The 50,853-nt window shown below is 56.1% G+C and carries 61 protein-coding genes and 1 pseudogene; 40 read left to right on the top strand and 22 right to left on the bottom strand.

Annotated features, from left to right (window positions below):
* Positions 1-477: 477 nt before the first annotated feature.
* From mntA to C7H09_RS07795, 5 genes are all read left to right on the top strand, one after another.
* Positions 478-891, top strand: a complete 414-nt coding sequence (gene mntA, locus C7H09_RS07815; RefSeq protein WP_106762024.1) for a type VII toxin-antitoxin system MntA family adenylyltransferase antitoxin — start codon at positions 478-480, stop codon at positions 889-891.
* Positions 873-1,289 carry a type VII toxin-antitoxin system HepT family RNase toxin gene (gene hepT, locus C7H09_RS07810; RefSeq protein WP_106762023.1) on the top strand — a complete coding sequence of 139 codons (417 nt, stop codon included), beginning with the start codon at positions 873-875 and terminating at the stop codon, positions 1,287-1,289. The genes mntA and hepT overlap by 19 nt, the downstream gene beginning before the upstream one ends.
* A 457-nt stretch (positions 1,290-1,746) precedes the next feature.
* On the top strand, positions 1,747-2,079 hold the full coding sequence (locus C7H09_RS07805) for a hypothetical protein (RefSeq protein ID WP_106762022.1): 333 nt from the start codon (positions 1,747-1,749) through the stop codon (positions 2,077-2,079).
* A 159-nt stretch (positions 2,080-2,238) separates the two neighbouring features.
* Positions 2,239-2,586: a carboxymuconolactone decarboxylase family protein gene (locus C7H09_RS07800; protein ID WP_106762021.1), complete on the top strand. Its 348-nt coding sequence runs from the start codon at positions 2,239-2,241 to the stop codon at positions 2,584-2,586.
* Between the two features lie 404 nt (positions 2,587-2,990).
* Positions 2,991-3,215: a cation:dicarboxylate symporter family transporter gene (locus C7H09_RS07795; RefSeq protein WP_240616532.1), complete on the top strand. Its 225-nt coding sequence runs from the start codon at positions 2,991-2,993 to the stop codon at positions 3,213-3,215.
* Here the strand turns inward: C7H09_RS07795 and C7H09_RS07790 are convergent.
* Positions 3,212-3,655: a DUF3010 family protein gene (locus C7H09_RS07790; RefSeq protein ID WP_106762020.1), complete on the bottom strand. Its 444-nt coding sequence runs from the start codon at positions 3,653-3,655 to the stop codon at positions 3,212-3,214. The two genes, C7H09_RS07795 and C7H09_RS07790, sit on opposite strands and share 4 nt — an antisense overlap.
* 295 nt (positions 3,656-3,950) lie before the next feature.
* Between C7H09_RS07790 and C7H09_RS07785 the strand changes: the two genes are divergently transcribed.
* The 3 genes from C7H09_RS07785 to C7H09_RS07775 are packed head-to-tail and all read left to right on the top strand — an operon-like array spanning position 3,951 to position 6,519.
* Complete coding sequence (locus tag C7H09_RS07785; RefSeq protein ID WP_106762019.1) at positions 3,951-4,946, top strand: DUF1852 domain-containing protein; 996 nt, start codon at positions 3,951-3,953, stop codon at positions 4,944-4,946.
* Between the two features lie 27 nt (positions 4,947-4,973).
* Entirely contained in the window at positions 4,974-6,005 is a 1,032-nt protein-coding gene (locus C7H09_RS07780) for a methionine synthase (RefSeq protein ID WP_106762018.1), read from the top strand.
* A gap of 4 nt (positions 6,006-6,009) precedes the next feature.
* On the top strand, positions 6,010-6,519 hold the full coding sequence (locus tag C7H09_RS07775) for a flavin reductase family protein (protein WP_106762017.1): 510 nt from the start codon (positions 6,010-6,012) through the stop codon (positions 6,517-6,519).
* A 130-nt stretch (positions 6,520-6,649) separates the two neighbouring features.
* Here the strand turns inward: C7H09_RS07775 and C7H09_RS19855 are convergent, their stop codons facing one another.
* On the bottom strand, positions 6,650-6,823 hold the full coding sequence (locus C7H09_RS19855; protein ID WP_165794803.1) for a hypothetical protein: 174 nt from the start codon (positions 6,821-6,823) through the stop codon (positions 6,650-6,652).
* A 387-nt stretch (positions 6,824-7,210) separates the two neighbouring features.
* Here C7H09_RS19855 and C7H09_RS07770 point away from each other — a divergent pair, with 387 nt between their 5' ends.
* Both C7H09_RS07770 and C7H09_RS07765 read left to right on the top strand, forming a co-directional pair.
* The gene (locus tag C7H09_RS07770) at positions 7,211-7,777 is read left to right on the top strand and encodes a DJ-1/PfpI family protein (RefSeq protein ID WP_106762016.1); all 567 of its coding nucleotides are present in this window, start codon (positions 7,211-7,213) and stop codon (positions 7,775-7,777) included.
* A 52-nt stretch (positions 7,778-7,829) separates the two neighbouring features.
* The gene (locus C7H09_RS07765) at positions 7,830-8,210 is read left to right on the top strand and encodes a ribbon-helix-helix domain-containing protein (protein ID WP_106762015.1); all 381 of its coding nucleotides are present in this window, start codon (positions 7,830-7,832) and stop codon (positions 8,208-8,210) included.
* Positions 8,211-8,226: 16 nt separating this feature from the next.
* Here the strand turns inward: C7H09_RS07765 and C7H09_RS07760 are convergent, their stop codons facing one another.
* The gene (locus C7H09_RS07760; RefSeq protein ID WP_106762014.1) at positions 8,227-8,829 is read right to left on the bottom strand and encodes a DUF938 domain-containing protein; all 603 of its coding nucleotides are present in this window, start codon (positions 8,827-8,829) and stop codon (positions 8,227-8,229) included.
* Positions 8,830-8,927: 98 nt separating this feature from the next.
* Here C7H09_RS07760 and C7H09_RS07755 point away from each other — a divergent pair, with 98 nt between their 5' ends.
* The 7 genes from C7H09_RS07755 (at position 8,928) to C7H09_RS07725 (ending at position 14,814) form a co-directional block, all read left to right on the top strand.
* Positions 8,928-9,410 (top strand): FKBP-type peptidyl-prolyl cis-trans isomerase, encoded by a 483-nt coding sequence (locus C7H09_RS07755; protein WP_106762032.1) that lies wholly within the window; start codon positions 8,928-8,930, stop codon positions 9,408-9,410.
* Between the two features lie 30 nt (positions 9,411-9,440).
* Complete coding sequence (gene radD, locus C7H09_RS07750) at positions 9,441-11,207, top strand: DNA repair helicase RadD (RefSeq protein ID WP_106762013.1); 1,767 nt, start codon at positions 9,441-9,443, stop codon at positions 11,205-11,207.
* A complete protein-coding gene (locus C7H09_RS07745; protein WP_240616531.1) occupies positions 11,204-11,578 on the top strand; it encodes a thioredoxin family protein in 375 nt (124 codons plus the stop codon). The genes radD and C7H09_RS07745 overlap by 4 nt, the downstream gene beginning before the upstream one ends.
* Before the next feature lie 127 nt (positions 11,579-11,705).
* Positions 11,706-12,719: a DctP family TRAP transporter solute-binding subunit gene (locus C7H09_RS07740; RefSeq protein WP_106762011.1), complete on the top strand. Its 1,014-nt coding sequence runs from the start codon at positions 11,706-11,708 to the stop codon at positions 12,717-12,719.
* Positions 12,720-12,779: 60 nt separating this feature from the next.
* Positions 12,780-13,274: a TRAP transporter small permease gene (locus C7H09_RS07735; RefSeq protein ID WP_106762010.1), complete on the top strand. Its 495-nt coding sequence runs from the start codon at positions 12,780-12,782 to the stop codon at positions 13,272-13,274.
* Positions 13,264-14,568: a TRAP transporter large permease gene (locus tag C7H09_RS07730; protein ID WP_106762009.1), complete on the top strand. Its 1,305-nt coding sequence runs from the start codon at positions 13,264-13,266 to the stop codon at positions 14,566-14,568. Before C7H09_RS07735 ends, C7H09_RS07730 begins: the two co-directional genes overlap by 11 nt.
* A 66-nt stretch (positions 14,569-14,634) precedes the next feature.
* Positions 14,635-14,814 (top strand): hypothetical protein, encoded by a 180-nt coding sequence (locus tag C7H09_RS07725; RefSeq protein ID WP_106762008.1) that lies wholly within the window; start codon positions 14,635-14,637, stop codon positions 14,812-14,814.
* Positions 14,815-14,823: 9 nt separating this feature from the next.
* Here C7H09_RS07725 and C7H09_RS07720 read toward each other — a convergent pair whose 3' ends face one another.
* Positions 14,824-15,021 carry a hypothetical protein gene (locus C7H09_RS07720; RefSeq protein ID WP_106762007.1) on the bottom strand — a complete coding sequence of 66 codons (198 nt, stop codon included), beginning with the start codon at positions 15,019-15,021 and terminating at the stop codon, positions 14,824-14,826.
* A gap of 114 nt (positions 15,022-15,135) precedes the next feature.
* Between C7H09_RS07720 and C7H09_RS07715 the strand changes: the two genes are divergently transcribed.
* The 3 genes from C7H09_RS07715 to C7H09_RS07705 all read left to right on the top strand — a co-directional run bounded on the left by C7H09_RS07715 (position 15,136) and on the right by C7H09_RS07705 (position 17,433).
* Positions 15,136-15,870: a ZIP family metal transporter gene (locus tag C7H09_RS07715; protein ID WP_106762006.1), complete on the top strand. Its 735-nt coding sequence runs from the start codon at positions 15,136-15,138 to the stop codon at positions 15,868-15,870.
* A 182-nt stretch (positions 15,871-16,052) separates the two neighbouring features.
* Complete coding sequence (locus tag C7H09_RS07710; protein ID WP_106762005.1) at positions 16,053-16,445, top strand: DUF2750 domain-containing protein; 393 nt, start codon at positions 16,053-16,055, stop codon at positions 16,443-16,445.
* Positions 16,446-16,482: 37 nt separating this feature from the next.
* The gene (locus tag C7H09_RS07705; protein ID WP_106762004.1) at positions 16,483-17,433 is read left to right on the top strand and encodes an adenosine deaminase; all 951 of its coding nucleotides are present in this window, start codon (positions 16,483-16,485) and stop codon (positions 17,431-17,433) included.
* A gap of 40 nt (positions 17,434-17,473) precedes the next feature.
* Here the strand turns inward: C7H09_RS07705 and C7H09_RS07700 are convergent, their stop codons facing one another.
* Positions 17,474-18,073 carry a pyridoxamine 5'-phosphate oxidase family protein gene (locus C7H09_RS07700; RefSeq protein ID WP_106762003.1) on the bottom strand — a complete coding sequence of 200 codons (600 nt, stop codon included), beginning with the start codon at positions 18,071-18,073 and terminating at the stop codon, positions 17,474-17,476.
* 104 nt (positions 18,074-18,177) lie between these two features.
* Here C7H09_RS07700 and pdxR point away from each other — a divergent pair, with 104 nt between their 5' ends.
* Positions 18,178-19,608 carry a MocR-like pyridoxine biosynthesis transcription factor PdxR gene (gene pdxR / locus C7H09_RS07695; RefSeq protein WP_240616530.1) on the top strand — a complete coding sequence of 477 codons (1,431 nt, stop codon included), beginning with the start codon at positions 18,178-18,180 and terminating at the stop codon, positions 19,606-19,608.
* A 68-nt stretch (positions 19,609-19,676) separates the two neighbouring features.
* On the opposite strand, the gene C7H09_RS07690 is transcribed toward pdxR, so the two are convergent.
* Together C7H09_RS07690 and C7H09_RS07685 are read right to left on the bottom strand one after the other, a co-directional pair.
* Positions 19,677-20,237 carry an LOG family protein gene (locus C7H09_RS07690; protein ID WP_106762001.1) on the bottom strand — a complete coding sequence of 187 codons (561 nt, stop codon included), beginning with the start codon at positions 20,235-20,237 and terminating at the stop codon, positions 19,677-19,679.
* 117 nt (positions 20,238-20,354) lie between these two features.
* Positions 20,355-21,341 carry a DMT family transporter gene (locus tag C7H09_RS07685; protein WP_106762000.1) on the bottom strand — a complete coding sequence of 329 codons (987 nt, stop codon included), beginning with the start codon at positions 21,339-21,341 and terminating at the stop codon, positions 20,355-20,357.
* Between the two features lie 172 nt (positions 21,342-21,513).
* Between C7H09_RS07685 and C7H09_RS07680 the strand changes: the two genes are divergently transcribed.
* The 3 genes from C7H09_RS07680 to C7H09_RS07670 all read left to right on the top strand — a co-directional run bounded on the left by C7H09_RS07680 (position 21,514) and on the right by C7H09_RS07670 (position 25,347).
* Positions 21,514-22,410: a LysR substrate-binding domain-containing protein gene (locus tag C7H09_RS07680; protein WP_206074288.1), complete on the top strand. Its 897-nt coding sequence runs from the start codon at positions 21,514-21,516 to the stop codon at positions 22,408-22,410.
* A gap of 130 nt (positions 22,411-22,540) precedes the next feature.
* Positions 22,541-23,857: an MFS transporter gene (locus tag C7H09_RS07675; RefSeq protein WP_106761998.1), complete on the top strand. Its 1,317-nt coding sequence runs from the start codon at positions 22,541-22,543 to the stop codon at positions 23,855-23,857.
* A gap of 173 nt (positions 23,858-24,030) precedes the next feature.
* Complete coding sequence (locus C7H09_RS07670; protein WP_106761997.1) at positions 24,031-25,347, top strand: methyl-accepting chemotaxis protein; 1,317 nt, start codon at positions 24,031-24,033, stop codon at positions 25,345-25,347.
* A gap of 159 nt (positions 25,348-25,506) precedes the next feature.
* Here the strand turns inward: C7H09_RS07670 and C7H09_RS07665 are convergent, their stop codons facing one another.
* From C7H09_RS07665 to C7H09_RS07655, 3 genes are all read right to left on the bottom strand, one after another.
* Positions 25,507-25,719, bottom strand: a complete 213-nt coding sequence (locus tag C7H09_RS07665; protein WP_106761996.1) for a hypothetical protein — start codon at positions 25,717-25,719, stop codon at positions 25,507-25,509.
* On the bottom strand, positions 25,706-26,500 hold the full coding sequence (locus C7H09_RS07660) for an MHYT domain-containing protein (protein ID WP_106761995.1): 795 nt from the start codon (positions 26,498-26,500) through the stop codon (positions 25,706-25,708). The genes C7H09_RS07665 and C7H09_RS07660 overlap by 14 nt, the downstream gene beginning before the upstream one ends.
* Before the next feature lie 205 nt (positions 26,501-26,705).
* Positions 26,706-27,176, bottom strand: a complete 471-nt coding sequence (locus C7H09_RS07655; protein WP_106761994.1) for a hypothetical protein — start codon at positions 27,174-27,176, stop codon at positions 26,706-26,708.
* Between the two features lie 349 nt (positions 27,177-27,525).
* Here C7H09_RS07655 and C7H09_RS07650 point away from each other — a divergent pair.
* Positions 27,526-27,837: pseudogene (locus C7H09_RS07650) on the top strand (BCCT family transporter); the annotation flags it as partial.
* Here C7H09_RS07650 and arfB read toward each other — a convergent pair.
* Both arfB and C7H09_RS07640 read right to left on the bottom strand, forming a co-directional pair.
* Positions 27,836-28,249, bottom strand: coding sequence for an alternative ribosome rescue aminoacyl-tRNA hydrolase ArfB (arfB, locus tag C7H09_RS07645; RefSeq protein WP_106761992.1), 414 nt, complete (start codon positions 28,247-28,249; stop codon positions 27,836-27,838). The pseudogene C7H09_RS07650 and the gene arfB overlap by 2 nt on opposite strands.
* A 119-nt stretch (positions 28,250-28,368) precedes the next feature.
* Positions 28,369-29,112: a substrate-binding periplasmic protein gene (locus C7H09_RS07640; RefSeq protein WP_106762031.1), complete on the bottom strand. Its 744-nt coding sequence runs from the start codon at positions 29,110-29,112 to the stop codon at positions 28,369-28,371.
* A gap of 192 nt (positions 29,113-29,304) precedes the next feature.
* Between C7H09_RS07640 and C7H09_RS07635 the strand changes: the two genes are divergently transcribed.
* The 3 genes from C7H09_RS07635 to efpL all read left to right on the top strand — a co-directional run bounded on the left by C7H09_RS07635 (position 29,305) and on the right by efpL (position 31,644).
* Positions 29,305-30,159 (top strand): hypothetical protein, encoded by an 855-nt coding sequence (locus tag C7H09_RS07635; protein ID WP_240616533.1) that lies wholly within the window; start codon positions 29,305-29,307, stop codon positions 30,157-30,159.
* A 105-nt stretch (positions 30,160-30,264) separates the two neighbouring features.
* Positions 30,265-30,963, top strand: coding sequence for a crotonase/enoyl-CoA hydratase family protein (locus C7H09_RS07630; protein WP_106761991.1), 699 nt, complete (start codon positions 30,265-30,267; stop codon positions 30,961-30,963).
* A 114-nt stretch (positions 30,964-31,077) separates the two neighbouring features.
* The gene (gene efpL, locus C7H09_RS07625; RefSeq protein WP_106761990.1) at positions 31,078-31,644 is read left to right on the top strand and encodes an elongation factor P-like protein EfpL; all 567 of its coding nucleotides are present in this window, start codon (positions 31,078-31,080) and stop codon (positions 31,642-31,644) included.
* Positions 31,645-31,680: 36 nt separating this feature from the next.
* Here efpL and C7H09_RS07620 read toward each other — a convergent pair whose 3' ends face one another.
* The 4 genes from C7H09_RS07620 to C7H09_RS07605 all read right to left on the bottom strand — a co-directional run bounded on the left by C7H09_RS07620 (position 31,681) and on the right by C7H09_RS07605 (position 35,951).
* On the bottom strand, positions 31,681-32,376 hold the full coding sequence (locus tag C7H09_RS07620) for a pseudouridine synthase (RefSeq protein WP_106761989.1): 696 nt from the start codon (positions 32,374-32,376) through the stop codon (positions 31,681-31,683).
* A 62-nt stretch (positions 32,377-32,438) separates the two neighbouring features.
* Entirely contained in the window at positions 32,439-34,352 is a 1,914-nt protein-coding gene (locus tag C7H09_RS07615) for a hypothetical protein (RefSeq protein WP_106761988.1), read from the bottom strand.
* A gap of 112 nt (positions 34,353-34,464) precedes the next feature.
* Complete coding sequence (locus tag C7H09_RS07610; protein WP_106761987.1) at positions 34,465-35,244, bottom strand: spermidine synthase; 780 nt, start codon at positions 35,242-35,244, stop codon at positions 34,465-34,467.
* Complete coding sequence (locus tag C7H09_RS07605; RefSeq protein WP_106762029.1) at positions 35,244-35,951, bottom strand: transglycosylase SLT domain-containing protein; 708 nt, start codon at positions 35,949-35,951, stop codon at positions 35,244-35,246. Before C7H09_RS07605 ends, C7H09_RS07610 begins: the two co-directional genes overlap by 1 nt.
* Positions 35,952-36,165: 214 nt before the next feature.
* On the opposite strand from C7H09_RS07605, the gene C7H09_RS07600 reads away from it, so the two are divergent.
* Together C7H09_RS07600 and C7H09_RS07595 are read left to right on the top strand one after the other, a co-directional pair.
* Complete coding sequence (locus tag C7H09_RS07600) at positions 36,166-36,402, top strand: TIGR02647 family protein (RefSeq protein ID WP_106761986.1); 237 nt, start codon at positions 36,166-36,168, stop codon at positions 36,400-36,402.
* 92 nt (positions 36,403-36,494) lie between these two features.
* Entirely contained in the window at positions 36,495-37,391 is an 897-nt protein-coding gene (locus C7H09_RS07595; protein WP_106762028.1) for a DMT family transporter, read from the top strand.
* 5 nt (positions 37,392-37,396) lie between these two features.
* On the opposite strand, the gene C7H09_RS07590 is transcribed toward C7H09_RS07595, so the two are convergent.
* Together C7H09_RS07590 and C7H09_RS07585 are read right to left on the bottom strand one after the other, a co-directional pair.
* Positions 37,397-37,573 (bottom strand): DUF1328 domain-containing protein, encoded by a 177-nt coding sequence (locus C7H09_RS07590; RefSeq protein ID WP_106761985.1) that lies wholly within the window; start codon positions 37,571-37,573, stop codon positions 37,397-37,399.
* Between the two features lie 134 nt (positions 37,574-37,707).
* Entirely contained in the window at positions 37,708-38,037 is a 330-nt protein-coding gene (locus C7H09_RS07585; RefSeq protein ID WP_106761984.1) for a protein-L-isoaspartate O-methyltransferase family protein, read from the bottom strand.
* A gap of 175 nt (positions 38,038-38,212) precedes the next feature.
* Between C7H09_RS07585 and C7H09_RS07580 the strand changes: the two genes are divergently transcribed.
* Positions 38,213-38,878, top strand: coding sequence for an AbiTii domain-containing protein (locus tag C7H09_RS07580; RefSeq protein ID WP_106761983.1), 666 nt, complete (start codon positions 38,213-38,215; stop codon positions 38,876-38,878).
* A 36-nt stretch (positions 38,879-38,914) separates the two neighbouring features.
* Here C7H09_RS07580 and C7H09_RS07575 read toward each other — a convergent pair whose 3' ends face one another.
* A complete protein-coding gene (locus C7H09_RS07575) occupies positions 38,915-39,718 on the bottom strand; it encodes a DUF1338 domain-containing protein (RefSeq protein ID WP_106761982.1) in 804 nt (267 codons plus the stop codon).
* Positions 39,702-40,814, bottom strand: a complete 1,113-nt coding sequence (locus C7H09_RS07570) for an arginine N-succinyltransferase (RefSeq protein WP_106761981.1) — start codon at positions 40,812-40,814, stop codon at positions 39,702-39,704. Before C7H09_RS07570 ends, C7H09_RS07575 begins: the two co-directional genes overlap by 17 nt.
* A 115-nt stretch (positions 40,815-40,929) precedes the next feature.
* On the opposite strand from C7H09_RS07570, the gene C7H09_RS07565 reads away from it, so the two are divergent.
* Positions 40,930-41,358 carry an Lrp/AsnC family transcriptional regulator gene (locus C7H09_RS07565; protein WP_106762027.1) on the top strand — a complete coding sequence of 143 codons (429 nt, stop codon included), beginning with the start codon at positions 40,930-40,932 and terminating at the stop codon, positions 41,356-41,358.
* Between the two features lie 262 nt (positions 41,359-41,620).
* Here C7H09_RS07565 and C7H09_RS07560 read toward each other — a convergent pair whose 3' ends face one another.
* Complete coding sequence (locus C7H09_RS07560; RefSeq protein WP_106761980.1) at positions 41,621-41,815, bottom strand: hypothetical protein; 195 nt, start codon at positions 41,813-41,815, stop codon at positions 41,621-41,623.
* 132 nt (positions 41,816-41,947) lie between these two features.
* On the opposite strand from C7H09_RS07560, the gene C7H09_RS07555 reads away from it, so the two are divergent.
* Positions 41,948-42,847 carry a LysR family transcriptional regulator gene (locus tag C7H09_RS07555; protein ID WP_106761979.1) on the top strand — a complete coding sequence of 300 codons (900 nt, stop codon included), beginning with the start codon at positions 41,948-41,950 and terminating at the stop codon, positions 42,845-42,847.
* A gap of 1 nt (position 42,848) precedes the next feature.
* Here C7H09_RS07555 and C7H09_RS07550 read toward each other — a convergent pair whose 3' ends face one another.
* Entirely contained in the window at positions 42,849-43,577 is a 729-nt protein-coding gene (locus C7H09_RS07550) for a transglycosylase SLT domain-containing protein (protein ID WP_476738587.1), read from the bottom strand.
* A gap of 90 nt (positions 43,578-43,667) precedes the next feature.
* On the opposite strand from C7H09_RS07550, the gene C7H09_RS07545 reads away from it, so the two are divergent.
* The 7 genes from C7H09_RS07545 (at position 43,668) to C7H09_RS07520 (ending at position 50,620) form a co-directional block, all read left to right on the top strand.
* Positions 43,668-44,486: a DUF2059 domain-containing protein gene (locus C7H09_RS07545; RefSeq protein ID WP_106761978.1), complete on the top strand. Its 819-nt coding sequence runs from the start codon at positions 43,668-43,670 to the stop codon at positions 44,484-44,486.
* 232 nt (positions 44,487-44,718) lie between these two features.
* Positions 44,719-45,321: a restriction endonuclease subunit S domain-containing protein gene (locus C7H09_RS07540; RefSeq protein WP_106762025.1), complete on the top strand. Its 603-nt coding sequence runs from the start codon at positions 44,719-44,721 to the stop codon at positions 45,319-45,321.
* Between the two features lie 133 nt (positions 45,322-45,454).
* A complete protein-coding gene (locus C7H09_RS07535; RefSeq protein ID WP_106761977.1) occupies positions 45,455-46,981 on the top strand; it encodes a type I restriction-modification system subunit M in 1,527 nt (508 codons plus the stop codon).
* Entirely contained in the window at positions 46,965-47,747 is a 783-nt protein-coding gene (locus C7H09_RS07530; protein WP_106761976.1) for a Fic family protein, read from the top strand. Before C7H09_RS07535 ends, C7H09_RS07530 begins: the two co-directional genes overlap by 17 nt.
* On the top strand, positions 47,737-48,918 hold the full coding sequence (locus C7H09_RS07525; protein ID WP_106761975.1) for a restriction endonuclease subunit S: 1,182 nt from the start codon (positions 47,737-47,739) through the stop codon (positions 48,916-48,918). Before C7H09_RS07530 ends, C7H09_RS07525 begins: the two co-directional genes overlap by 11 nt.
* 10 nt (positions 48,919-48,928) lie before the next feature.
* On the top strand, positions 48,929-49,162 hold the full coding sequence (locus C7H09_RS19740) for a hypothetical protein (protein WP_133166211.1): 234 nt from the start codon (positions 48,929-48,931) through the stop codon (positions 49,160-49,162).
* Positions 49,163-49,201: 39 nt separating this feature from the next.
* A complete protein-coding gene (locus C7H09_RS07520) occupies positions 49,202-50,620 on the top strand; it encodes an IS1380-like element ISPsp9 family transposase (RefSeq protein WP_076611315.1) in 1,419 nt (472 codons plus the stop codon).
* Positions 50,621-50,853 lie beyond the last annotated feature (233 nt).

Genomic DNA, 50,853 nt, shown 5'->3' with positions numbered 1-50,853 from the left:
TAGGCGACCTGAGGCGGCGTGCCGGGCCGTGCTGAGTGGTCGGGCTACGGTTGTGAACTTGTCTATAACCGTCTTGATTGCCTGAATAGAAAATCGTGACTCTATCCGGTTGGATACTGCGCATATACTCTCGGGCACAACCGTGATTCGGCGCGGCGGAGGCACTTGCTCAAAACACTTCTGCCGCGCAGACTCCTAGGCTGAATCTATTCATTTGATGATCAGAGAACGCTATGGCAGGTGGATGGTCTCTATGGTTTCCTATTGAGTTTCGGCGCCCTGTTTATGGCAGATTCATAGCTATCGTCCGTTTTTGCATCAGCTTTCCTGAGCCCCCGTGGCGCAAAGGTGTTGCCTAGTTAACCCGAGGTTTCTAACACAGTTATCCACAGCTTTTGTGGGTAAAGTTTCTTTGTTAGCCCGACCGCCTGAACGCTTTCTGATACACTCGGAGCTTAAACATTCCAGGCAAAAACCATGGCTCCTGATCTACCCAAACATCCTGATATCGAGAAGCTCAGCGAGTTACTGGCCGGTTTTCCGCATATACGGGTTGCGGCGCTCTTTGGCTCCATGGCTCGGGGAACGGCCCGGCCAGACAGCGATATCGATGTTGCCGTTCAGGCGGACAAAGAGCTTGGTGCGGATGAGCGTATTGCTTTAACCGAAGCCATTGCTTTGGCCTTCAATCGCCCTGTGGACTTGGTGGACTTGCGCACGGCCGGGCAGCCTCTGCTGCACCAGATAGTCAGCACCGGCATACAGGTTGTTGGCACACGCCACCAATGGGGTGATCTGATTTATCGTAATATTATGGAAAACGAAGACTTTGTCCCTTACCAGAAACGTATCCTCGAAGGTCGACGCAACGCATGGATGAACAACTCGTAGCACAGAAACTGGAGTCCCTCCGGCGCTGCATTCAGCGTGTGGAATCCCGCCTACCGGAAGACCTGGATACTCTGCTGGTTGATCTGGATGCCCAAGACATCATTTCGCTGAACCTCACCCGAGCGGTACAGATGTGTGTCGACATTGCCTCCCATTGGCTTGCCGAGCACACTGAAGCGACAGCACCAAAAACCATGGGGCAGGCATTTGAAGCGCTGGCGCAGTCGGGCATTATCGACCCTGAACTGGCAGCTCGCATGCGGAAGTCTGTCGGATTCCGGAATGTGATGGTTCACAATTATGACGATGTGAACTGGGAGATTGTGTATGCCATTTGCAGTAAACATCTTGGCGATTTTCGTGCGTTTGCCAGAGTGTTTTCGGATTTGATGGCGTAAACGAGGAAATCAGAACCGGCGTTCGCCAGGTTTTTTTCTGCTGCAAGTCTCCGCGCATCGTCCATTTTTGCATCAACTTTCCTGAGCCCCCGTGGCATGGGGCTTATAGCTAGTTAACCCGAAGTTCCCAACACAGTTATCCACAGGTTTTGTGCGTAAGTTTCCCGTTGCCCCCCCCACATATGAACGTTTTCTGATCCACTCGAAATATCGCCTACCCACGTGAGAACCATGGCTTCTGATTTCACCAGGCATCCCGATACAGAGGTGCGGTCAGTCTCTGTTAAACACTTTTAACCTATTGAAGTATAAAGGAACTGTAAGAGGTGGCTTGTCGTGTGATTCTGATATTCTCAAATGGTTAAAAGCTGACAAGTGCCCGGGGGGGGAAGGAGAATATGCTCTCCGGCCTGCGGTACAGGGCAGGTCAGACCACCTGAATTATGGGATTTACATCATGAACATGAAGCCACTGCTGGTTTTTTTATCTCTGACCGTCACCTCACTGGGCGCCGTTGCGGATGACACCGCCGCCGCCGCGCTGGGTGGTGGTATTGGCGGCGCACTCGGGGCCGCCATTGGCAACGAGGTCGGTGGAAGAGATGGTGCGATTCTCGGCGGTGCCGTTGGTGCCGCAGCGGGAACGGCTATTACGACCAAAGACCATCGCAATTACGATCGCGATTATGATTATGACCGCCGTCGCAATGACGATGATGATCGCCGTTCTTACCGCAAGTCTCGTGGCCATTTCTGCCCGCCGGGTCAGGCGAAAAAGGGTAACTGCTGAAACACGAGAATCCGCCAATGTTGTTACGCGGGTTTGAACCTGTATGGATTTGGTGGCCCGAGCGCATAAAACGGTTAGGTGGTCGCGGGCCCTGGCTGAGCTGGCTTGTGCTATTTTTAAAAAAGGCGAGGGTCGGTTTCAGCCATTCAGGAGGCTTCTATGAAAAACTTTCCCGAAAGCTTTGAGGAACTCAAGGTATGGATGGACAAGTTGGGTATGGAAATTCCCGACGTTATGAAAGGATTTTCTGCACTTCACGAGGCCAGCACCAAGCCCGGGGCGCTTGATAGCAAAACCAAAGAATTGATTGCGTTGGGTATTGCGATTACGGTCCGATGCGACGGCTGCATTGCGTTTCACGTTCATGATGCATTGGAGGCTGGCGCTACGCGGGATGAAATTGCAGAAACGGTCTCTGTGGCTATTCTGATGGGCGGCGGCCCCTCTGTCGTTTATGGCACGGAGGCATTGCAGGCATTGAGCCAGTTTGAAGAACAGATGTCGTAGGTGCGGGTACCCATCGTCCATTTTTGCATCAATTGCTGTGAGCCCTTGCAGTATGGGGCTTTCGGCTAGTTAGTCATGGCTTCCCAACAACGTTATCCACAGCTTCTGTGAGTAACTGGGCAGGCTGTTGATCATCCCCGGTGTGATCTCCGTTTCTGTACCCGCTTTTTTATGCTTTCTGAGATTAATGTTTTATATCCATATATCACGTCCGTATAGCCTATTTTTGCACCAACTGTCGAAAACCCTTGTGCCACGGGGCTTCCAGCAGGTTAATCCGAGGTTCCCAACACAGTTATCCACAAGTTTTGTGAGTAACCTACGTGGCACTACCGGTTTACTCACAGGCCGATGCTGACCAGAATCCCCGGCTTTGACGTACTGGATAGACTGCTCATTAACTCGTGTCTTCTGAAACCGTAAAGGTTCCGGAGACCCCGGGGTTTGTTCAGGTGTTACTGAGTATCGTGCCCACCAATATTGTCGGAGCATTTGCAGAGCCGAATCTGCTCGGGATTATTTTCACCGCGCGGGTGTTCGGCATCGCGCTGCTTAAACTCCGGGAATCTGAGAAAAAACACGACGTGGCGGAAGACAGCACGGAGGTTGCCGAACAGCAGGTGTATTAGGCGCCTTTGCTGCTGTTCAGTTGTGCTACGTAGGCGGTGATAAAGGCGGCTTCCTGAAAGGCTTTCAGCCCGGTCTCGGCGAAATCCACCGGCAGCGGGTTGGACGCCAGGGTCGACTTGATCTGCGCCGGAGGCACCAGGGAAACGCTGAGCTCGTCGTTGTCGATCAGTTGAATGGCCGCTTCCATTTTAAAGCTGACGGCGCCTCCGGCAAACTTGCCTTTCTGCATCCGCTCCTTGATCGCGATGCCGCCTACACCGTATTCCGCCATCAGATCGGCAAAAGCAGCCTGAAACTTCAGCAAGTCTTCTCGGCTGTGGTTTTTCGGCAGTGACAGTTTGCGAACCTTGCAGTCCGGGAGGTTGAACTGGCCCCTGTCCATATTCAGCAAACACACCACTGCATCGCTGCCGGTTAACTCTACTCCACAAATAATCATAGCCCTTACCCTGTGTACTTCGGCGGATTTTGCCGTCGCGCCTCTGAATATGATGCTGCCACCACCATGGTGGTGGCAGGGCCGCGATGGTATCACGGTCGCTGGCTTTCAGCCTCCTGCAGTACCCAGCGAACTGGGCGGGCAATGAAGCCAGCTCTAACCAGGCTCTGATCGTTGAATGTTCTGTTGGTGAGCAATATTCATGGATTTATGATTTTATATCATTTTTGTTCATGGCTTGGCTTTCTTAGAATGCCTGCAGGTTTTAACAGACGCACCAGGATAACGGATTGCCATGAACACCGAATTTACCTTTGCGATAAAGCGCATCAGCTTTGATGAAGACTATCAGCCAGCAGACAACACTCGCCTGACCACCAATTTCGCTAACCTGGCTCGCGGGGAAAATCGCCGCGCGAACCTGCGCAATGCCTTGCAGATGATTGACGACCGGTTTAACGCTCTGGCCCATTGGGATAATCCCAAGGGTGATCGGTACTCGGTTGAACTGGAAATCGTGTCTGTGGATATGAAGGTGGGAGAAGGTGATGAAGGCGCCAGCTTCCCGGCCATTGAAATGCTTAAAACCAACATTGTGGACACCCAGACCAACCAGCGCATTGACGGCCTTGTGGGGAATAATTTTTCGTCCTACGTGCGGGATTACGATTTCAGCGTGTGGTTACTGGAGCACAACAGGAACCGCTCGGCATTCAGCGTGCCAGAGAAGTTTGGCGATCTGCACGGCAAGCTCTTCAGCTACTTTGTGAATTCGGCTGCCTACGCCCGAAACTTTGCCAAACTGCCGGTGATCTGCCTCAGCGTGTCCGACAGCAAAATCTACCACCGCACCGACAATGAACACCCGGTGCTGGGTGTGGAATACCAGCCCAACGAGTCTTCGTTGACCGAAAGCTATTTCCGGAAAATGGGCCTTCAGGTGCGTTATTTCATGCCTGCAAACAGTGTGGCGCCCCTGGCGTTCTATTTCTTTGGCGATTTGCTGAATGACTACACCAGCCTGGAGTTGATCAGCACCATCAGCACCATGGAAACCTTCCAGAAAATCTATCGCCCGGAGATTTATAACGCTCACCAGCCCGCTGGAGACCAGTATCAGCCGAATCTCAAGAATCCGGATCATTCCCCCACGAATATTGTTTATGACCGTGAGGAGCGTAGCCAGTTGGCGGTTGCCCAGGGGAAGTTTGCCGAGACTTACTTCATCAAGCCCTATCGCCAGCTGCTTGAGCAATGGTCGGCTAACTACGTTGCGGATTCCGCGGTTTAATTCAATATAAGCAAAAGGCTATTCATCGTGAAAACATTGTTGCCCACATCTTCCGCAGGCAGTCTGCCCAAACCGTCCTGGCTTGCGGAGCCGGAGACACTCTGGTCGCCCTGGAAACTGCAAGGCGAGGAATTGATTGAAGGTAAACAGGATGCCTTGCGGGTGTCTCTGCAGGAACAGCAGCGGGCCGGGATTGATATTGTCAGCGATGGCGAGCAGACCCGCCAGCATTTCGTGACCACTTTCATCGAGCACCTGGATGGTGTGGATTTCGAGAAGCGCGAGACGGTTCGGATTCGCAATCGTTACGACGCCAGCGTGCCAACGGTGGTTGGTGCCGTCAGCCGTCAAAAGCCGGTCTTTGTTGAGGATGCCCGGTTTCTGCGTTCGCAAACCGGCCAGCCGATCAAGTGGGCCCTGCCAGGCCCCATGACTATGATCGACACGCTGTACGATGCCCATTATCAAAGCCGTGAAAAGCTCGCCTGGGAGTTTGCGAAGATCCTTAACCAGGAAGCAAAGGAATTGGAAGCGGCCGGTGTTGATATCATCCAGTTTGATGAACCGGCCTTTAACGTGTTTTTTGACGAGGTGAACGACTGGGGGATCGCCGCGCTGGAAAAAGCCATTGAAGGGCTGAAATGTGAGACCGCCGTACACATTTGCTATGGCTATGGCATCAAGGCCAATACCGACTGGAAAAAGACCCTGGGCTCGGAATGGCGGCAGTACGAAGAAGTCTTTCCCCGGCTGCAACGCTCCAACCTTGATCTGATCTCGCTGGAATGCCAGAACTCCCGGGTGCCCATCGAGTTGCTGGAGCTGATTCGCGGCAAAAAGGTCATGGTGGGTGCCATTGATGTGGCAACCAACTGTATCGAAACACCCGAGCAAGTGGCGGATACCCTGCGTAAAGCACTGCAGTTTGTTGATGCCGACCAGCTGTATCCGTGCACTAACTGTGGCATGGCGCCGCTCTCCCGCCAGGTGGCCAGGGGCAAGCTCAGTGCATTGAGTGCAGGTGCTGATATTGTCCGGCGTGAACTGACGGGAGCCTGATGCCATGTCTTGCGCCGCTACGGCCATTGAGCCGCTTCGTTTTCGCGAGGCGCTGGGCCATTATGCCTCCGGGATTACGGTGATTACCTCGCAGGTCGATGACGAACCGATTGGCTTTACCTGCCAGTCGTTCTATAGCGTTTCGACCAAGCCACCGCTGGTGTCGTTTAGTGTCATGGCCAACTCCTACAGCTACCCCAAAATCCGCCGCGCCGGTCGGTTTGCGGTGAATATCCTGTCTGGTGAGCAGGTAGCGGTGTCTAACCGGTTCGCCCGGCAAGGTGAAGACAAGTGGCTGGGAACAGACTGGCACACATCACCACTGGGCAATCCAGTGATTGCGGGGAGTCTGCACTGGCTGGATTGCGAAATCCACGCGGAACACGCCGCTGGTGATCATTTGATTGTGATTGGTGAGGTGAAAGCTCTGAACGCCCAGGCGCGCACTGCCACTAAGCCGTTGCTGTATTTCCGGGGGCAATATTGCAACCTGGTGGAGCAGGGTGCGATTTAATTGGGTTATCTGGAATTTCATTCATGGGGTTGACTGAGGGCATGCATGTTGAATGTGCATTGTCAGGTAACTGCCCCGGGGGCACCTGCAGATAAGTTGGCAGGTACCCGCTACCTTGGCAAACGACGGTTTAATCTTGTCCTTGCCCGTTTTTTCCAAATTTTGACGGCTTTTGATTGCGGATCAGCCCGTATAGTGCGATTAGTAATAAAATGCTTGCTGCCCACTCGCCTGCAATATTGAAAAACAAATGAGCGATCGCTGCACAAGCAGACGCTAACAGAAGAAAGCCAATGTTTTTCATTTAGGCGACCTTCTGTTTCGAGATAGACTTTGCATAGAACATTTTTCTTGCAGGTGAGCCTCTATCGATAACCTCAGAATTAAGGATGTAGAATTCGTGCCAGCCTTTGAATTTCAAAGTTGGGTTTTTCGACATAAAGACTAATAAATCACTCATCCGTGAGCCACATGAAAGTGACCTGCCTGACGCCACTGCAATACTACCTGCTACTGCTCCGATGTAGTAGGATGCGCTCATTGCACCTACCACAATAATTTATCCGAAACAGGCGTTGCGCCAATTAACTCGGCGACTGCTGGTGGATTTGTAGTAGCCCTTTAATACCCAAATGATCCCGACTATTGCTACTGTTTCCAATCGCTACAAAACAAGTACAAGGAGATGGTTATGAGTGGTAAGAAGGTATTGATGATTACCGGTGATTTTACCGAAGACTATGAAACCATGGTGCCCTTTCAGGCACTACAAGCGGTGGGCCATACGGTTCATGCGGTCTGTCCGGGCAAAAAGTCGGGTGACACCGTAGCCACCGCGATTCATGATTTTGAAGGCGATCAGACATACACGGAAAAGCCGGGCCACCGATTCGCCCTGAACGCTACCTTCGACGGGCTGAATCCGGCGGATTACGATGCGCTGGTAGTTCCGGGCGGTCGGGCACCGGAGTATCTGCGTCTTAACCCGGAGGTGAAGGCCATGGTTCGTCACTTCTTTGAAGCCGATAAGCCGGTAGCGGCCATCTGCCACGGGGCTCAGCTTTTGGCAGCCGCAGGTGTGCTGAAGGGGCGCAAGTGTTCCGCTTATCCTGCTTGCCAGCCGGAAGTAGAGTTGGCAGGGGGAATCTTTGCAGGCATCGAGGTTGATCAGGCGGTAACCGATGCTAATCTGGTAACGGCTCCGGCATGGCCGGCGCACCCGGCGTGGTTAGCGCAGTTCTTCAAGTTGCTGGGTTAATGCTTCGGCGGGGCTGGCAGGCTGGCCCCAAAAGTGTGTCAGGGAGGCCTCTATGTGCAAGCTCTTTATCAATGCCGATCCCGAGCTTTGGGTCAGCAAAACCCACTCCCTGCGTATCGATGGTATGGTTACCAGTGTCCGTATGGAAAACGCGTTCTGGCAGGCGTTGGCCGAGCTGGCGGAACGTGATGGTATGAACCTGCCGCAAATGATTACGCGGCTCTATCATGAATCCATAGATGCCGGGCACGACCTCGGCAATTTCACCTCTTTTCTCCGGGTTTGCGCCCTTCGTTATCTTGAGCTTCAGCTCAGCGGAGATGTGCCAGCGGATAACCGAGTGTCAATTGCGTCGCTGGACGCAGATCGCATTCTGGCTTCAGAATCCCGAAAGCCAGCTCCGCTGAAAATCGTCAGCAAGGTACAACATTGAGCGTTTTTTTGGCGCGTTAGTTGGTGCGAACGAATACCAAAAGTTCATTGTTTGCTGGCAAGCAATGGTTTTCCTTCAGCGCCAGGCCTTGTTTTATCGCGAGTTCTGACAGTGTCTCTATATCCCGGATGCCCATGTGTGGCGCCCGGGATTTCAGGGACTGGTCAAAAGCCCGGTTACTTTCACTGGTGAATTCGCCGCGATGCTTAAAGGGGCCATAAAGACAAAAGGCGCCTTCCTGTGGAAGCTGGGCGCCGATTCCCTGAAACATCAGCCCTACCTCTTCCCACGCCATGATATGCGCGGTGTTCGCTGAAAAAGCCCAGCGGAAGTCGCAGGCGGGCCAGGGATTCTCAGCGACGTCCAGTTGAAGCATGGGAAGGATGTTGGGTAAAGCTGCTTGCTCTAGCCGGGAATTTGCCAGATGTGCAGCTGCGGGGTGGTCTGTGGGTTGCCATTGTAGGTGGGGCAGAGCGGCGGCGAAATGCTCCGCATGCTGGCCGGTACCTGTTCCTATTTCCAGCACGGTGCCGGGTTCCGTAAAGATACGTTGCAGATGTTCCAGAATCGGGCCTTTGTTATTTTCACAGGCCTGGGAATAAGGTAACTCTGGGCTCATAGAGTGCTTCTCCTTTTTTGGAACGGTACCATAGATCGGTGTTTTGGCCGCGGGCCAGTTACAATGGACGCCCATTTATCAGCAAAGAGATTGCCAAAATGCCAATCGAAAAGAATCAGGTGGTCTTGTTTCATTACAGCGTGCGTGATGAACAGGGCAATGAAGTAGAAAACTCCCGGGGTGGCGAACCGAACGCCTACCTGCATGGCCACGGCGGTATTATCCGGGGCCTGGAAGAGGCGCTGGAAGGCCGCGAGGCAGGCGACACCTTCAGTATTACCGTCACTCCGGATAAAGCCTACGGTGCCCGCAAGCCTGATGCGATTCAGCGTGTCCCCATCAAGCATCTGGTGGGCGCCAAGCGCTGGAAGCCGGGCATGATCGCTCAGGTGCAAACCGAGCAGGGCCCGCGCCATGTAATGGTGGCCAAGGTCGGGCACAAGTTTGCCGATGTAGACACCAACCATCCGATGGCGGGCAAAACCCTGACCTTCGACATTGAAATTATGGACGTGCGCGCCGCAGATGCCGATGAGATCGCCCATGGCCATGTGCACGGGCCGGGTGGGCATCATCATTGATTCTGGTGCTCTGGAGAGTCTTTTTTGCCAATGAGCCCCGCCTTTAAGCTCCGCCCTTACCAGCAAGAGGCCGTAAACGCCACGCTGGATCATTTCCGCAAATCCGATGAGTCGGCGGTGATTGTGCTGCCTACGGGCGCGGGTAAAAGCCTGGTGATTGCCGAACTGGCCCGGCTGGCGCGGCGCAAGATTCTGGTGCTAACGCACGTAAAAGAGCTGGTTGAGCAAAACCACGCCAAATACGAAAGCTATGGTTTGACCGGTGGTATCTTTTCGGCGGGACTGAAGCGCAAAGAGAATCTGCATCAAGTGACCTTTGCCAGCGTGCAGTCGGTGGCGGCAAATCTTGAGGCCTTTCGGGATGAATATTCGCTGGTGATTATCGACGAATGCCATCGGGTCAGTGGCGAAGATACCAGCCAGTATCAACGCATCATCGAGTTTCTGCGCCAGCAGAACGATGCCCTGAAAGTGCTTGGCCTTACCGCCACGCCTTACCGGCTGGCCATGGGTTGGATTTACCGTTTTCACTACCGGGGCTTTGTTCGGGGCTCGGAAGATGATGACAGCAAACCGTTCCGGCACTGCATTTACGAATTGCCACTGAGTTACATGATCAACCGGGGCTATCTCACGCCGCCGGAACTGGTAAACGCCGCCGTGGCGCAATACGATTTCTCGGCGCTGCCCCAGGATCGTTTTGGCGAATACGCCGAGCGGGATGTGAACCGGTTGCTGGGCAAATACAAGCGGGTGACCCGGGCCATCATTGAGCAGGTGATGGCCCTGGCAGCCGAGCGCCAGGGGGTGATGATCTTCGCGGCGACCGTTGAGCATGCCCGCGAGATTTGCGGTTATCTGCCGGAGCCGCAAACCGCTCTGGTAACCGGGGCCACTGATGGGAAAGATCGGGATGCGTGCATCCAGCGCTTCAAACAGCGCCAGTTGAAGTATCTGGTGAACGTGTCGGTGCTGACCACGGGCTTTGATGCGCCCCATGTGGATTTGATTGCCATTCTAAGGCCGACCCAGTCAGTGAGTCTTTACCAGCAGATGGTGGGCCGTGGATTACGGCTGGATAGAGGCAAAAAAGATTGCTTGGTCATCGACTACGCTGGCAACCATGTGAACCTGCACCACCCGGAGGTGGGTGAGCCCAAGCCGAACCCGGACAGTCAGCCGGTTCAGGTATTCTGCCCGGGCTGCGGTTTTGCCAATATCTTCTGGGGCAAAACCGACAACGACGGCCGGGTTTTCGAACACTACGGCCGCCGGTGCCAGGGGCTGCTGGAGCCGCCGGAGGGAGAGGCCTCGCGCCCGGCGCAGTGCGATTACCGGTTCCGATTCAAGGAATGCCCCCACTGCGGTGGTGAAAACGACATTGCCGCCCGCAACTGCGGGCATTGCCAGAAGGCTATTATTGACCCGGACGACCAGTTACGGGATGCCCTCAGACTCAAAGACGCCATGGTGATTCGTTGTGCCGGGCTCTCATTGAGTGTTGACGGTGCCAGGCTGAGCATGACCTACCATGGTGAAGACGGCGAAGAGCTCCGGGAGTGGTTTGATTTCAGTAAACCGGGCCAGCGTGCGGTATTCAACAAGTTGTTTGGCCGCCGGTTTGCCAGCGGCCAGGCGCCGAAAACGTTCCATCAGGCCAGTGAGGTGCTGGAAATGCAGGCCCTGTTACCCGCCCCGGATTTTGTCATTGCCCGTAAGCACAAGCATTACTGGCAGGTGCAGGAGCGGGTGTTTGATTACCGTGGACAGTATCGTAAGGCGAATGAGGTCAGATGACGCCGTCGCTTGAATTCCATTGCCCAGACTCGAAACCTCAACCGATGATCTCCGTCGTCACCGAAAAGCAGTTAACCGACCTCCTTGAAATCAGCGAGGCTGTCTTACTGTTGTTTGGCGGCGCCCACTGTGGCGTTTGCCAGGCTATAAAACCGCAGCTGAAGGCGCTGGTTGCGCGCGAATTCCCCAGGGTTACAACGGCCTATATCGATTGCCAGCAGGCCGCCATGGCACTGTGCGCGTCGCAGGGGATTTTCTCACTGCCAGTCGTGCAGCTCTGGTTCCAAGGGCAGCGTTTTGCCGAATTTGCCCGGGTGTTCTCGATCGCGGATATTCGCCAGGCCCTGGAACGGCCCTACCAGTTGCTGTAAAAAGCCGTCCTCTGGGACTTTTGTTTGTATTGCCACCTATCCACGGCATTTCTATAATCGCGGTTCGTTCCCGCTGCCTGGCCGCGCATGAGTGGCCCTGTCTGCTCCAATAAGAAAGGATAAAATTATGTTGAATCGTCGCGCATTTCTGGCTGCTACTGCCGCAGCAACCTTTATGTTCAGCGCCGTCTCACACGCCCAGTATAAAGACGAATACACCGTGTCGACCGTGCTGCCGTCCGCATTTCCCTGGGGCCAGGCCGCCGACAAATGGGTGGAGCTGGTGAAAGAGCGCTCTGAGGGGCGCATCAACATGAAAATCTACAGCAATTCCCAGCTGGTCTCCGGCGACCAGACCAAGGAATTCTCCGCCATGCGCTCCGGGTTGATTGATATGGCGGTGGGCTCCACCATTAACTGGTCGCCCCAGGTGCCGGAGTTGAACCTGTTTTCGCTGCCGTTTTTGATGCCGGACTACGCTGCGATTGATGCCATTACCCAGGGTGAGGCGGGGGAGGCGGTCTTTGCCGCCATCAAGAAGCGGGGCGTAACCCCGCTGGCCTGGGGCGAGAATGGGTTCCGCGAACTGTCCAACTCCAAACTGATGATTGATGAGCCATCGGATCTGGATGGACTGAAAATCCGGGTGGTGGGTTCACCATTGTTCCAGGATACCTTCACGGCGCTCGGCGCCAACCCTACCCAGATGAGCTGGGCAGACGCCAAGCCAGCGCTCACCACCGGTGCCGTGGATGGCCAGGAAAACCCTCTGTCGGTTTTTGATGTGGCGCGTATCGACCAGGTGGGCCAGAAGTACCTGACCCGCTGGCATTACATGGCCGACCCGCTGGTCTTCGCCATCAGCAACCGGGTTTGGGATCAGTTCAGCGCGGAAGATCAGGCGCTGTTGCAGCAGGCCGCCATCGATGCAGGCCAATGGGAAATCGAAAAATCCCGCAGCGAGGTTGAGGGTATTCTGGCGGCCATCAAGGAGCGTGGCGTGGAAGTGACCGAGCTGACCCCAGAGCAGCGTGAAGCCTTCAAAAAGGCCACCCAGGCGGTGTACGACAAGTGGAGCTCACGGATTGGTGAAGATTTGATCAAGCAGGCCCAGGACGCGGTCGCGAACCGTAACCCGTAATTCACGCCAAGCCTTGCGCCCGCTTTTGATGGCGGGCGCGCTTCCCAACCCGGAGTGCCCATGCCTCGCCGTTTTCCCAAGTTCCGCCCGGAGGCCTGGCTGGCCACCATTGCGCTGATTGCCATATGTGGGATCAGTCTGGGTAATGTGATTGTCCGCTACGCAACGGATGCATCTTTTGCCTTTACCGAAGAGTTTTCGGTGTTTTTCCTGGTGGTGCTTACCTTTGCCGGGGCCGCCGTGGCGGCGCGCCAAAACCAGCACATCCGTATCGAGCTGGTGGAACACTATCTGCCCCGGTGGGCGTGCAAAGTGGTTTATCTGCTGCAGTGGCTGGCGGGTGTGATCGTGCTGGGCGTGATGGTCTGGTACGGCAGTACCTTTGCCCTGCAAGAGTACGAGTGGGAGTCGCTGTCGCCGGGGCTGGGGTTGCCGAACTGGATTTACGTTATCTGGCTGCCGTTGCTGTCGCTGGCCATCATTATCCGGATGACTCAGAGCCTGGTGGATCGCCTTCGCGGTAAACAGGAGCCGGAGGTGATTCATGAGTCCTGATCTGCTGATGATTGGCAGTTTTCTGCTGGCGCTTTTGCTGGGCGTACCGGTGGCAATCGCGCTGGGGGTTGGCGGTGTTGTGGGTATTGTGGCCGGGTTGCCGCCCGCCATGCTCGGCACCTTTGGCACCAACACCTACAACAGTGTGGCGAAATACCCGCTGATTGCGATTCCGCTGTTTATCCTGACCGGGCTGATTTTCGAGCGGGCCGGGGTGGCGGCCAGCCTGGTGCGCTTTGCCCAGGCGATTATCGGCCCGCGCCATGGCGGGCTGACTGTGGTGGCGGTGCTGGTGTGCCTGATTATGGGTGGTATGAGTGGTTCCGGCCCGGCCGATGCGGCCGCCGTGGCCATGGTGATGTTGCCGAGTATGAAGAAGGCCGGTTATCCCCAGCCGTTCTCGGCCTCATTGATTGCCGCATCGTCTTCCACGGCGATTCTGATTCCGCCGTCCATTGCCCTGATTCTCTATTCCATTGTGGTGCCGGGTGTGGATTTACGGGCGCTGTTCGCAGCGGGGTTGTTCCCCGGTATTCTGGCGGGCGTGTCGCTGTTGGCGCCTGCGCTGTTCTTCGCTCGCAAGTATCGTTGGGAAGATCCGGAAACGGTTGATCGGCCGGAGCTTTGGCCCAGTTTCAAGGCCGCGCTGCCTGCGTTGTTTGCTCCGGTGATTATTCTGGGTGGCCTGCGTTCTGGCCTGTTTACGCCCACGGAAGCCGCCGTGGTGGCGGTGACCTACGGGGTTCTGGTGGGCTGCCTGTTGTATCGCAACCTGGGCCTGAAAGATCTGTGGAACCTGATGACTGAAGCCGCCGTTACCTCCGGTGTGGTGATGTTTATCATTGCCCTGGCGGGTATCTTTGCCTGGGCTGGCACTACCCTCGGCACCTTCCAGCATCTGGCGGACGCCTTGTTGTCGCTGTCGGAAAACGGCTGGGTATTGCTGGGACTGGTGATGATACTGGTGCTGATTGCTGGCATGCTGCTGGATGCCATCTCCATCTACCTTATTCTGATTCCCATTGTGTTGCCGCTGATGAATCACTTTGGCTGGAACCCGATCTGGTTCGGCATTCTGCTGGCCATGAATATTGCCATTGGCCAGTTCACACCGCCGGTGGCGGTGAACCTGATGGTGACCACCCGCATAGCCAACATCCGCCTTGAGCATACCATTGGCTGGTCGCTGGTGTTTATCGCCGCCATGGCCGCCAGCCTGTTACTGGTGATGTTGTTGCCTGGGATTGCGCTATGGTTGCCAGAGCAACTGGGTTATGTGGTAGGTTCCTGGTAACCGATACTTGCAGACGGCATAGCGGCGGGTCACTGCCGCTTTTACCGGCACAGGGAGCCACTTGCCATGAGCACATTGCTGACCATTCTACTGGTGCTGTTTCTGGCTCTGGTGATCCTGATTCCGCTGATCGAGAAATTCAGCGCCAAGGGTGAGCCGCAGGATTACAGCCGCCTCTCCCGCTGGATTATTCCGCTGATGGCACTATTGATTGTGCTGCAGATGATCCGGCATTTCTTTTTCTGAGACGGGACATTATTCCGGAAAGCTATCCCGGAACGGGTTTTCCCACTGGCCCATGAGTTGCGGTGTCGCGGCGTCCTGATTCATCGATGTAAAGGCCGGGTTCGTGCTTGTTTCAGGCGCCACGCTGTCGCTGTCTGCGGCACTCGCGCATGGTGGGAGCATATAGATACTTGAAACAACAAGAAATTGTTTGATAATCGGGGTCATCAAGGTTCCTTCTGATAGTTTATTTGAATGGTTGCCTTAGATATTGGGGCATTTTGCTATTAAAAAATTTCGGAAAACCGAAACAAAAGGGAATTTGGCTATGCGGATGGCTTTATGATCGAAGCGCTTCAGAGCAATGGGCTGGTGCAAATTTTGTTGCTGACCCTGATGGCGGGCCTGGCCATGCCCGTGGGGGCGGCGCTGGCGTCGATTGAGCGGATTCATCCACGATGGCTGGAAACTGAGCTCAGGCACAGTGTGATTGCCTTTGGCGGCGGCGCATTGCTGGCGGCGGTGGCGCTGGTTCTGGTGCCAGACGGAACCGAGAATCTGGCGATGCCCTCGATCGTATTGTGTTTTGCCGCGGGCGGCCTTGCGTTTATGGCTCTGGATCGCTGGCTGGCGAAAAACGGTACACCGGCCAGCCAGCTGGTGGCAATGTTGTCGGACTTTGTGCCGGAAGCCATGGCGTTGGGGGCGACCTTTTCGGTGTCCAGTGAGGGCGGTGTGTTACTGGCAGGCATTATTGCGTTGCAGAATTTACCCGAAGGCTTCAATTCTTACCGCGAAATGGCCGATGCCACCCATTACCGTCGCCGCAAGATTGTGGGGTCATTTACATTGATGGCCTTGCTGGGCCCGGCGGCCGGAGCTCTGGGTTACTTCCTGCTGTCCGATACGCCCCAGCTTGTGTCTGGCATTATGCTGTTTGCCGCCGGTGGCATTCTGTACATTATCTTTCAGGACATCGCGCCCCAGGCTCGGCTGGATAGGCACTGGGCACCGCCGCTGGGTGCTCTGGCGGGGTTTCTGCTCGGGGTTATCGGGGAAGTGGCTCTAACCGGTTAATTGTCTTTCTGTGGAAAGTCCCGGCAATCACCTGGTCACTGAGCAGCCCCAAACTATGAGCTGACCGATACATCCAGACTCATGGGCAGACTTTCTTTGTATACTGCCAGGCTTTCTCGGCAGGGTATCAGCCCCGCTGAAAGCCTTTTTGCATTGTCTTGATTCTGACCAATGGAGCCTTCATGAGCAATAGCCCCTTAGAGCCGTTTCTGGAAATGGACGGTGAGGAACGCTACGACTACTTTCTGGACGCGGTCGCGGAAGAACGGGATATCTGGATACTGATTAATCCGGAGCAGCAGTTTCTGAAGATTGTCTCGGATGAAGACGGCCTTGCCTATCTTCCGGTCTGGCCCACAGAAGCACTGGCTGAGGCGTACGCTGATGGCGACGCTGGGCTCTCGGCAAAGGCAGTGTCATTGCCGGACTTTTTCAAGAAGTGGGTGCCCGGATTGTCACGGGATGGCATCGAAGTTGGTGTGTTTCCCTGCCCGCAGAGTGACCTGTGGATTACCTCGCCCGAGGAGCTGAAAAGCGATTTGCAGGAAGCCATGGCGGGCCCCGGTTTCTTTTGATCGTATAATAAAAACGAATGAATCTGTGGAGTGAGCAATGAACGATTCCTGGCTGAAAACCCTGCCCAAAGCCGAGTTGCATCTGCATATTGAAGGTGCCCTGGAGCCAGAACTGCTGTTCCGGCTGGCCGAACGCAACAAGATCGATTTGCCGTGGCAGGATGTGGAGCAGCTGCGCCAGGCCTATTCATTCAACAATCTGCAGGAGTTCCTGGATCTGTATTACCAGGGCGCCAATGTGCTGCGTACCGAGCAGGATTTTTACGACCTCACCTGGGCGTATTTGCAGCGCTGTCAGGCTCAGGGTGTGGTGCATGTGGAGCCTTTCTACGATCCGCAAACCCACACAGAACGTGATATTCCGTTTGAAGTGGCTATCCGCGGTATTACCGCTGCCTTGGCCGATGGCCAGAAACAGCTGGGTATCAGCGGTGGGTTGATCCTGAGTTTTCTCCGGCACTTGTCCGAAGACGAGGCGTTTCAGACGCTTGAGCAGGCCATGCCGTTCCGCGATCAGTTTTTCGCCGTGGGGTTGGACAGCTCGGAGCAGGGGCATCCGCCCAGCAAGTTCGAGCGGGTATTTGCCAAGGCCCGGGCGGAAGGCCTGCTGGCGGTAGCTCACGCCGGAGAAGAAGGCCCGCCCGAGTACATCTGGCAGGCGTTGGATCTGTTGAAAGTCAGCCGGATCGACCATGGCGTACGCGCGGTTGAAGACCCCAGGCTGCTGGATCGGCTGGCGGAAGAGCAGGTTCCGCTAACCGTGTGCCCGCTGTCGAACATTAAACTGCGGGTGTTCGACAACATGGCCCAGCACAATATTCTGGAGTTGCTGGAGCGCGGCCTGAAAGTCACCGTCAATTCCGATGACCCGGCCTACTTCGGTGGCTATGTGCTCGAAAACTTTGTGGCACTGCGCGACAGCCTCGGAATGACCGAGGCCCAGGCCCGGCAGCTAGCCCAGAACAGTCTGGATGCACGGCTGATCTGAAGCTTGGCGGCACTTGCCGCCAAGGGTGCAAAGACCGAAGCTATCGGGCATGGGCGGGCAGAGTGCCGTGCCATACCGGGATGTCCATATCTTCGGGATCCTCGTTCGGTCCACCGGTTCGGCTTTTGAAAGACCCTTCCTTGATGGCAATCCGGAACAGAGCCGTTGCTTTTCGCTCCTTGCGGTTCGGCGCTCGAACCTGTTCCCAGCGGCCAGGTTCCAACTGGTTGATGATGGCTCTGAAGGCGGCATCGAACTCAGCGTCTGTTTCTACCAACTCGGCTCGCCCGAACAGCACCAGCGATTCATAGTTGGCGCTGTGATGATAGGCCGATTTGGTCATCACCCATTCGTTGGTGACCGCGAACGAGACACACAGTAAGGCTCCGGACTCCAGGTGCCGGGATAGCCGCCCCCCGTTCAGGGCATGCAGATAGAGGTTGTCACCGAATCGCCAGGCCGTGATGGGGATGATTCGAGGTTCACCATCCTCCACAAAGCCGAGGTGCGCGGTTTTCAGCCGATCAATTAGCTGATAGGCCGTCGCCCGGTCGGTCGATGCCCGTTTGGCAGCACGCCGCACCTTGCTACGCGGGCAGGACGTAAGGGGCGAAGGAGCGGCGGCGTGCGAAAAGTTCATACTGAATTCCTTTCGTTGTGGTGTGATCGTCCCCTCTATTTGAAGTTACTTCTGATACCATCAAAAGATCCAGAACATGAATTTTTATAGGGCCAGTTAGCGTGGTGAGTGATATCCGGTTTCAGGGGCAGGAGCCCTTGCAGCAGCAACTGTACAGGCAGATCGCGGAGCGGATTCTGGCGCAGCGTTATTTACCGGGGCATCGGTTGCCTTCCAGCCGTCAGTTGGCGTTGGATCTTGGTATCAGCCGAAATACCGTGAATGCGGTGTACGATCAGCTCAAGGCTGAGGGCTTTCTGCAAAGTCGCGCAGGCAAAGGCGTTTTCGTTCATCAGGACATTGCATCGACGGTAAAGCCTGCGGGTACGGGGCCGAGCGCGCCGTTACAAACGGGCGCCTCTTTGCCCTCGATTCCGGCAAGAGGCGGCAGCCCGCGGCGCCGAGTGGATGACGCCAACCTGCCGTTTCAGCCGGGCTTGCCGGATCTTACGGCGTTTCCCGTCAAAGCCTGGAACCGGGCCCTGCATCATCAGGAAAGCCGGCGCCTGCTGCTTGGTTACGACAGCATTCAGGGGTACCTGCCCCTTCGGCGAGCCCTTGCCGCGTACCTTCGCAGCTCCCGGGGAGTGCGTTGTGAGCCGGATCAGATCGTTATCACCAACGGCGCCCAGCAAGCGCTCTCGCTGCTGGCGGATGTGTTTCTTCAGCCAGGCGACTGGGTGTTGTGCGAAAACCCGGGTTACCGGGGCGCTCGAAATGCTCTGGGGCGCCTGGGCAATGCCGTGATACCCGTGCCTTTACGCAATCAGGTACTTGATGTGGCTGCGCTGCCCCGCCTTGGCCGTGCCCGATTGCTGGCGTGCACCCCCACGCACCAGTATCCAATGGGTGGCATTCTGGATCTGTCTCAGCGGATAGCGCTTGTGCAATGGGCTCAGGAAAATGACTGCTGGATTGTGGAGGATGACTACGACAGCGAGTTTCATTTCTACAACAAGCCGTTCGCGGCGGTGCAGGGCATGTTTGATAACGCGCCGGTGCTGTATATGGGCAGCTTCAGCAAAACCCTGTTGCCGGCGTTGCGGGTGGGTTACCTGGTTTTACCGGAGCCAGTAGTCGAGCCGGTGCTTTGGGCGAAACAGATCAGTGGTGGTGAAACGCCCCTGTTGATGCAGGCAACCATTGCCGAGTTTCTGGAATCCGGGCAGTTTGCGCGGCATGTGCGGCATGTGCGGCGTATGCGCCAGTTGTACCTGGATAAGTGGCAGTATTTCCAAAGCGCCGTTCACGAACATCTGGAAGGGCTGGTTCAACCCATTGCTGAAAGCGCGGGTATGCATCTGGTGCTGGAAGGCGACTTCGATGATGTTGCCCTGAGTGCCTGGCTACGAACCCGCGGTTTCGGCAGCACCCCCCTGAGCGCGCATTTTATTGGCGATGATGTCCGCCAGGGGCTGGTGATGGGCTTCGCCAGTGCCAGTGAGCGTGAGATGGACGAGTGTGTCCGTGCCATGAGAGCGGGCCTGGTCAAATAGGCAGCAAATACTTTGCGCCGCTTGGTGGCGGCGTGTGCCGCCAACCTAAAGTCCAGCGCATTGAGCCCTCAAGTCCATTTCGGCCGAGGTGCCTCATAGCTGCGGATGGCAGTGAGCAGTTCTTCGGCGTTGTCGGTGCGAATCAGCATATCGGCGTGCTGTGGTTTCACAAAGCCGGTTGTCGCCATGTTCGAGATCGTCTCGAACAGCAGATTGTAGAACCCGTTGATGTTGTAAAAGGCACAGGGCTTGGAGTAGTAGCCAAGCTGGGTCCAGGTCCAGGCTTCGAAGATTTCTTCGAGTGTGCCAACGCCACCGGGCAGGGCAACAAAGGCATCGGCCATCTGTGCCATGGCTGCCTTTCGTTCGTGCATATTGGCAACAATCTTCAATTCGGTCAGGCCATGATGGGCCAGTTCCCGATCTTTCAGGTGCTCGGGAATCACCCCGTACACCTTGGCGCCTTTTTCAAGAAAGGCATCTGCCACCACGCCCATCAGGCCGACGTTGCCGCCGCCGTACACCAGATCTACTCCGTTGGTTGCCAGGTAATGCCCCAGAGCCCGGGTTGCCTGGGCGAATACCGGATTCTCACCGCTGCTTGAACCACAAAACACGGCAATTTTCATGTGCTTGATCTAACTCCCTCGAATCGATTTCAAGAATTGTCTCAGGTCGCGCGGGAATGAGCGAATAATTTGCCCTTGCCGACCCTGCTCCTGTGGCGTCTTGATCCGGATATTGGCTCAGGAGGCTGGTGAAGTGAGCGCCTGTTTCTGCTGGCGCTCCCGCTTGCCCGCTACGGAATGTTTCTGAACTGTCCAAAGCATTGCGCTGATCAGTAACAGCACGGCCGCCATCTCCAGCGGTCGTGGCAATCGGGCCTCGAAAACAAAACCGTAAATCAGTGCGAACAGAGGTTCGAAGGCGAACACTTGCGCGGTGAGGGTCATCGGCAAGCGCCGGGAGGCACCGTTCCAAAGCCCATTTGCCAGCACCGAGCCCACCAGGCCGATACCCAGGCTGACCAGCCAGAACATCTGCCAGTCCAGTGTTTCGCCCCCTGCGGTGCTGCCTGCCGTCGACGGCGATTGAAAACCCCAGATCACCAGCGCCAGAACCAGTGCCCAGAAGCCTGAGGCCATGCCGGTCAGGTACGCCCATTGCTGGCTGGAAACCACCGTATTGGCTTTCAGTGCCCGTGCGTTGAATACGGCATAAAAGCTCCAGCTCACCAGGGCGCCCGCGGCGAAGAGCAGCCCGAGAATCGCGTCGAGCAAGGTGTTGGCGGTAGAGCCGGCAACCTGAAGTGTGTCGACAGTGATGCACACCATGCCCACCACCAGCATGGCCAGTGGCAATACCAGTTGTGGCAGCGGAACGGTACCCTGATCATTGCGGCCGAGAATCGTGACCAGAACCGGCACCAAGCCAATCACCAGCGCCGCCGGTGCCACGCCTACCTTCTGAATGGAGGATGCCAGGAACACATAAAACAGCACGTTGCCGGAGGCCCCGAGCGCCAGTAGAAAGCCGATATCCCGGATGCCCAGCCCGCGTGCCATCCGGGGCAGAAAGGGCAGCAACAGCAGTAAAGACACCGAGCCGTAAACCAGAAAGCGGCCTGAGGCAATTTCCAGCGGGCTGAAGCCGCTGAGCACCAGGGGGATCAGAAATACCAGCCCCCAGCAGGCACCCGCGCCTGCACCCAGAAGTACGCCGCTTTTGATCATCTCGCTATCCTGTTCTGACGGTGTTAAAGGCCCGCAAGCTTACGCAGGTTCCCAGTGTGCCGGTAGCGACAAACTGGCATTGAGCCAGTCCGATATGGAATATCAGGCCTGTTTTTGAACCGCTTAATGGCGCAGAATAGGGCGTTAGTGCCCTGAACTGGATGGTTAGCCTGTGCCGAAACCAAAACGCTTACCCCCAATACATGCCATGCTGGCGTTTGAAGCGGTTGCCCGGCTGGGCAGTTTCTCTGCCGCTGGCAATGAGTTGTACCTCAGCCAGAGTGCGGTCAGTAAGCAGGTGCGTACCCTTGAGGAGTACACCCGAACGCCGGTGTTTACAAGGCATTCACGAGGTACCGAACTGACCGCGGCGGGGGTTACTCTGCTGCAGGAAATCCAGCCCGCACTGGCCCAGTTGTCGGCGGGCATCGACCGGGTACGCCAGCGCCACGATGCCCACACGGTCACGGTGATTGCCACCCATGCGGTGGCCCAGTACTGGCTATTCCCCAAAGTTATAGCGTTTAAGCGAGCCCACCCGGGCATCACCATCAGGATTCAGTCCGACAACGCCATTACCCCGGCGGTGATCAATAAATACGATTTCGGGGTGCTGTTTGGCAACGGCCAATGGCCGGGCCTGGAGGCTTCGCCATTGTTCCACGAATACGTGTACCCGGTGTGCCGGGTGGATATGCCTTTGCCGGACCTGAACCATCCGCGGGATCTGAAGCAGTTGCCACTGATCGAGATGGACTCCAGCGATTGGGACTGCATCGATTGGCGCGCCTGGTTTGCACACTTCAATGAAGACTACGAACCCCACCCGGACGCCCTGACGTTCAACCAGATGTCACTTACCTACGGTGCCGCTCTGGAAGGCTTTGGTGTCTGCCTGGGCTGGGATTTTCTGGTGTCCAAGGCGGTAAATGAGGGCACTCTGAAGCGGGTGGGCGACTTCGTGTACGATGTCGGCAAAATGGATTACCTGGTTCACCATGCCCGGGAACCGCTGAAACCCGCCGCCAAGACATTTCAGCACTGGCTGCTGGAAAGCGTACGTATGTAACCGCGCTGTGACTCTGTCGTTTGCCCTGAAGCCCGAAGCAATTCTGTCTGATCGGTAGTGGCCAGGTGTAACAAATGCGGCCACAATCAGACCTCGTATCATTCCCAAGGATCAGGAGTCTTGCCCTGAAATGCCCAACCACTCTTCTGCCCCATCGTCGTCGAACCCACCGCAGGCTGCTGCTGAGAACAAGCGCGCGCTCTGGTCCTGGGCCTTGTACGACTGGGCGAACAGTGCCTTTTTTACCATCGTGCTGACGTTTGTGTTTGCCCAGTATTTCAGTGTGTCGGTGATTCAGGATGACGTGGCAGGCACAAGGGCCTGGGGCAACATTGTGGGGGTTGCCGGGGTTGTCATCGCACTGCTAGCACCCATACTCGGGGCCATTGCCGACCAGTCCGGGCGCAGGAAGCCCTGGTTTGTTGGCTTTACCCTGTTGTGTGTACTGGCTTCGGGCATGTTGTGGACGGTAACGCCAGATCAGGATCAATTCTGGAAGGCGGCGCTTTGGGTGGGGCTGGGCACGCTGGGGGCCGAATTCGCGTTCATATTCTATAACGCCATGTTGCCGGATCTGGCCAGCCCGGCGCGTACCGGCCGTTGGTCCGGGTGGGCCTGGGGGCTGGGTTATGTGGGTGGTATTGCCAGCCTGGTGATTGCGTTATTCGGGTTTATTGAGGCAGGTGACGGCTTTCTGGGGCTGGATCACGCGGAGGCCGAGCACATCCGGGCCACCTTTGTGCTGGTGGCGGTGTGGTATCTGGTGTTCGCTTTGCCCGCGTTCTTTTTTATACCGGATCGCCCTGCCACCGGGCTGGGGTTGGCGGCGGCAACCCGGGCGGGATTTGGGCAACTTCGGGAGTCCATTGCCCATGTCCGCCAGTATCGGGATATCGTGCGCTTTCTGGTGGCCAGAATGCTCTATACCGATGGCCTGGCCACCATTTTCACCTTTGGTGGTGTCTATGCCGCGGGCACGTTTGCCATGAGCCCCAGCGAAGTTCTTCAGTTCGCCATTGCCCTGAACGTGACCGCGGGGCTGGGTGCCCTGGCCTTTGCCTGGATTGACGACGCTCTGGGCGGGCGGAACACCATACTCCTGTCGCTGGCGGGGCTGGCAAGCAGCGCTCTCGCCATTCTGCTGGTGGAGGGTGCCACCGGGTTCTGGATATGGGGCATGATCCTGGGGATATTCGTGGGGCCATTGCAGTCGGCCAGCCGATCCCATCTTGCCCGGGTGGCGCCGCCGCACCTGCAAACCCAGATGTTCGGGCTGTTTGCTTTTTCCGGTAAAGCGACGGCTTTTGCCGGGCCTTTGCTGGTGGGCTGGGTGACCGCTGCAACCGGAAGTCAGCGCTGGGGAATGAGTACCATTTTGCTGTTTTTGCTGGTGGGTTTTGTGTTGATGCTGAAGGTGCCAGCCACGGAGGCGGAGCGTTCCGGGTAAGCCACTTGGACGTGGCCGGATTCATGGATAGCCGCTAGGCTGTCTCTTGCAAGGCCGCCAGGCCTTTCGATCGGTGTCGCTCAAGAATCGCTCTACCCGGTCGATAGTGTTGCTATTACGCGAATTTAAAACCAGGGCCCTCGGGATCACCGCTCACAGGAGATCACCCATCAATGTTTGGTAAAAAACTCCAGCAGGAAAATACCGGCTTGAAAGAAGAGCTGTTCATGTTGCAGCAACTGGTGGATGACGTTGGGGCTGAACTTATGACTCTGGAACTCAACTCCGACTGTGCCATTCTCTCTTACAATGAGAAATTCCAGACCGCGTTCGGTCCTGGCCATGAGCAGGTTGTTGGCCAGCATCCCAGGGATCTGGTGCCGGGGTCTTTGCGAAAAACCGAGCACTTCCGGTTAATGATGTCAGCTCTGGACAAGGCCCGCGTCTGGTCTGGTGCCTGGCAGGTGCAGAATCAGGACGGCAAGCACCTGTGGTTTCGGGCAACGGTGTGCCCGATCAAAACCTCGGGCGGGCGCCTGGATCACATCACCATCTTTGCCAACAACCTGACTAAAACGATTGATGCGTCGGCAAATTATGAAAACCTTATCAAGGCCATGCAGCGGTCTATGGCGGTCATAGAGTTTGATCTGGATGGCACGGTGTTGTTCGCCAACAAGCTGTTTTTGCAGTCCACGGGCTATTCACTGGATGAGGTGAAAGGCAAGCATCACAGAATTTTCTGTGCGCCGGAGGAATACAAATCACCGGATTATCATGCATTCTGGGAACGCTTGCGGCAGGGCGAGTTTGTTGCTGACAGGTTTCGGCGCCTGGATAAATCCGGCCGTGAAGTCTGGCTGGAAGCGTCTTATAACCCTATCCAGAACTCCCGTAACGAGCTTTACAAGATCGTGAAGTTTGCCACTGTGATTACCGAACAGGTGCATCACGAGCGCGAAGTGGCGAATGCGGCATCGGTTGCCTACGACACTTCTCAGGCAACCGATGCCAGTGCCCGGCGGGGTATAGAGGTGATGCAGGATACCGCCAACGTTATGCAGCAACTGGCTCAGCAGATGAACGATGCGGTAGCCGGGATCAGTGATCTGGATCAGCAGTCACAGCAGATTACCACAATCATCCAGAGCATCAGTGGCATCGCAGACCAGACCAATTTGCTGGCTCTGAACGCGGCCATTGAGGCAGCCCGGGCCGGGGAGCAGGGGCGCGGCTTTGCCGTGGTTGCCGATGAAGTGCGCCAACTGGCGTCTCGTACTTCGGCAGCAACAGAAGAAATTGTCGCGGTGGTTCAGCAGAATCAGCAATTAACCTCAAAAGCCGTTCACACCATTGAAGCCAGCAAGGCGCAGGCGGAGGCTGTGCGTAATCTTGTGCATGAGGCAGACGAGGTGATCAACGGCATTCAGACAGCGTCTCGGGAGGTTGTAGAGGCGGTGTCCCGTTTCGCTGATCGGCTGGAGCGCTGATCAATCGTCGCCCTCAAGGGCGACGATTGATCAATTAAGCTTCGCTTTTCCTGAAGCCCCGTGGTTACAGGCTTTGCGTTACCTGTCATGATGTTTCCAACAAGGTTATCCACAGTTTATGTGGGAAAACTCACGGGGAAGCGGTGCCGGATGTGTGGTTTAGCCACCCACAGCAGACTTCAGGTATTCCGTGCTGTTGGCCGTTGGCTGAAAGCGGACTTTGATAACCTGAGCCTGACGAATCAGTAGCCTGGGTATGGTGCCATACCTGGGGTAATGGCAATAGCCGATACCGAACCGGTAGGTCGCGTCTTTCCGCGTTGCGTCTGGCGAGCGTCCGAGTTGCTCGCTGATTCGCTCAGCCAGGCTCACCAGTGAATCGGGCGGCGTCTGCTGCCTCCTGCTCTGCTTTGCGGGCGCGTTCCATCTCGCGGAAATCCTGGTAAGCAATATAGACCAGCAGCAACAGGAAAACCGAGGCGGCCAGCGCAGTGGGGGTGCCCATCCAGTTGCCCCGCAAGAGGTTGTCTGCTGGCATGGACGCATCCATTGGCAGGCTGATCGCCGCCATTCCCGTATAGTGCATACCGCATACAGCGACACCCATAACCAGCGCAGCAGACGCCCGGACAACGAGGCTGTATCTGGCCGGTACCCGGCCGATGTTGCGGCAGATCACAAGGGCCGCCCCCGAGGCTGCGACCGCAACCAGGCCAGAGGCGAACACGATGGCCGAATCATACTGGATGGGAGGATTCATCTGCATGGCAAACATCCCGCAGTAGTGCATGGTAAAGATGCCCAAACCCATCACCAGGGCACTGGCTGCCAGCTGCGTGACAGAAAGGGTTTGCCTCGTAATGCCCCACATACCAAGGGCAGACGCGCCCAGAGCAAAAACAAACGAGAGTGCGGTCAGGGTCAGGTCAAAACTCATTTCCATATCCATAGGCATTTCGTAGGCGCTCATGCCAACAAAATGCATAGACCATATGCCGGTGCCGAGGCACAGCGTACCCGCCGTGAACAGGAAGGTTTGGGATCCTTGGGTGAGATCGCGAACGCGGGTTCCAAAATAGATAGCCGAGAAAGCAGCAATAACAGCCACACAGTATGACGCCAGCACGAGGCCGAGATCGTAAGATCCTTGCATGATGTTCCTTTGGATTATTCGGGATTACGGGAAGTGGCGCCCACGACAGGGGCGCTATATGTCGGGTATTATTACATAATTAGCTCGATAGAGTCACCATCGGCAATGCCGTTGGATCCTCGAAAAGACTGTTTTCCTGGTCATCTCCGTATCCGCAGAAGTACCGACAGAGTAGGTGGTTCTGTACAACAATGCGAACGGGCTGCTAGCTACAGTTGTTGTCGCTTTCACGGGGCGCCATTTTTAGAAACACGCCCAGCGCAGCCAGCAACAGGGCGGTGCTTGCGATAATGGCAACCGGGTACACCAGGTTGCCCGCCAGTTCCAGTTGGCTGTACTTGATGATCATGATCAGGCCCTCCAGCGACATAGCCACACAAACGGTACTGATAAACCTGGGAAGGGTGCGCCGCATCATGGTCATAATGTCGTGAGATTCGGACCGGCCGCTGTACTCCGAGCGGATAACCATCGCCAGTTCATACACAGCCAACGCGATGATGCTGCCATTGACACCGTTGATCATGGCTTTCATCAGAGGCTGATCAGATCTGAGTATTTCAATAACATCCGATATGGTGGCCGCAACCAGGGTGAAGGCCAGGAAAAAGAACAGCAGGGAAAACAGTCTTGCGAACAAGGCACGTAGCGGGATGTTTCTCAGCATATCGATCATGGGGTACGCCCCGTTTGGGTGAATGTGGAAAATTTCAGGCTACGGAAATATCCACAGGAGTTCGCTTAAAATATGCTCATTGTCAGGTAATCCCGACGGTTATTCCGGAACTGGCTATTTTACCTCCGCTTCCTGTCAGGCCCCGTGGTTGAACGGTTTGCACCGGCTATCCTGCGATTGCCAACAATCTTATCCACAGAATCTGTGGGAAAACCCCGCGTTGGTCTGTGGGCTTGATCATGGGAGACCATCCGATCCACCGGGGCGTCCGTAATTTCCCGTAGATTCGTGCATTTTTCGATCAGTTCCTGTAGGGTCGCCCGTTTTTTCCCAAAAGGAACCCCCTCTCATGACAGCAAAAACTGTCTCATCCGAATCGTTTCGTGCCCGCCTTCTGCATGACAGTGACCCCGTTGTCCTGGTGCTCACCATAGGTTTTATTCTGCTTTTCGTCGGCGCTTCTCTGGCCGACGCTGATATGGTAGCCGGATTGATTGGTTCCGGGTTTACCTGGACAGCCAAGTATCTGGGTTCGTTTTTCCAGTTTCTTCTTCTGATGACGTTCTTTATTGCGGTAGGGACTGCGATCAGCCGTGCCGGGCGCGCCCGGATTGGCGATATGGATAAGCCGGAGATCAGCCTCTTCCGCTGGCTCTCAATCAGAGCTGTACTTTTCCGCGGCCTGCCTTAATGGCACCGCGGTGAGTTTTCTTATCTACCCGCCGCCTTTGAGAAGCCCGGGTCGGCCGGGTTGGCCTTCGCGCTTTTGTCGGCTTCACCGCAGACTGGATCAGTGTCTTTAGCCGGTTCAGGGCGTCCTCTTTGTTTTGTTCGAAGGTGCGAAAAGACTGCGCCTTGATAATGATCACACCGTCTTTGCTGATGCGCTGGTCAGACAGTGCCATTAACCGCTCCTTGTAGAAAGGCGGCAGCGTAGAGTGAGGTATATCGAACCGAAGGTGTACCGCCGAGGCCACTTTGTTTACGTTCTGGCCTCCGGCACCCTGCGCGCGTATCTGGGTGATCTGGATTTCCCAGTCGGCCAGGGAAACGGCGTTGGAGAGAGTCAGCATGAGGCAGGCAAACCGTGCTCGGAAATTCTAAAGCGAAGATGAGAGTGTAACGGGCAGGGAAAGCGGAAGAAAGCAATGGATACCCCGGCGCTGACGGCCGGGGTGTAAATCAGCGGGGATTAGAGCCCGTAGGATCGGGTAATCGTTTCGATTTCGCCAGCTTCCATCAACTCGTCGAGGGCGTCGTTCAGAGCGCGCAGAATCTCCGGGTTGGTATCCTTGTTCACGGCCAGGTACATCGGTGTTTCCTTGAATACCAGTACCGGTGTCAGACCGGTAATGTCAGAAGCGTCGGCGGCAAGGTAGGGGCCTGCCATGCCATCAGTGACCCACAGATCAATCTGGTTCTGAACCAGGCGGCGGGCATTCAGGCCGTTGTTGCTGATGGCGGAAACATCGAAGCCTTTGTCTTCCAGATACCCGGTCATGATGTCGCCCTTATAGCCGCCAATGCGGTATTGTCTGGCGTCATCCAGACTGTCCAGCTTCATGTCCGAGCCCGGCTTGGCAAACAGGGTCCATTCGATTTTGGAAATGGGGCCAATCCACTGGAAGAAGGGGGCCCGCTCGTCGGTCTTCGACACGCAGTACACGCCGTGCTCCGAATGATTCTTGGAGCGGTTCATGCCATAACTGAGATCCCGTAACTTGATGCTGTAACTCAGGTTCGCCCGCTTCAGCAGCGCCTTCATGATGTCGGTACAAACACCGGTGACTTCGTCTTCCGAATGGGCAAAGAGCTGACCGGTTGTGGTCATGTTGTACGGTGGGTATTGCTCGGTGTAGATTCGGAACTCTTCGGCGGCAGTAGCGCTTCCGGCAAAAGCGAGCAAGGCAATCAGTGAGCAGAGTCTGGCTTTCATAAGCGACATCTCGTGATTTATTCCATGTGAATATCGCTGGACAGTGTATTAGCTGGGTGCTTCCATAAAAATTTCGGTTATTACTGCTTTGTCATGAATGATTCATCTGATAGGCCGCTATTGGCCTTGTGTCGTTCCGGCGGAATGCGGAAAGTAAGGCGTCAGGTTTCAGGAGAATATCGAGTGAAGAAGATGATGAAAATTTTCGCCACAGGGCTTGTCGCCGTGTTGCTCTCGGCGTGTGGTGGGCCGGAAACGCCGCAGGAAGTGTCCGAGGCCTTCTGGCAGGCTGTGATTGAGGGAGACGCTGGCGACGTTAGTGATTACTCCACACTGGTGGATGGTGCGGCATTCGATCACTTCGGCCGGGACTGGAAGGATGCGGTTGTTATTCCGGGCCGAGTGGTTATTGAAGACAGCAGTGCCCGTATCGATATCCGCCTGCAGGGTGTCGACAACACCGCCGGGGACATCGCGGCAGCAACCTACCTGGTGCAAAAAGACGGTGAGTGGCTGGTGGATTACTACCGTACCGGCGATGCACTGGAGCAAAAGCCAATCTGGAGCGGGCTTGCCAGCCAGCTGGAGCAGTTGGGTCAGGATTTGCAGGCGCGTTGGGCGCGGCAGTCCGATGAACTGGCACTTGAGCTGGATCGAATGGGGAAGGAGCTGCAAAAACAGGCGGAGGCAACCACAGAGCGCTGGGCGGAACTGGCGGAAGAGTATGGTCAGGAGCTGAGCCGGGAACTTGAACGCCTGTCGAAATCGCTGACTGAAGCGCTCAGGCAAAACCCGTCGGCATCTCCGGAAGACCGGCGCAAACTGAATGAGTCGGTGAACCGTCTTGAGGCCAGCCAGCAAGGCCTGGAAGACCCGCAGCTGGCCGAGCTGTTAAACAGCACCCGGGTGGCCGTAGAAACGCAGCTTAACTTTGAACAGCTGGATACCCGGTTTGACCGCTACAAAGCCGACTGGCGCGAGCAGGTTGCCGAAATCCGTCAGGGGCTTGCCCGGTTTGTTGAGGATCTGAAAGCGCCGGCCTCCTGATTTCAGGGGGTTCTGGCATCAGGCAGATGCCGTTGCCTGTAAGCAGCATTACCTATAAAGTTAACGAACACTCACTTAAATACCGCAGTACATGAGGATCATCAGGTGACAGAACTTGTAACGTATGAACTGAACGACGGCATTGCCACCATTACCATCGGCAACGGCAAGGCCAATGCGTTGAGTCACTCGGTTTTCGAACAACTGAACGCAGCCCTGGATCGTGCTGAGCAGGATAAGGCTATTGTGATTCTTACCGGGCAGCCCGGTATGTTCTCAGGTGGTTACGATCTCAAAGAAATGCAGAAGGGGCCGAAAGAAGCGTTGGAACTGGTGACTGTCGGTTCGAAGTTCACCCGTCGCCTGTCGGCGTTTCCATTCCCGGTGATTGCGGCCTGTGGTGGCCATGCCATTGCCAAGGGTGCGTTCCTGCTGCTGTCGGTGGATTATCGTATTGGTGTAGCCGGCAGCTTCAAGCTGGGCCTGAATGAAGTCGCCATTGGTATGACTATGCACCATGCCGGTATCGAAATTGCTCGCCACCGCATGCCAGCGCCCTATTTTTACCGCTCGGTTGTCAATGCCGAAATCTTTAATCCGGAAGGCGCGGTTGCCGCCGGGTTCCTGGATGAATTCGTACCGGCTGAACAGTTGAAGGAGCGGGCGCTGGAAGTGGCAACCCAGATGAAGCAACTGAACAAGCGTGCTCACCGTGAGACCAAACTCAAGGCGAAGGCAGACTACCTGGCTTTGCTGGATCGCTGCATCGAGCAGGACATTGCCCACTTTAATTTGATGGGATAAGCCGTTTCCGGCCGTCGCTCCGGCGGCCGTGTTGGTGGCTGCGCTATCGCATATTGTCACCAGTCGTGGTATATCAACGCCGGTGTTATCTAACTATTACTGGAATAGGGTGCTATGCCAAAAGCAAGTGAAATCAAAAAGAATCAGGCGGTTGAGTACGAAGGCCGCGTGTATTTTGTGAAAGACATCGAGCGCTCTGTACCCCAGGGTCGCGCCGGTGGCAGCTTGTACCGGATGCGTATGTACGATGTGGTCACTAACCAGAAGCTGGATGAAACGTTCAAAGATTCCGACATGCTGAATCTGGCAGATCTGGTGCGGCGTGCGGCCACTTTCTCCTACGCCGATGGCGACGAATACGTGTTCATGGATGCGGAAGACTATACCCAGTACATGTTGAACCGAAGTGCCATTGAAGATGAGCTCCTGTTTATCAACGAGGACACTCAGGGAATCATGGTGATACTGGTGAGCGATACGCCGGTTGCTGTGGATCTTCCGCCCACCATAGAGCTGACGATTGAAGAGACAGATCCTTCTATCAAAGGCGGCTCTGCCACGGCACGTACCAAGCCCGCACGGCTGACAACCGGCCTGGTGGTTCAGGTGCCCGAGCACATTTCTACCGGTGACCGGATCAAGATCAACGTGGAAGAACGGAAGTTCCTGAGCCGCGCCTGATCTGTCTTTTTTACCGTAGGTGAATGCGGCGGTAACTCAGCCCACTGTGCGGATTTCGGTTTCGCTCAGTGGGCGATAGTGGCCGGGCTCCAGCCTGGCATCCAGCGTCAACGGCCCCATGGCTTCCCTGTGCAGGCCGGTTACCCGGTTACCGACGGCATGAAACATCCGCTTTACCTGGTGGTAGCGCCCTTCGTAAATGGTAAGCCGTACTTCGGTAGCGCTGATCTGCTCCAGCTGCGCAGGCGACGTTCGCAGTTGTTCGTATTCAAACCAGATACCCTCGGAAAATCGATCGGCCGTGTCGGGCGATAGCGGATACGCCGTGGTTACCCGGTAGGTTTTTGGTAGTTTGTTTTCCGGAGCGGTCAAGGCCCGGGACCAGCTCCCGTCGTTACTCAGAATCAACAGGCCGGTGGATGCCCGATCCAGGCGCCCGCCAATATGAAGATGAGGGCGCAGATCCGGCGCAACCAGTTCCATGACAGTCGGGTGCTGCTGATCGCTGGTGGCGCTCAGGTAGCCCGCGGGTTTGTGCATCATCAGGTAATACGCCGGTTCGCCAGCCTGAACAACGGTTTGGTCTACGCAGACCTGCTGAAAGCGGGAGACCTCGTATGCGCCATCCCGCACGGCTTTGCCATCCACCTGCACACGGCCTGAAGCCAGCAGCAGGTTGGCCTGGCGCCTGCTGATGCGGTTCTGGTTGCTCAGTATGCGGGAAAGCTTCATCCGGCCCCGGTAAGGTTGAAAAACGGGAACGTTATGGGTTCCCGTTGGTAAATCGTCTGCAATCAGCTGTCTGTACCATCGCCTTCCCAGCGAGCAATTTTTTCCCGATCCCGGTCGCTGACAACATCGGCCTCAAGCGACGCACGCTGTTCCGGTGTCGCAAGGCCCTGTGCCGCCATATCGCCGGTTCTGCGGGCTTCCTGCTCCTGTCGGATGTAGTCCAGCCTCTGCTCCCGGTCTGCCTGTTTCTCGCTGTGGATTTCTTCATTGCGGCGGCGGAACTGCTCTTCCAGATCACCCACCACGCTGTTGATAAAACCATCGCAGGGTGCCAGGGACAGCAGGTAACGAGGCTGCTCCAGGTTGTGTTGGCCAGAAACGGCAAAGGTGGAGCTGACGGCTTCGGTGGCCAGGGCGAAATAGGTGGCGTCGAAGCTGAACACATCCTGCTCGCTGGAAGCGCTGTGCCGGTCTGCTCCGCGGTAATGGGTTGCCCGCATCACCGTGCCTTCGCAGTGCAGATCAAAGATATTCGATTTGAAGAAAATTTCGGCCCAGAACAAATGGCAGATACGCGACAATGTGCGTCCAAAACCCAGCAATAGCAGGCTTGCCAATAGAATGGCGGCGGTGGCGCCCATCGGGGCGAATACCTGGCTTACCAGTTGTGCCGCGTTGCCACCCATTGCCCGGATCTCGTCCATGGAGTAGGCGTGGTCCAGTATTCGATCTGCTCCCAGCCACAGCATCAGCGCTCCGCTCAGCAGCAGCACCTGGCCAGCGACGGTTCCGCCAACTCGGGCCCAGCGCAGAACATCGGGCTCGGCTTTGTCTTCAACCAGGGGCTGGATTTCGGCCAGCAGGTCACCATTGAATTGTTCGTTTTCACGGTTGGCATCGCCGGTGTCGTTGCTGTCGAGATAGATCCGGTTGGGCAGTTCCTGCTGGCGCTTTTGCATCAGTACCAGATCCCGCAGGGTGGTAAAAATCTGCCGGGGATGCAGATCGAAGCGCCAACTGTTATTCATTTCCGAGCTGCTGGTCTGTATCTGCACCATCCCGATCCGGGCTTTGATCAGGGTTATAGCTACTGCGGCAATAATGGTGGCGCAAATCAGGGTTAGTGCCAGCAGAGAACCGGTGCGAAACACCGGGTCGAGCAGGGGTACGGTTTCTGTCAGGTTTTGTCGGCTGGAGGCGGGCAGTTGTTCCCAGAAGCCGATCCAGCCCTGGGCCGTCAGAATCGGGATGGCGATGGCACCGATAATCACCAGAGCCAGGCCTTTGCTGGTAGTACTGCCCAATTGCACCATGTTGGCACGGGACAGCGGATTGCCCAGTTTTACCCACAGCAGGCCCAGATAAACCAGCAGCGTGGCCTGCAGCACCAGAGAAATAACGGTGCTGCCTACCTCGGCTCCTTCGGTTCCGGAAAACACCATGGTGACCACCAGGCTGGCCACCAGAAAGGCGACAATCGCCACCAGGCTCTTGGTCAGTTTCATGGCCAGGTTCTGGGCAACATTGCGGATGGGCCAGGGGGTAACAATGAGATTGGGAAACACCGAGTGTACCGCCCGGGCAAACCAGCCAATCGGCTCCACAAAGGTGGGGTTGCTCTTGCTCATCAGCATATTGTGCAGGCTGCTGGCATTGTAGAGCGTGGGCTCTTTCTCGTTCACTGCTTCACGGGCCACATTCGTTGCCAGCGAGGCAGGTGCCGCCCGGCCCACGAAAAAGCGCATCACCTGGAACAGGCCGCCGCCCAGAGCGTTTAAACCACCGGCCACAAACAGGCCGCCAATGAAAAGGTTCATCCAGGCCCGGGGTTTGTCTGTACCCAGGAGAGGCTGAATCTGAATCAGTAAATAGATGCCGATGGCCACCAGCAAAAAGCCACGAACAGACCGGATCAGCCCTTCAAACCGAAACGGATTGCGTATGTTGAGTTTCTGAGCTCCGTACTCAAATGCCATGATGGTTCCTTACCATGCCGGGAAGACGAAAAAGAGAGGTGCAGATTCTAGCGTGAAAACGGTGAACAGTTGCCTGCCTTGGCGAAAAATTCTGAAAATCCGGGTGAGGACGTTACACCAGAGTGTCGATACTCAGAGCGGTGACTCGCTTCATAATCTTGGCCCAGCCTATCGGCAGCCGCGACTCCAGGTTCTTAAGTACCGTATCGGGCGTGCCCCAGGGGCTGAAGGGACGATTGCAACCGTAGATCACCCAGTTGTTGGTTTTGCTCTTGAAGGCCAGCAGGCAGGGGAACCGGCGTTTCAGCTCTCGAATCAGGTTGCCGTCTGGCTCCGGCATCCGGTGGTAGTTCAGCGCCAGCCAGCCACCTGGCGCCAGGGCGCGGGCGCAGGCCTTGATGAATTGCCTCTGGGACTGCGCCGGAGACATTTTGTCGGCGCTGTAGAGGTCGGTCAGAATCATTTCCGTACTGGCTGGCGGCAAAGCCTCTACCGCTACGCCTGCATCGCCAATGGATACCGTCAGCCTTTCACTCTGGGGAAGGGCGAACCACTCCCGGGCTACCTCCAGCACCATGGGCCGAAGCTCAACCACATGAATCTGTGCATCTTGTAGCAGGTGGTGCAGGCCATGGGCCATGACGCCACCGCCCAGCCCGAGCAGGGTCACGTGTACCGGCTCGGCAAATGCCACCGGCAACAGCATCGCCCGGCTGTATTCGTGCACCGGCACATGGGGCATCTTGCGCTTGATCTTGCTCTGCTCGAATACCGAGTCGAAGCTGAGTATGCGGTGCTTGCGGTCGTCGATAACCAGAATGTTGCCGTAACGGTCGCTGGCAACATGCACGATATCACCGGTGATGGCGGGCCGTTTGATGATGGTGGCCATCAGTTGGCGGCGTAACGCTGATGCAGGATGCCCACCCGTTCTACGTAGGCCTTGGTTTCCGCATAGGGCGGAATGCCTTTGTAGCGCCCGACAGCGCCCGGGCCTGCGTTGTAGGCGGCGGTTGCCAGCCGGGTATCTCCGTCGAAGCGCTTCAGCATCCGGGCCAGATAGTCCACACCGCCACGGATATTCTCATTGGCCACCAGCGGGTTTCGCACCCCCAATTCTTTAGCGGTGCCCGGCATCAGTTGCATCAGGCCCTGGGCGCCCACCGGAGAAACAGCCTTGGGGTTGAACGCCGATTCGGCATGGATAACAGCACGCACCAGGGCAGGGTCTACATTGAACTCCCGGGCGGCGGTACGAATTTCGCTCTGATACGGGCTCAGGAACAAGGGCGTGCGGTGCCAGTCGACGGTGGAATCGGGGTTACAGGCGTAACAATGGAAGCTGATAACGTCGAATTCGGCGCCGTTTGGCTGCTCGCTGCTGTAGGCGACCACGCCGTGCTCGTCGGTATAGCGGTAAACGGTTTCGCTTTTGCTGGAGGCCCGGGGCTGGCTTTTACTTTTCACATTGGTGAACTCCACCCGGCCATCCGGGTGCACAATGCGCTGAATGCTGTCGGCGAACACGGTGCAGGACAGCGTCAGCACAAAGCTGGCGCCAAGGGCAGTGAGCAACCGGTTGATGCTGGATTTTTTCATGGCGGGTCTGGTGTAAAGCATTCCGAGGATAAATGTACCTGTATCTGGCCGGTGAATATACCCGGAATTGTAGCCTTTTGGTGCCTGGATGATACGGTTTGTTGTTGCAGTTATTGTCGGTTGCGGCAATCAGGGGGCGCTATCGGAACCCGGTTGGGCTACACTGCAGAGAGATTAGAAACCGTGATAATGCCTATTCAGCCCGGAGTACTCTATGCCATTTTCAACAGACAACATTGCCGAACTGAACCTGTTACTGCAGTTTCCATCCACATCCACTCAGGAAGGCATCAAAGTACACAGTCACAGCGCTTCCCCGGAAACCGTCAAAGCCGCAGAAGCCTTGTTTGTGCGCGGCTTTACCAGTCAGAAGGATGGTGGTTACCTGACTCCGATGGGGTGTGAGGCTGTGGAGCTGACCCAAAAACTGCAGTCCATGCTGGCAGAATAACTACCCGCATTAGCGGCTCGGGCCGGGGCTCTGTCCCCGGCCACGCAGAGCCGGTATAGTCGATGGTTTTAGCTCTGGATCGAGCCATAACCATGCCACCGCTTTTCTATTCGTTTTTTGTTCCCGCGCTGTTTGTCTGGCTATGGAGCACAGGATTTATCGGCGCCAAGTTCGGGCTGCCCTACGCCGAACCCTTCACCATTTTGCTGATGCGCATGCTACTGACCTTAATTCCGTTGGCGGTATTGGCGGTGGTGATGAAAACCCGTTGGCCCGGCTGGCGCGGTGCCGGGCACCTGGTGGTCACCGGACTGCTGGTACAGGGGGCTTATCTGGGTGGCGTTTTTTACTCTATCGACCAGGGCATGCCGTCGGGCTTGGTGTCGTTGATTGTAGGTTTGCAGCCACTGGTAACGGCGCTGGCTGCGGTGCTGGTGCTGCGGGAGTCGGTGACGACCCGGCAGTGGCTGGGGCTGGTGATGGGCCTGGTGGGCGTGGCGCTGGTGTTGCTCGAAAAGCTGGGCGAGGGCCAGAGTGGATTAAGCCTGCCGCCGATCACTCTGCTCTGGGCGGTGTTGGCGCTGATCGGTATTTCGCTGGGTACGGTATACCAGAAGCGCTTTGGCACCGGCGTCGATCTGATTGCCGGTACCATGATCCAGTATCTGGCGGCGGCGGCTTTCTTTGCCCTGGGTGCCTTTTTGCTGGAAACCCGCGAGGTGCAATGGACACTTCAATTTACTCTGGCACTGGGGTGGCTGGTGTTCGGGCTATCCATCAGTGCGATTCTGATTCTGATGTGGCTGATCCGCCGGGGCGCGGCCTCCCAGGTGGCCAGCCTGTTCTATCTGGTGCCCCCGGTCACCGCACTGGAAGCGTTTATTCTGTTTGATGAACGACTTGGCGTACTGGCCATGGCGGGGGGAGTGGTGGCCGTTACCGGCGTGGCCCTGGTGGTTATGCAGGGGCCACGGCCAGCGAAAACCTGAACTGTTTAGAGCTTGGGGCCCCGGCCTTTCAGGGTATTGAACACCAGAGAAACCACCAGCAATACCAGAAAGATGAAAAACAGTATTTTGGCGAAGCCTGCGGCGGTTCCGGCAATGCCCCCGAAACCCAGGATGCCAGCGACAATGGCGATGACCAGACAAACAACGGCCCAATAAAGCATGCTTTTGTCCTCTTCTAAGGAATGGTCTTATAACGCTGGCACAGCTGGGCTGAATGCGCAATTTTTCAACCATTTTGTGGAAGTACTTTAATTTTGCCTTCACGTTCGTGCATGAGAACGGCGTTGCCGGAACACTAGGCCCACCCCACTTCACCGAACAGAGGAACAAAGCGGACATCTCCCAGGTTTGCCTGTTCATAGTCGGCGTCGGACAGCCGGGTGAGGCATGTAAGGGTTTGCACTCCGTGCTCGGAGCCCACAGGAATGACCAGCTGGCCTCCTATCGCTAACTGTTGCTTGAGGCTTTCTGGCACTATCGGTGCCCCTGCGGCCACACAGATGCCATCAAAGGGGGCGGCGTCTGGCCACCCGAGGGTGCCGTCGCCGCAAATAACATGTACCTGGGTAAAACCGGCCGCATCCAGATTTCGCCGGGCCTCAAAGGACGCCTTGCCGGTAGTCATGCCATGGCCCTCTTGATACTTACCTGCGGTAACAAAGGCATAACCTTTCTACAACAGTATGAGTCGGAATATCTGACTACTTTTCAATCACAGACTACTCCTGATTCTGGCTCAGGAGAACCAAACAACAACAAAAAGGACAGGGGTCGCCTGTTCAGGCCCCTTGGAGAAAAGCATGTCGACATCTGTAGAACACTTTCAGGAACGCAGCCATAGCGCCGATGAACTGCTGACGGAGCTGATTCCATCTGCCATTACCCTGGCCACTATGTTACGGCATCGCAAAATGGCCGCCTGGCTGCGGGAAGAATTTGATGGTTATGCCGACCCACTCAAAGCACCGCCATACCGCCGGAATCTGCCCGGGCACATTGTTGCCAAGTCACCTCAATACGGCTGGATACCGGCACCGGTGAACGACCAGCAGACCACTGATTACGCCCAGCGGGATCTGGGCGATGGCATCAAGGTACTGGAACAGGTTTGCCTGAACTGCAAAAAAGGCAACGGCAACCGGATTTTGCTGGGGCCGGACGACATGGCCATCCTGCAACAGCAGATTAACCTCAGCGCCGAGTTGGCGATAAACCTGAGCCGAGATGTGTATTCGAAGCTGCTGAGAACCGTGCGAGGATCGCTTTTGCTTTGGGCTCAGGCGCTGTTGCAGGCAGGGCTTACCGGCGAGCACAACCACTACAGCCCCGAGGAGCGGCAGTCCGTGGCCCACCTGGACACGCCCGAAGCATTCTGGCGTGCAGCCCTGGATCAGGTGGATGAGCTGCCGGTTCCGGATGTGAAGGAGCGGGGATTTCTGGAACGAATGTTCCGGCGAGCGGGCTAGGAGTCTGCAGCTTTTTGCAGCTCAGACTCCTGACGCTCACTGGGCGTTGGTGCTTTCAAAAATACGATCAGCAGAGGCGGCCACAAAGCCCGGATACAGTTGGCCGTTAGCCATGGGGTAACGTTTGGCGAACTCATAAAAGCAGCTCGGAATCACCGCCTGCTGATCGCTGAAACGGGCCATCACCCGGTCTGCCATGGTGGATGACTGTTCCAGATACTCCTGCGGTGATCCTTTTATCTCGCCTCCGGCACGGTTAATGGTAAAGCCGTTCTCTTTCAGGAGGCTGTTGATTTCGGCCACCGAATCCACAGATGCAAGCTGGTTGATGCTGACGGTGAAATGATTGGCCCGATAGCCCCAGGCGGCCAGCCAGCCTGCGTATTCGCTCTCCTGCAACAACTGCTGATAGGTGGCGTAATCCAGGGCCCAGTGGCGGCCGGAATACAGAAAATTATCCGCCTCCGGTGCCTGGGGTGAGACTTGAGCAACCAGATTCTGAACGATGGTTTGCAGGGCCGGTGAACACTGTTCGGTCAGCAATTCAGAAATAAACGCCTTGGGCATGGCAGGGTCAGGGTGTTCGTAGTGCCGGGCGTAGAGTTTTTTTGCTTCGAAATGGTACTCGCCACCCTGTCGATAACCCAGATGAAGAAAATGCGCTGCCAGAGCCTCCAGCCCCACCGGGGCCAGATTGAACGTGCGCAGGGCAATATGGTCATTCATCACCGGGGTTGATTCGCGTTCTGCCAACAGCGCATGGATGCGGTCGGCCGACGGCGTAACCCTGCGGTAATCCTGCCAGAGTGCGTCGAACAGGGCGTCAGGATGATTGTGCATAGTGTGGCTCCATCAGTTCCGGCTGGCCCGGCCGCTCAATTCGTTTGTTGCTACGGGCCAGAGGCAGTATGCGAAGTTTTGTTCCGGTGGTTACCTGCAGTGCGGCTGCCTGTTCTGAGGTTAGCTGAATTTCCCCGCAAGGCGCGGCCTTTGGCTGGTGGTTGATCACCGTCGCCCGAAAATGCTCCCGGTGATCATTGGCTACCAGCAACGGGATGGTTTCAGGGCCATCGGCCGGAGCCCGGCCAGCCAGGTTAAGAATCCGTGCCGCCACCACCCTGGAATCACGAACGCTGGCAATCCGGTTTGTGGGGCACTCCACCGTGGGCCCGGCGTCGATCAGGTCGACCAGCCCCCGATGACGAAAGCCCTCGGCCTCCAGCATGGCCAGTGCCGGTCGGGTTTGCGGGTGCACCTGGCCAATGGCTGATCGTGCAGCATTGTCCATCAGGTGGGTATACAGCGGATGGCGGGGCATCAGGGCTTCGATGGCGGAGAGTTCGCCGCTGCCCGCCAGGTGGCTCACCTCATCGAAGCTCAGCTTCACAAAATGTTGCTGCATCCAGTCCCAGAAGGGGGAGCGTCCATCGGGCAGAGTGAAGCCGCGCATCTGGGCGATGGCTTGCCCGGGAAAGCGCCCCGGATGCTGGGCGATAAAAGCAAAGCGTACCTTCGATAGCAGTTTGCCTGCGTTTGCTTTGCGAAATGCCGGGCGCAGGAACAGCGAGCAAAGTTCCGTGCAGTTCCGGTAATGGTGGCTGCGGGTGAGAGTGTCGGTTGAGTGCCGCAACCCGAGTGTTCGGGCATGTTGCACCAGAGTGCTGTGGCGGAAGTGGTGCAGAGGCTTCTCCAGGCCAGCGCCAGCTACAATGCCGGTGGTGCCCATAATGGCTCCGGTGCCGGGCTCTTCCAGTACAAACAGGTAGCGTTGCTCGGTCGTGCCGGGTGTTTCGGTTCGAAAACTTCGAACAGACATTTCAATTCTGGCGGCCAGTGCGAGCTTATCCGGCATCAACGACGTGAACCCGGGGCCGGACTCCTGGGCAATCTGGAACAGTGCAGGCAAATCACTGTGTTGCACCGGGCGAATGATCATGGCGGCACCTCATCCTTGTTTTTGCCCAGTATGTGGGCGCCGGGTGTTAAAAAGCAGCGTCAAAATGAACGATCTGTTCTACGCTTTATTCAGATTGTCTATTTGGATGTGCAAAATGACAGAAAACAGAGATCAGAAGTTGCTGGCGTTGCTTCGTCGCAATGCCCGCACCAGCGTAACCGAGTTGGCGAAAACCCTGCATTTGTCACGCACAACGGTGCAAAACCGTATCACCCGGCTGGAGCAGGCTGGCATTATTCGGGGCTACTCGGTCATTCTTGGGCAGAGCTACCTGGAAGATCAGGTAGAAGCGCACGTCTCGATCAAAGTTCATCAGAAACTGACCGCCAGAACGCTCACGGAACTGGAGCGCATAAATCAGGTAGCACAGCTGTACGCGGTCAGCGGTGAATACGATCTGATTGCCATTGTCCAGGCCGGGGCTTTGGAAGAGCTGAACCGGGTGCTGGACACAATCGGCAACCTGCAAGGCGTTGAGCGCACCAACTCGGCGGTGGTGCTCGAAACCCGCTTTAAACGATGAGGGTAAGGTTAGCTTCCCAGGTGGCCCAGCCAGGCGCTGTAGAAGAACACACCGGAGCCAACCAGAATCAGAGACCAGGCGGGAATTAGAAGGGCAGAGCGCGACGATAGTTTCATAACAACCTCCACAGGTGATGAGTAACGTTACGCGTTCTCTTCCACTGTAGACCACACTTGATAGATGTCACGAAACAAACAAAAACGCCGACGTGTTTTTACGCCGGCGCTTTTGCTTATACATGCTGGTCAACGGGTTACCTGAATCAGTGGCCGCCCTGAACCTGCGGGATTTCCTGTGCCACAACCGCAGCCTTGCGATTGAAGATACGAACCTTGCGGCGGAAAAATTGCATCGCCTGTTTCGCAGCGGCACGGGTATACTGGCGCCGCACCTCAGCACTGTTGTGGAGGATGGTCGACGGCAGCGGGTTAACGGTTGCGATATGTTCTTGATTCATAGCGCCCTTTCCTCCTTTCTTTACGGCTGAATGAATAGCGATCTAACGTTAATTTACTCACGATTCTAAGGATTCTATTTTGCAGTTTGAATACGTTAAAATCCCTACCCTCGTTGCAAAAATGCAGTGACTATGGACTGGGATTATCTTCGATACATCAGGGCCCTTGCAATAGGTGGCACCTTTGCCAAGGGCGGTGACATTCTGGGTGTTCACCAAACCACCGTGCTGCGGCGTCTCGACCAGATGGAAGAGGCCCTCGGCGTACAATTCTTTGAACGAAACCAGAACGGTTTACAGCTGACCCCGGTGGGTGAGCTGGCGTTTCGTGCGGCCGAAAGGCTGGCCACCGATATGGAAAATCTGGAGCGCAAACTGGTGGGCGAGGATTCCGCGCCGGTGGGAAAAGTCCGGGTGGCCGCCGAAGATGTGATGATGAACGAGCTGCTGAGCCCAATCCTGGTGGAAATGTCCCGAGCCTATCCGGATATTGAGCTGGAAGTGCTCACCGACAACGACGTAACCAACCTCACGCACCGGGAAGCCGACCTGACCCTGCGGCCGGAAAACAAGCCCCAGGCGACGCTGGAAGGCGAACGCATTGCGGCGGTTGAATCGGCGGTCTACGGTGCTGCCAGTTATTGTCGTCGCAATCGCAACATGGACATAGAAAACCAGCCGGAGGACTGCACCTGGATATTGCCGGACGAGTCGTTCAGCCACCTGGCCACCGGCCGCTGGTATCGCAAGCACCTGAAGAACGTGAGCTCGGTGATTCGCTGCAACACGCTGCAGTCGATGGTTGCCCTGGCACGGGCCGGAGCCGGGCTGGCGGTGTTGCCCTGTTATCTTGGCGAGCCAGCCAAAGAACTGAGGCGCCTGTCTGATCCGCTGGAAGGCGAGAGTGTCGACCTCTGGCTGCACGTAAACCAGGACACCCAGCAAATGGCCCGGGTGCGCATTGCCATGGAATTTCTGGTGGAGCGTTTGCAGGCTCTGGAATCTGCCATTGAGATTTCCGGCACGCTCTGATTCAGGAGGGTGCGGAGCAGAAGGGCCAGAACTGGTACCAGCGCCAGCACTGGAACTCGGCTTCGCAGCGTTTTAGCTGATGGTCATAGCGAAAAGCGCGGCTGCGAACCCGGCTGGCCAGCGTCGTCAGCTGGGGTTTCTGGTCGAAGGAGCGGCGGGCATAACCGCTTCTGCCTTCGTGATAGGCCAGATACAGCTCCCGGGGTGCGGTATACGGAATGCCCAGTTGCTGGTGACTGAGCCGGTTGTACCAACCGACAAAATCCAGCGCGTGTTTCATGTCGCTGCGCACGGTTAACCAGTCACCCTGATTAGCGGCCAGGTACTCACCCCAGGCGGGGTCCAGCGCCTGGGCATAACCGAAGGCCGTGGTTGGCCGAACCCAGGGGATCAGCCCCCACAGCCGCGTTCTGGGTGGCCGGGCATGGCTGCGAAACGAGGATTCGTAGTAGACAAACGCCAGCTGAGTGGCAATCGGTGTGCCCCAGCGCCGCTGGGAATCCCGGGCGTAGTCATACCAGGCCGGGTGTTCCCGGAAAATCTCGCACAGATCTTCCGGGTTGGCGGGCGGGTCCGGTGCCAGCAGGCTAAAGCGCAAGGTGGCCCAGATACCCACCAGCAAACCGGCCAGCGGCAGCCCATACCAGGCGGCGCGTGTTCGCCAGGTTTTTTTTCGGCTGGCTTTACGGCGTTTTTTCTTGCGGCCCGGCCTGCCGGGGATTCCTACCAAACCGTCATCTCCTGAACTGCGGGATTGCTTGCTGCCGTGCCTTGCGCCGTGGCATAACAGCGGGGTGTCCATCTTCAGGATGATAGGTAAATGAAGCGAATTGCCCTAGTTAAACCTGTTTTAGTCGCCGCCATGCTGACGTTCGGAACCGCCCAGGCGGCCCCCGATGCCCGCCAGGTGCTGGCCGCGTCGCCGGTCGATGACATTGTTGCCCAGTACCCGGCCATGCTCAGCCAGGGCGTGCGCGATGGGCTGAAAAACAGTGGCAAGGTGCCGCCGATGGTGGCGGATACCATCGCCTATGTGGTGGCGGGCAGCTTCAGCGCCAGCAAGATCGAACAGCAGATTGTTACCGGTTTGCAAGCGCAGTTATCGGGCGCCCAGTTACAGGCAGTGCAGGAGTGGTACGCCACCCCGGTCGCCCGCAAGATTGCAGCGGCTGAAATTGCCGCTTCGGCTCCGGAAATCTGGCCGCAAATCCGTGCCGCTGCGGGCGATCTGAGCAGTCAGTATAAAGGCAGCCGCAAGGCGCAACTGTTCGACCGTTTTGACCGTGCCGCCCGGGCCACCGAAAGTGCCGTGGATACCACCATCGCCGTGCAGCTGGGCCTGGCCTCGGCCATGTCTGCACTCAGCAGCGAATCGGTACACTACGACCAGCTTCGCAGCAAGGTGGAAAGCCAGCGCCCGGCGCTCAGGGGCGTGGTGGAGCAGCAGGTGTACGACAGTTACCTGTTTACCTACGACAAGATCAGCGTACAGGAAATGGAGCTGTATCTGGCGTTTCTGGAGAGCAAGGCAGGGCGGGCGTTTTCGCAGGTGGTAACCGAGAGCATCCAGCAGGCGATCATGGCGCCGGTGGAAAGCATTGGTAAAAACCTGTCTGGGTTGTTGGCGCCCGGGCAGTAGCGGGCCAGGTGGCCAGCCTGAGTTTTGTAATAAACTTCAGGCTGGCGTCTTTCTTTTCTTTTTTCTTCCTCCGGTTTGGTCTTGTCAGTCCATAGCAAGCACCCGCCCCCGCAACAAATTAATTTTCCCCATCTCTAAGTTTGCATAATTGCCGATGGTGCTAAATTTCTGCTTGACGAAATGTTAAGAATCATAGATTATTTTTGCATCATTGATAATGAGCGGGTTGGGCATGTGGCTTAAACAGATTGCAAGCATCAATGCGGGTTATCCATTTCGGGGGCGAATTTCGGAAACGGTAGGCTCTGGTGTTGTTGCCGTGCAGATGAAAGACGTGAGTCTAACCGACGGGGTTCGTTGGTCGGGTTGTCTTGAGACCGAACTAACCGGTAAACGAAAACCTGATTTGCTCTCCGCAGGGGATATATTGGTAGCCGCTCGGGGAAGTCATAATTACGCCGTATTGGTCGATCACGCCCTGGCTTCCACCGGCAAGCAGGCAGTCGCTGCACCGCACTTTTTTCTGGTGCGGGTAAAAGGCAATAGCCCGGAAGGGAGAGAAGTTCTCCCGGAATTTATCGCGTGGTTGTTGAATCAAGCGCCAGTACAGCGGCATTTTGAACAAAATGCAGAAGGCACGCTCACAAAGAGCATTCGTCGCAGTGTGTTGGAAGATGCCCCCGTTGTTGTGCCGCCACTAACAAAACAGAAATCTATTGTAGATATGGCCAAAACCTTGCGAGAAGAGCATCGGGTGATTAAGCAGCTAATAGACAACAGCGAGCGCATGATGGGGGCGATTGCATATGAGCTATTCGATGGTCGGGAAGACTAATGGCGAGAGAGTATCGCCACCCTTCGAATGGTTGAAGTAAGCACCCAGGTAGGGCTCAGCTCGGGCAACGCATCGAAAAGCTTGTATTGGTCGATGAATACAGGCCGACAAAGGGTATTAGGGAACCAAAATCATGAACGACAAAATCAATCAAGACAGCATCAACAAAGCGCTCTGGAACGCCTGCGATACCTTCCGTGGCACCATCAGCGCCGATACCTACAAAGACTTCATCCTGACCATGCTGTTCCTCAAATACATCTCCGATGTATGGCAGGATCACTACGATGGCTACAAGGCCGAGTACGGCGACGAGCCGGAACTCATTGAAGAGATGATGAAAAACGAGCGCTTTGTGTTACCAAAAACCGCTAGCTTTTACACGCTCTGGGAGCACCGCCACGAACCTGGTAACGGTGAACGCATCGACCAGGCGCTGCACGCCATTGAAGAAGCCAACGGCACCAAACTGAAAGACGCCGGTAAAAGCGTGTTTCAGGACATCAGCTTTAACACCGATAAACTGGGCGAAGAAAAGCAAAAGAACACCATTCTGCGCCACCTGTTGGAAGATTTTGCCAAGCCCGAGCTGAACCTTAAACCCAGCCGTGTCGGCACGCTGGATGTGATCGGTAACGCCTACGAATACCTGATCAAAAATTTCGCGGCCAGCGGTGGCCAGAAAGCCGGTGAGTTTTATACCCCGCCAGAAGTCAGTGATCTGATCGCCGAGTTGTTAGACCCGCAACCGGGCGACAGCATCTGCGACCCGGCTTGCGGCTCTGCATCCTTGTTAATGAAATGTGCGCGTAAGATTGTTGAGAATCACGGCAGCAAAAACTACGCCCTGTATGGGCAAGAAGCCATCGGCTCTACCTGGTCGCTGGCCAAAATGAACATGTTCCTGCACGGCGAAGACAACCACAAAATTGAGTGGGGCGACACCATTCGTAACCCCAAGCTACTCGATAAAAATGGCGACCTGATGCTGTTTGATATCGTGACCGCCAACCCTCCGTTCAGCCTGGATAAATGGGGCCACGACGAAGCCGAGCACGATAAGTTCAGCCGCTTCCGCCGGGGCGTACCGCCAAAAACCAAAGGCGACTACGCTTTTATTCTGCACATGATCGAAACCTTGAAACCACAGGGGCGCATGGGCGTGGTGGTTCCTCATGGCGTGCTCTTCCGTGGCTCCAGTGAAGGCAAGATCCGTAAGCAGTTGATCGATGAGAGCCTGCTGGATGCTGTTATTGGCCTGCCGGAAAAGTTGTTCTACGGCACGGGCATTCCGGCGGCAATTTTAATCTTCAACAAGGCCAAGTCAGACACCAGCACCCTGTTTATCGATGCCAGCCGTGAGTTCAAAGCAGGCAAGAATCAGAACCTGCTAACGGATGAAAACATCGCCAAAATCGTCGAAGCCTATCGTAATAACACCAGCGTCGACAAATACGCCTACGTTGCCAGCCTCGATGAAATCAGAGAGAACGACTACAACCTGAACATCCCGCGTTATGTCGACACCTTTGAAGAAGAGGAAGAAATCGACCTGATGGCCGTGCGGGCCGAGCGTGAACAGCTGAAAGCCCAACTGGCCGGGCTGGAAAGCCAGATGGCCAACTACCTGGAGGAGCTGGGATATGAATCCATTCGCTAAGCTCGATGCCCTTAAAGCCAAACTGGACGAATACCGCCCCCTGGACAAGGCCGTTACCGCCAACCTTCACGAAGAACTGGTGCTGCAATGGACGTATCACAGCAACGCCATTGAAGGTAATACCCTCACGCTGAAAGAAACCAAGGTTGCGCTGGAAGGCATCACCATTGGCGGCAAAACCCTGCGTGAACACTTTGAAGCCATCAACCACCGCGATGCCATTCTGATGGTGGAAGAGCTGGTTGAAAAGCAGCAGCCACTGGATGAATGGGCCATCAAAAATCTGCACCAGTTGGTACTGAAAAATATCGACACAGAGAACGCCGGGCGCTACAGAGATGTGAATGTACTGATTTCCGGTGCCGAACACCGCCCACCTAACGCCCTGCAAGTGCCAGAGCAAATGGCTGCCTTCAGCGCATGGTGCAGCAACCACGCACTGCAATTACACCCGGTTGAACGGGCCGCACGGATACATGGCGAATTTGTAAAAATTCACCCCTTTGTCGATGGTAATGGCCGCACCTCGCGTTTGCTGATGAACCTGGAACTGATGAAAGCCGGCTTTCCAGCCACCGTGATCGAAGTGGCCCAACGACTGGATTACTACCAGGCGTTGGATAAAGCCCATTGCAGCGGTGACTACAGCGACTTTATCAATTTGGTGGCCAGAGCCGTCGAGAAAAGCTTTGCCACTTATTGGTGGGCGCTGGGCATAGAGGCCGACGTTGCCAAGTATCTGGAGGAGTTGGGATATGGCGCGTAGTTTGGCTAAGGACAACATCCCGACTGGATGGAAGTACGACCTGTTGGACAAATTTGCAACTCGCTGTAGCGGTCATACGCCGAGTAAATCCTTCCCCGAATATTGGGATGGTGGAATTAAATGGATATCCCTTGCAGATAGCTTTCGCTTAGACCAAGGGTATGTCTACGAAACCGATAAGGAAATATCTGAGGCAGGAATAGCTAATAGCTCCGCTGAATTACACCCAGCAGAAACTGTGGTTTTATCACGTGACGCTGGTATAGGAAAAAGCGGCGTTATGGCTGAACCTATGGCGGTTAGCCAGCACTTTATTGCTTGGAAATGCGATAACTCAGAAAGGATGAACAGTTGGTTTCTTTATAGCTGGCTTCAGTTTAATAAGGCTGAATTTGAACGCCAGGCCGTTGGGTCAACCATTAAAACAATTGGGTTGCCGTATTTTAAAAAGTTAAAAATCGCGGTTCCCCCATACACCGAACAAAAGAAAATCGCCCAAATCCTTTCCACCTGGGACAAGGCCATCACCACCACCGAACAACTGCTCGCCAACAGCCAGCAGCAGAAAAAAGCCCTGATGCAACAACTGCTCACCGGTAAAAAACGCTTGTTGGATAAGAATGGGGTTAGGTTTAGTGGGGAGTGGAAGCACCAGAGATTAGCATCACTTTGCACAATAAAAACCGGCAAGAAGGATGTAAACGAAGGTAATCCAGAAGGGAATTATCCTTTTTTCACCTGTGCGAGTGAGCCGACCAAAAGTGATAACTACTCCTATGACTGCGAAGCGCTTTTGATCGCTGGTAATGGGATGCTTGGAAAAACTCATTATTTCAACGGCAAATTTGAGGCTTACCAGAGAACATATATTCTTTCAGAATTTATTGGGATTGATGTCCCTTTTCTTCATCAGTATATCCTCTATTGGCTGATGCGAGATATAGATCGAGAAAAGCAACATGGCGCGATGCCGTATATTAAGCTCGGCCTCCTTCAGAATTTCAAAGTGCTTTTACCATCTATCGCAGAACAACAAAAAATCGCTGCCATACTTTCCTGTGCCGATCAGGAAATCACCGCTTTGCAACAGAAACTCGATGCCTTTAAGCAAGAGAAAAAAGCCCTGATGCAGCAGTTGTTGACAGGTAAGCGAAGAGTTTTGGTGAGCTAAGGAGATGCACGTGGAGCTAACAAAGGATGTTGCATATCAAGCGATTGCTGAGTTTTTTACAGACAAGCCGTTTGTATTATTTGGCACAGGAACTTCATGTGCACTTGATCTGAGTTTTGGGATGCCAGCTCTTGAGCGCCACCTTCGAGCCGAGCTTACTCATGGGTTGACCGAATCACAAGCACAACAATGGCAGCAAGTACTCTCTGCACTTAATCCCGGCTTATTCATGAGGCCGACCTGAAAACGAAGATGGCGAGAGGTTTTCTCTTGTAGAATCAGGATGTTCCTGCCAGAACACGATTCAAGAGGACCACTCGCCATGGGTGAAAGCCTATCCACCTGGACGCCCTCATGCAACGGCTCTGTCCGTGTTGAGCTGAGCGGCCAGCGCACCACCAGCGACAGCGGCGCCCTGCTGCTGCGTGAAGCCCTCGACAACAGCGGCGTGATCGAGGCGCTGGAAGACAATCTGGTCGATCGACGCCACCCGCTGCGCATCCGTCATTCGCTGGCCAGCCAGTTGCGTACCTTGGTGCTGCAGCGTGCGATGGGCTGGATCGATCTCAGCGATACCGACACGCTGCGCCGTGACCCGCTTTGGCAGTTGGCCTGCAGCGATGCACGCGGCATGACACCCCTGGTCCAGGACCGGCCGTCTCAAGCCACGCTGTCGCGGCTGCTGAGCTGCCTCGGTCGTAACGACAATATCGATGCCGTGCACGAAGGCCTGTTGCGGCTGGTGGTCTGGCGCCTGACCTCGCTGCAGAACGGTGAACGTCCCAAACAGCTGACGCTGGACATCGATGGCCTGCCGATCGAGGTGCATGGCCATCAGGGCGGGTCGGCCTATCATGGCCTTTACGGGGCCCGCATCTACTCGCCGCTGGTCGCATCGTTGGCGGAGACCGGCGACATGGTGGGCGGCCTGCTGCGCGAGGGCAACGCCGGCCCGGCAGAGAACGCCGACACCTGGATCCCGCATCTGGTACGACGACTCAACGAGAGCACCGGGGCACAGGTTCGTGTGCGCATCGACGCCGGTTTTACCGATAACGCGACGCTGGAGGCCCTGGAGGATCGGGAGATCGAATACCTGGGCCGGTTGCGCAGTCACACCGGTCTACAGAAGCTGGCAGCACCGCTCCTGAAGCGGCCACCCGGCCGGCCACCCGAGCAGCCTCGCGAGTGGTGCCACGATCTGGAGTACCAAGCCGGCTCCTGGTCGGCACCGCGGCGCGTAGTGCTGGTGGTGCAGGAACGCCCCGATGACCTGCTGCTGCATGCCTTCTTCCTGGTCACCAACCTCAGCAAGTTCGACTGGCCGCCAGAGAAGGTCCTAGCACTCTATCGCAAGCGCGGCAGCGCCGAGGCGCACATGGGCGAGGTGAAATCAGCACTCGACGTGCATCTCTCCTCGACCGACCGCGGCGCTTCCACCGTTCAAGAGGTGATGGCCCGCAACGAAGTGAGTCTGCTACTGAGTCTCTACGCCTACCAGGTCCTGCATGGCCTGCGCTGCCTGCTGGAGCGGCAGACCCGGCAAGGCTGGAGCCTCAGCCGGATGCGCGAGCAGGTGCTGAAGGTCGCCGCCACGCTGAGGCTGCACGCTCGGCGAATCACCGTTCATCTGGGGGCCGCCGCCGACAAGTGGTGGCCGACGCTGCTGAAGGGGCTGCCGAAGCTGACCGCACTGAGCTGACGCTCCTGCGAGACCACCACAGCATCAGAAAGCGAGCGACCGGAGCGGCGGTCGGCGATCACGGCTGCTTGGACGGTCGCAATTGATTCCAAAGAGCTATAAGTAAGTAGGAAAAGGGCTGCGTTCTGGCATTACTCAACAGCCACTCGCGCTGAAGATGCGAATCCTGATAAGCAATGCCAACAGCCAGTACCTTCAGACCGCTCAATCAGCGCCCTCGTGAATAAGGCGGG

This window comes from Marinobacter fuscus (genome assembly GCF_003007675.1).
Lineage (GTDB): Bacteria > Pseudomonadota > Gammaproteobacteria > Pseudomonadales > Oleiphilaceae > Marinobacter > Marinobacter fuscus.
Note: the sequence above shows the minus strand (reverse complement) of the source record. Positions and strands in the feature narration are given on the sequence as shown.

Coding starts and splice junctions, on each gene's coding strand:
- C7H09_RS07635 (WP_240616533.1), top strand. CDS start 29,305: ATGATGAAAATTTTCGCCACAGGGCTTGTCGCCGTGTTGCTCTCGGCG.
- C7H09_RS07605 (WP_106762029.1), bottom strand. CDS start 35,951: ATGAAAAAATCCAGCATCAACCGGTTGCTCACTGCCCTTGGCGCCAGC.
- C7H09_RS07560 (WP_106761980.1), bottom strand. CDS start 41,815: ATGAATCAAGAACATATCGCAACCGTTAACCCGCTGCCGTCGACCATC.
- C7H09_RS07655 (WP_106761994.1), bottom strand. CDS start 27,176: ATGATCGATATGCTGAGAAACATCCCGCTACGTGCCTTGTTCGCAAGA.
- C7H09_RS07760 (WP_106762014.1), bottom strand. CDS start 8,829: ATGAGCCCAGAGTTACCTTATTCCCAGGCCTGTGAAAATAACAAAGGC.
- C7H09_RS07715 (WP_106762006.1), top strand. CDS start 15,136: ATGATCGAAGCGCTTCAGAGCAATGGGCTGGTGCAAATTTTGTTGCTG.
- C7H09_RS07770 (WP_106762016.1), top strand. CDS start 7,211: ATGAGTGGTAAGAAGGTATTGATGATTACCGGTGATTTTACCGAAGAC.
- C7H09_RS19855 (WP_165794803.1), bottom strand. CDS start 6,823: ATGAAAAACATTGGCTTTCTTCTGTTAGCGTCTGCTTGTGCAGCGATC.
- C7H09_RS07660 (WP_106761995.1), bottom strand. CDS start 26,500: ATGCAAGGATCTTACGATCTCGGCCTCGTGCTGGCGTCATACTGTGTG.
- C7H09_RS07705 (WP_106762004.1), top strand. CDS start 16,483: ATGAACGATTCCTGGCTGAAAACCCTGCCCAAAGCCGAGTTGCATCTG.
- C7H09_RS07675 (WP_106761998.1), top strand. CDS start 22,541: ATGCCCAACCACTCTTCTGCCCCATCGTCGTCGAACCCACCGCAGGCT.
- C7H09_RS07755 (WP_106762032.1), top strand. CDS start 8,928: ATGCCAATCGAAAAGAATCAGGTGGTCTTGTTTCATTACAGCGTGCGT.
- C7H09_RS07570 (WP_106761981.1), bottom strand. CDS start 40,814: ATGATCATTCGCCCGGTGCAACACAGTGATTTGCCTGCACTGTTCCAG.
- C7H09_RS07545 (WP_106761978.1), top strand. CDS start 43,668: ATGAAGCGAATTGCCCTAGTTAAACCTGTTTTAGTCGCCGCCATGCTG.
- C7H09_RS07540 (WP_106762025.1), top strand. CDS start 44,719: ATGTGGCTTAAACAGATTGCAAGCATCAATGCGGGTTATCCATTTCGG.
- C7H09_RS07670 (WP_106761997.1), top strand. CDS start 24,031: ATGTTTGGTAAAAAACTCCAGCAGGAAAATACCGGCTTGAAAGAAGAG.
- radD (WP_106762013.1), top strand. CDS start 9,441: ATGAGCCCCGCCTTTAAGCTCCGCCCTTACCAGCAAGAGGCCGTAAAC.
- C7H09_RS07745 (WP_240616531.1), top strand. CDS start 11,204: ATGACGCCGTCGCTTGAATTCCATTGCCCAGACTCGAAACCTCAACCG.
- C7H09_RS07720 (WP_106762007.1), bottom strand. CDS start 15,021: ATGACCCCGATTATCAAACAATTTCTTGTTGTTTCAAGTATCTATATG.
- C7H09_RS07640 (WP_106762031.1), bottom strand. CDS start 29,112: ATGAAAGCCAGACTCTGCTCACTGATTGCCTTGCTCGCTTTTGCCGGA.
- C7H09_RS07690 (WP_106762001.1), bottom strand. CDS start 20,237: ATGAAAATTGCCGTGTTTTGTGGTTCAAGCAGCGGTGAGAATCCGGTA.
- C7H09_RS07735 (WP_106762010.1), top strand. CDS start 12,780: ATGCCTCGCCGTTTTCCCAAGTTCCGCCCGGAGGCCTGGCTGGCCACC.
- C7H09_RS07520 (WP_076611315.1), top strand. CDS start 49,202: ATGTTCCTGCCAGAACACGATTCAAGAGGACCACTCGCCATGGGTGAA.
- C7H09_RS07710 (WP_106762005.1), top strand. CDS start 16,053: ATGAGCAATAGCCCCTTAGAGCCGTTTCTGGAAATGGACGGTGAGGAA.
- C7H09_RS07700 (WP_106762003.1), bottom strand. CDS start 18,073: ATGAACTTTTCGCACGCCGCCGCTCCTTCGCCCCTTACGTCCTGCCCG.
- C7H09_RS07785 (WP_106762019.1), top strand. CDS start 3,951: ATGAACACCGAATTTACCTTTGCGATAAAGCGCATCAGCTTTGATGAA.
- C7H09_RS07565 (WP_106762027.1), top strand. CDS start 40,930: ATGACAGAAAACAGAGATCAGAAGTTGCTGGCGTTGCTTCGTCGCAAT.
- mntA (WP_106762024.1), top strand. CDS start 478: ATGGCTCCTGATCTACCCAAACATCCTGATATCGAGAAGCTCAGCGAG.
- C7H09_RS07615 (WP_106761988.1), bottom strand. CDS start 34,352: ATGGCATTTGAGTACGGAGCTCAGAAACTCAACATACGCAATCCGTTT.
- C7H09_RS07600 (WP_106761986.1), top strand. CDS start 36,166: ATGCCATTTTCAACAGACAACATTGCCGAACTGAACCTGTTACTGCAG.
- C7H09_RS07590 (WP_106761985.1), bottom strand. CDS start 37,573: ATGCTTTATTGGGCCGTTGTTTGTCTGGTCATCGCCATTGTCGCTGGC.
- C7H09_RS07575 (WP_106761982.1), bottom strand. CDS start 39,718: ATGCACAATCATCCTGACGCCCTGTTCGACGCACTCTGGCAGGATTAC.
- C7H09_RS07535 (WP_106761977.1), top strand. CDS start 45,455: ATGAACGACAAAATCAATCAAGACAGCATCAACAAAGCGCTCTGGAAC.
- efpL (WP_106761990.1), top strand. CDS start 31,078: ATGCCAAAAGCAAGTGAAATCAAAAAGAATCAGGCGGTTGAGTACGAA.
- C7H09_RS07610 (WP_106761987.1), bottom strand. CDS start 35,244: ATGGCCACCATCATCAAACGGCCCGCCATCACCGGTGATATCGTGCAT.
- C7H09_RS07790 (WP_106762020.1), bottom strand. CDS start 3,655: ATGATTATTTGTGGAGTAGAGTTAACCGGCAGCGATGCAGTGGTGTGT.
- C7H09_RS07620 (WP_106761989.1), bottom strand. CDS start 32,376: ATGAAGCTTTCCCGCATACTGAGCAACCAGAACCGCATCAGCAGGCGC.
- C7H09_RS07555 (WP_106761979.1), top strand. CDS start 41,948: ATGGACTGGGATTATCTTCGATACATCAGGGCCCTTGCAATAGGTGGC.
- C7H09_RS07530 (WP_106761976.1), top strand. CDS start 46,965: ATGAATCCATTCGCTAAGCTCGATGCCCTTAAAGCCAAACTGGACGAA.
- hepT (WP_106762023.1), top strand. CDS start 873: ATGGATGAACAACTCGTAGCACAGAAACTGGAGTCCCTCCGGCGCTGC.
- C7H09_RS07595 (WP_106762028.1), top strand. CDS start 36,495: ATGCCACCGCTTTTCTATTCGTTTTTTGTTCCCGCGCTGTTTGTCTGG.
- C7H09_RS07740 (WP_106762011.1), top strand. CDS start 11,706: ATGTTGAATCGTCGCGCATTTCTGGCTGCTACTGCCGCAGCAACCTTT.
- C7H09_RS07765 (WP_106762015.1), top strand. CDS start 7,830: ATGTGCAAGCTCTTTATCAATGCCGATCCCGAGCTTTGGGTCAGCAAA.
- C7H09_RS07725 (WP_106762008.1), top strand. CDS start 14,635: ATGAGCACATTGCTGACCATTCTACTGGTGCTGTTTCTGGCTCTGGTG.
- C7H09_RS07580 (WP_106761983.1), top strand. CDS start 38,213: ATGTCGACATCTGTAGAACACTTTCAGGAACGCAGCCATAGCGCCGAT.
- C7H09_RS07775 (WP_106762017.1), top strand. CDS start 6,010: ATGTCTTGCGCCGCTACGGCCATTGAGCCGCTTCGTTTTCGCGAGGCG.
- C7H09_RS07525 (WP_106761975.1), top strand. CDS start 47,737: ATGGCGCGTAGTTTGGCTAAGGACAACATCCCGACTGGATGGAAGTAC.
- C7H09_RS07800 (WP_106762021.1), top strand. CDS start 2,239: ATGAAAAACTTTCCCGAAAGCTTTGAGGAACTCAAGGTATGGATGGAC.
- C7H09_RS07585 (WP_106761984.1), bottom strand. CDS start 38,037: ATGACTACCGGCAAGGCGTCCTTTGAGGCCCGGCGAAATCTGGATGCG.
- C7H09_RS07805 (WP_106762022.1), top strand. CDS start 1,747: ATGAACATGAAGCCACTGCTGGTTTTTTTATCTCTGACCGTCACCTCA.
- C7H09_RS07685 (WP_106762000.1), bottom strand. CDS start 21,341: ATGATCAAAAGCGGCGTACTTCTGGGTGCAGGCGCGGGTGCCTGCTGG.
- arfB (WP_106761992.1), bottom strand. CDS start 28,249: ATGCTGACTCTCTCCAACGCCGTTTCCCTGGCCGACTGGGAAATCCAG.
- C7H09_RS07730 (WP_106762009.1), top strand. CDS start 13,264: ATGAGTCCTGATCTGCTGATGATTGGCAGTTTTCTGCTGGCGCTTTTG.